The sequence below is a fragment of the Streptomyces sp. NWU339 genome, from assembly GCF_003143855.1.
Classification (GTDB): Bacteria; Actinomycetota; Actinomycetes; order Streptomycetales; family Streptomycetaceae; genus Streptomyces.
The window spans coordinates 54951-108585 of sequence record NZ_QFRK01000012.1; the positions used below are offsets into that span (position 1 = coordinate 54951).

At 71.0% G+C, this 53635-nt stretch carries 60 protein-coding genes, 1 tRNA gene and 2 pseudogenes (2 of these 63 only partly in view); 31 read left to right on the top strand and 32 right to left on the bottom strand.

The genetic code is table 11. The features are described 5' to 3' along the window. Positions 1–471: the 3' portion of a hypothetical protein gene (locus tag DIZ27_RS16830; protein WP_258308409.1), read on the top strand. It extends 405 nt beyond the left edge of the window; 471 of the gene's 876 nt are visible here — the last part of the coding sequence; its start codon lies off the left edge, out of view; it ends in the stop codon at positions 469–471. Positions 472–541: 70 nt separating this feature from the next. Here DIZ27_RS16830 and DIZ27_RS16835 read toward each other — a convergent pair. Then, positions 542–787, bottom strand: a pseudogene (locus DIZ27_RS16835) (VOC family protein); the annotation flags it as partial. Between the two features lie 130 nt (positions 788–917). Here DIZ27_RS16835 and DIZ27_RS16840 point away from each other — a divergent pair. Together DIZ27_RS16840 and rox are read left to right on the top strand one after the other, a co-directional pair. Next, positions 918–1958, top strand: coding sequence for a vWA domain-containing protein (locus DIZ27_RS16840; RefSeq protein WP_109379242.1), 1041 nt, complete (start codon positions 918–920; stop codon positions 1956–1958). 264 nt (positions 1959–2222) lie between these two features. After that, a complete protein-coding gene (gene rox, locus DIZ27_RS16845; protein WP_309074868.1) occupies positions 2223–3710 on the top strand; it encodes a rifampin monooxygenase in 1488 nt (495 codons plus the stop codon). A gap of 105 nt (positions 3711–3815) precedes the next feature. On the opposite strand, the gene DIZ27_RS16850 is transcribed toward rox, so the two are convergent. Continuing rightward, positions 3816–4895 (bottom strand): MerR family transcriptional regulator, encoded by a 1080-nt coding sequence (locus DIZ27_RS16850; RefSeq protein ID WP_109379243.1) that lies wholly within the window; start codon positions 4893–4895, stop codon positions 3816–3818. Positions 4896–5056: 161 nt separating this feature from the next. Between DIZ27_RS16850 and DIZ27_RS16855 the strand changes: the two genes are divergently transcribed. The 3 genes from DIZ27_RS16855 to DIZ27_RS16865 all read left to right on the top strand — a co-directional run bounded on the left by DIZ27_RS16855 (position 5057) and on the right by DIZ27_RS16865 (position 6879). Next, on the top strand, positions 5057–5680 hold the full coding sequence (locus tag DIZ27_RS16855; RefSeq protein ID WP_109379244.1) for a helix-turn-helix domain-containing protein: 624 nt from the start codon (positions 5057–5059) through the stop codon (positions 5678–5680). 76 nt (positions 5681–5756) lie between these two features. Continuing rightward, complete coding sequence (locus tag DIZ27_RS16860) at positions 5757–6395, top strand: hypothetical protein (protein WP_109379245.1); 639 nt, start codon at positions 5757–5759, stop codon at positions 6393–6395. A gap of 151 nt (positions 6396–6546) precedes the next feature. After that, positions 6547–6879: a DUF2516 family protein gene (locus tag DIZ27_RS16865; RefSeq protein WP_181383569.1), complete on the top strand. Its 333-nt coding sequence runs from the start codon at positions 6547–6549 to the stop codon at positions 6877–6879. Positions 6880–6900: 21 nt separating this feature from the next. Here DIZ27_RS16865 and DIZ27_RS16870 read toward each other — a convergent pair whose 3' ends face one another. From DIZ27_RS16870 to DIZ27_RS16880, 3 genes are all read right to left on the bottom strand, one after another. After that, entirely contained in the window at positions 6901–8292 is a 1392-nt protein-coding gene (locus tag DIZ27_RS16870) for a PP2C family protein-serine/threonine phosphatase (RefSeq protein ID WP_109379246.1), read from the bottom strand. 304 nt (positions 8293–8596) lie between these two features. Continuing rightward, entirely contained in the window at positions 8597–9775 is a 1179-nt protein-coding gene (locus DIZ27_RS16875; RefSeq protein WP_109379247.1) for an NlpC/P60 family protein, read from the bottom strand. A 164-nt stretch (positions 9776–9939) separates the two neighbouring features. Continuing rightward, a complete protein-coding gene (locus tag DIZ27_RS16880) occupies positions 9940–10779 on the bottom strand; it encodes a class I SAM-dependent methyltransferase (RefSeq protein WP_258308410.1) in 840 nt (279 codons plus the stop codon). Positions 10780–11031: 252 nt separating this feature from the next. Here DIZ27_RS16880 and mshA point away from each other — a divergent pair, with 252 nt between their 5' ends. From mshA to DIZ27_RS16895, 3 genes are all read left to right on the top strand, one after another. After that, positions 11032–12369, top strand: a complete 1338-nt coding sequence (gene mshA / locus DIZ27_RS16885; protein ID WP_109379367.1) for a D-inositol-3-phosphate glycosyltransferase — start codon at positions 11032–11034, stop codon at positions 12367–12369. Continuing rightward, complete coding sequence (locus tag DIZ27_RS16890; RefSeq protein ID WP_109379249.1) at positions 12362–12874, top strand: YbjN domain-containing protein; 513 nt, start codon at positions 12362–12364, stop codon at positions 12872–12874. Before mshA ends, DIZ27_RS16890 begins: the two co-directional genes overlap by 8 nt. A 109-nt stretch (positions 12875–12983) precedes the next feature. Continuing rightward, entirely contained in the window at positions 12984–13787 is an 804-nt protein-coding gene (locus DIZ27_RS16895) for a hypothetical protein (protein WP_258308411.1), read from the top strand. A gap of 46 nt (positions 13788–13833) precedes the next feature. On the opposite strand, the gene DIZ27_RS16900 is transcribed toward DIZ27_RS16895, so the two are convergent. Beyond that, positions 13834–14652, bottom strand: coding sequence for an AraC family transcriptional regulator (locus tag DIZ27_RS16900; protein WP_109379251.1), 819 nt, complete (start codon positions 14650–14652; stop codon positions 13834–13836). Here DIZ27_RS16900 and DIZ27_RS16905 point away from each other — a divergent pair. Together DIZ27_RS16905 and DIZ27_RS16910 are read left to right on the top strand one after the other, a co-directional pair. Beyond that, positions 14651–15118, top strand: coding sequence for a DUF2000 domain-containing protein (locus DIZ27_RS16905; RefSeq protein WP_181383558.1), 468 nt, complete (start codon positions 14651–14653; stop codon positions 15116–15118). The two genes, DIZ27_RS16900 and DIZ27_RS16905, sit on opposite strands and share 2 nt — an antisense overlap. Before the next feature lie 12 nt (positions 15119–15130). Further along, entirely contained in the window at positions 15131–15619 is a 489-nt protein-coding gene (locus DIZ27_RS16910) for an HAD domain-containing protein (RefSeq protein WP_109379253.1), read from the top strand. Here the strand turns inward: DIZ27_RS16910 and DIZ27_RS16915 are convergent. From DIZ27_RS16915 to DIZ27_RS16930, 4 genes are all read right to left on the bottom strand, one after another. Beyond that, positions 15608–16516, bottom strand: a complete 909-nt coding sequence (locus tag DIZ27_RS16915) for a phosphorothioated DNA-binding restriction endonuclease (RefSeq protein ID WP_109379254.1) — start codon at positions 16514–16516, stop codon at positions 15608–15610. The two genes, DIZ27_RS16910 and DIZ27_RS16915, sit on opposite strands and share 12 nt — an antisense overlap. 116 nt (positions 16517–16632) lie before the next feature. After that, positions 16633–16989 carry a hypothetical protein gene (locus tag DIZ27_RS16920; RefSeq protein WP_109379255.1) on the bottom strand — a complete coding sequence of 119 codons (357 nt, stop codon included), beginning with the start codon at positions 16987–16989 and terminating at the stop codon, positions 16633–16635. A gap of 119 nt (positions 16990–17108) precedes the next feature. Continuing rightward, complete coding sequence (locus DIZ27_RS16925) at positions 17109–17330, bottom strand: hypothetical protein (RefSeq protein ID WP_146228954.1); 222 nt, start codon at positions 17328–17330, stop codon at positions 17109–17111. 189 nt (positions 17331–17519) lie between these two features. Further along, on the bottom strand, positions 17520–17975 hold the full coding sequence (locus DIZ27_RS16930) for a hypothetical protein (RefSeq protein ID WP_258308412.1): 456 nt from the start codon (positions 17973–17975) through the stop codon (positions 17520–17522). On the opposite strand from DIZ27_RS16930, the gene DIZ27_RS16935 reads away from it, so the two are divergent. After that, entirely contained in the window at positions 17959–18543 is a 585-nt protein-coding gene (locus tag DIZ27_RS16935; protein ID WP_109379257.1) for an SMI1/KNR4 family protein, read from the top strand. The genes DIZ27_RS16930 and DIZ27_RS16935 overlap by 17 nt on opposite strands. A gap of 39 nt (positions 18544–18582) precedes the next feature. On the opposite strand, the gene DIZ27_RS47095 is transcribed toward DIZ27_RS16935, so the two are convergent. Together DIZ27_RS47095 and DIZ27_RS16945 are read right to left on the bottom strand one after the other, a co-directional pair. Beyond that, on the bottom strand, positions 18583–18720 hold the full coding sequence (locus tag DIZ27_RS47095; RefSeq protein WP_109379258.1) for a DUF397 domain-containing protein: 138 nt from the start codon (positions 18718–18720) through the stop codon (positions 18583–18585). After that, a complete protein-coding gene (locus DIZ27_RS16945; protein WP_109379259.1) occupies positions 18677–19591 on the bottom strand; it encodes a helix-turn-helix transcriptional regulator in 915 nt (304 codons plus the stop codon). Before DIZ27_RS16945 ends, DIZ27_RS47095 begins: the two co-directional genes overlap by 44 nt. A 259-nt stretch (positions 19592–19850) precedes the next feature. Here DIZ27_RS16945 and DIZ27_RS16950 point away from each other — a divergent pair, with 259 nt between their 5' ends. Continuing rightward, a complete protein-coding gene (locus DIZ27_RS16950; protein ID WP_258308413.1) occupies positions 19851–20342 on the top strand; it encodes a VCBS repeat-containing protein in 492 nt (163 codons plus the stop codon). 101 nt (positions 20343–20443) lie between these two features. Here DIZ27_RS16950 and DIZ27_RS16955 read toward each other — a convergent pair whose 3' ends face one another. The 3 genes and pseudogenes from DIZ27_RS16955 to DIZ27_RS16965 all read right to left on the bottom strand — a co-directional run bounded on the left by DIZ27_RS16955 (position 20444) and on the right by DIZ27_RS16965 (position 22494). Next, complete coding sequence (locus tag DIZ27_RS16955) at positions 20444–20872, bottom strand: VOC family protein (RefSeq protein WP_109379260.1); 429 nt, start codon at positions 20870–20872, stop codon at positions 20444–20446. A gap of 82 nt (positions 20873–20954) precedes the next feature. Continuing rightward, positions 20955–21453 (bottom strand): annotated as a pseudogene (locus DIZ27_RS16960) (SDR family oxidoreductase). Positions 21454–21513: 60 nt separating this feature from the next. Next, complete coding sequence (locus DIZ27_RS16965) at positions 21514–22494, bottom strand: alpha/beta fold hydrolase (protein ID WP_109379261.1); 981 nt, start codon at positions 22492–22494, stop codon at positions 21514–21516. 433 nt (positions 22495–22927) lie between these two features. Between DIZ27_RS16965 and DIZ27_RS16970 the strand changes: the two genes are divergently transcribed. Together DIZ27_RS16970 and DIZ27_RS16975 are read left to right on the top strand one after the other, a co-directional pair. After that, on the top strand, positions 22928–23284 hold the full coding sequence (locus DIZ27_RS16970) for a zinc ribbon domain-containing protein YjdM (RefSeq protein WP_109379262.1): 357 nt from the start codon (positions 22928–22930) through the stop codon (positions 23282–23284). A gap of 839 nt (positions 23285–24123) precedes the next feature. Continuing rightward, on the top strand, positions 24124–24723 hold the full coding sequence (locus tag DIZ27_RS16975) for a hypothetical protein (protein WP_109379263.1): 600 nt from the start codon (positions 24124–24126) through the stop codon (positions 24721–24723). A 211-nt stretch (positions 24724–24934) separates the two neighbouring features. On the opposite strand, the gene DIZ27_RS16980 is transcribed toward DIZ27_RS16975, so the two are convergent. The 3 genes from DIZ27_RS16980 to DIZ27_RS16995 form a co-directional block, all read right to left on the bottom strand. Further along, entirely contained in the window at positions 24935–25135 is a 201-nt protein-coding gene (locus tag DIZ27_RS16980) for a hypothetical protein (RefSeq protein WP_109379264.1), read from the bottom strand. 394 nt (positions 25136–25529) lie between these two features. After that, positions 25530–25880: a hypothetical protein gene (locus DIZ27_RS16985; RefSeq protein ID WP_109379265.1), complete on the bottom strand. Its 351-nt coding sequence runs from the start codon at positions 25878–25880 to the stop codon at positions 25530–25532. Between the two features lie 458 nt (positions 25881–26338). Then, entirely contained in the window at positions 26339–26692 is a 354-nt protein-coding gene (locus DIZ27_RS16995) for a hypothetical protein (RefSeq protein ID WP_109379266.1), read from the bottom strand. A 307-nt stretch (positions 26693–26999) separates the two neighbouring features. Here DIZ27_RS16995 and DIZ27_RS47100 point away from each other — a divergent pair, with 307 nt between their 5' ends. Further along, the gene (locus DIZ27_RS47100) at positions 27000–27134 is read left to right on the top strand and encodes a hypothetical protein (protein ID WP_258308414.1); all 135 of its coding nucleotides are present in this window, start codon (positions 27000–27002) and stop codon (positions 27132–27134) included. Further along, positions 27124–27507, top strand: a complete 384-nt coding sequence (locus DIZ27_RS17000; RefSeq protein WP_109379267.1) for a contact-dependent growth inhibition system immunity protein — start codon at positions 27124–27126, stop codon at positions 27505–27507. The genes DIZ27_RS47100 and DIZ27_RS17000 overlap by 11 nt, the downstream gene beginning before the upstream one ends. Positions 27508–27655: 148 nt before the next feature. On the opposite strand, the gene DIZ27_RS17005 is transcribed toward DIZ27_RS17000, so the two are convergent. Beyond that, on the bottom strand, positions 27656–28417 hold the full coding sequence (locus DIZ27_RS17005; protein ID WP_109379268.1) for a phosphoglyceromutase: 762 nt from the start codon (positions 28415–28417) through the stop codon (positions 27656–27658). A 150-nt stretch (positions 28418–28567) separates the two neighbouring features. On the opposite strand from DIZ27_RS17005, the gene DIZ27_RS17010 reads away from it, so the two are divergent. Next, entirely contained in the window at positions 28568–29848 is a 1281-nt protein-coding gene (locus tag DIZ27_RS17010) for an MFS transporter (RefSeq protein ID WP_258308415.1), read from the top strand. Positions 29849–29880: 32 nt separating this feature from the next. On the opposite strand, the gene DIZ27_RS17015 is transcribed toward DIZ27_RS17010, so the two are convergent. The 3 genes from DIZ27_RS17015 to phoU form a co-directional block, all read right to left on the bottom strand. Beyond that, entirely contained in the window at positions 29881–30132 is a 252-nt protein-coding gene (locus DIZ27_RS17015) for an SCO4226 family nickel-binding protein (protein ID WP_109379269.1), read from the bottom strand. A gap of 163 nt (positions 30133–30295) precedes the next feature. After that, complete coding sequence (locus DIZ27_RS17020) at positions 30296–30457, bottom strand: hypothetical protein (RefSeq protein WP_109379270.1); 162 nt, start codon at positions 30455–30457, stop codon at positions 30296–30298. 127 nt (positions 30458–30584) lie between these two features. Further along, positions 30585–31286 (bottom strand): phosphate signaling complex protein PhoU, encoded by a 702-nt coding sequence (gene phoU, locus DIZ27_RS17025; protein WP_109379271.1) that lies wholly within the window; start codon positions 31284–31286, stop codon positions 30585–30587. 269 nt (positions 31287–31555) lie between these two features. Here phoU and DIZ27_RS17030 point away from each other — a divergent pair, with 269 nt between their 5' ends. Beyond that, a complete protein-coding gene (locus DIZ27_RS17030; protein WP_109379272.1) occupies positions 31556–32956 on the top strand; it encodes a cell wall metabolism sensor histidine kinase WalK in 1401 nt (466 codons plus the stop codon). Beyond that, positions 32953–33633 (top strand): response regulator transcription factor, encoded by a 681-nt coding sequence (locus DIZ27_RS17035; protein ID WP_030403545.1) that lies wholly within the window; start codon positions 32953–32955, stop codon positions 33631–33633. Before DIZ27_RS17030 ends, DIZ27_RS17035 begins: the two co-directional genes overlap by 4 nt. 125 nt (positions 33634–33758) lie before the next feature. Here the strand turns inward: DIZ27_RS17035 and DIZ27_RS17040 are convergent, their stop codons facing one another. Next, on the bottom strand, positions 33759–34418 hold the full coding sequence (locus tag DIZ27_RS17040) for a DUF461 domain-containing protein (protein ID WP_109379273.1): 660 nt from the start codon (positions 34416–34418) through the stop codon (positions 33759–33761). 768 nt (positions 34419–35186) lie between these two features. Here DIZ27_RS17040 and DIZ27_RS17050 point away from each other — a divergent pair. From DIZ27_RS17050 to DIZ27_RS17075, 6 genes are all read left to right on the top strand, one after another. Beyond that, positions 35187–35669, top strand: coding sequence for a CarD family transcriptional regulator (locus DIZ27_RS17050; protein ID WP_109379274.1), 483 nt, complete (start codon positions 35187–35189; stop codon positions 35667–35669). Positions 35670–36106: 437 nt separating this feature from the next. Next, positions 36107–36883 carry a 2-C-methyl-D-erythritol 4-phosphate cytidylyltransferase gene (gene ispD, locus DIZ27_RS17055; protein ID WP_109379275.1) on the top strand — a complete coding sequence of 259 codons (777 nt, stop codon included), beginning with the start codon at positions 36107–36109 and terminating at the stop codon, positions 36881–36883. Beyond that, positions 36873–37370 (top strand): 2-C-methyl-D-erythritol 2,4-cyclodiphosphate synthase, encoded by a 498-nt coding sequence (gene ispF / locus DIZ27_RS17060; RefSeq protein ID WP_109379276.1) that lies wholly within the window; start codon positions 36873–36875, stop codon positions 37368–37370. The genes ispD and ispF overlap by 11 nt, the downstream gene beginning before the upstream one ends. Before the next feature lie 75 nt (positions 37371–37445). Further along, a complete protein-coding gene (cysS, locus tag DIZ27_RS17065; RefSeq protein WP_109379277.1) occupies positions 37446–38852 on the top strand; it encodes a cysteine--tRNA ligase in 1407 nt (468 codons plus the stop codon). A gap of 188 nt (positions 38853–39040) precedes the next feature. Further along, the gene (rlmB, locus tag DIZ27_RS17070; protein ID WP_109379278.1) at positions 39041–39982 is read left to right on the top strand and encodes a 23S rRNA (guanosine(2251)-2'-O)-methyltransferase RlmB; all 942 of its coding nucleotides are present in this window, start codon (positions 39041–39043) and stop codon (positions 39980–39982) included. A 118-nt stretch (positions 39983–40100) separates the two neighbouring features. Continuing rightward, positions 40101–41867 carry a DoxX family membrane protein gene (locus DIZ27_RS17075; RefSeq protein WP_181383560.1) on the top strand — a complete coding sequence of 589 codons (1767 nt, stop codon included), beginning with the start codon at positions 40101–40103 and terminating at the stop codon, positions 41865–41867. A gap of 92 nt (positions 41868–41959) precedes the next feature. On the opposite strand, the gene DIZ27_RS17080 is transcribed toward DIZ27_RS17075, so the two are convergent. The 4 genes from DIZ27_RS17080 to DIZ27_RS17095 all read right to left on the bottom strand — a co-directional run bounded on the left by DIZ27_RS17080 (position 41960) and on the right by DIZ27_RS17095 (position 45808). Further along, entirely contained in the window at positions 41960–42691 is a 732-nt protein-coding gene (locus tag DIZ27_RS17080; RefSeq protein ID WP_109379280.1) for a nucleotidyltransferase family protein, read from the bottom strand. A gap of 98 nt (positions 42692–42789) precedes the next feature. Continuing rightward, positions 42790–43260 carry a hypothetical protein gene (locus tag DIZ27_RS17085; RefSeq protein WP_109379369.1) on the bottom strand — a complete coding sequence of 157 codons (471 nt, stop codon included), beginning with the start codon at positions 43258–43260 and terminating at the stop codon, positions 42790–42792. A gap of 235 nt (positions 43261–43495) precedes the next feature. After that, positions 43496–44584, bottom strand: a complete 1089-nt coding sequence (locus DIZ27_RS17090) for an ABC transporter ATP-binding protein (RefSeq protein ID WP_109379281.1) — start codon at positions 44582–44584, stop codon at positions 43496–43498. Positions 44585–44782: 198 nt separating this feature from the next. After that, positions 44783–45808 (bottom strand): YafY family protein, encoded by a 1026-nt coding sequence (locus tag DIZ27_RS17095; RefSeq protein ID WP_109379282.1) that lies wholly within the window; start codon positions 45806–45808, stop codon positions 44783–44785. Between the two features lie 128 nt (positions 45809–45936). On the opposite strand from DIZ27_RS17095, the gene DIZ27_RS17100 reads away from it, so the two are divergent. The 4 genes from DIZ27_RS17100 (at position 45937) to DIZ27_RS17125 (ending at position 48130) form a co-directional block, all read left to right on the top strand. Beyond that, on the top strand, positions 45937–46347 hold the full coding sequence (locus tag DIZ27_RS17100; RefSeq protein WP_109379283.1) for a DUF3224 domain-containing protein: 411 nt from the start codon (positions 45937–45939) through the stop codon (positions 46345–46347). A gap of 87 nt (positions 46348–46434) precedes the next feature. Next, positions 46435–46511 (top strand) — tRNA-Thr (locus DIZ27_RS17105). A 393-nt stretch (positions 46512–46904) separates the two neighbouring features. Then, the gene (locus DIZ27_RS17120) at positions 46905–47216 is read left to right on the top strand and encodes a hypothetical protein (RefSeq protein ID WP_109379284.1); all 312 of its coding nucleotides are present in this window, start codon (positions 46905–46907) and stop codon (positions 47214–47216) included. A gap of 311 nt (positions 47217–47527) precedes the next feature. Next, positions 47528–48130: a DUF4328 domain-containing protein gene (locus tag DIZ27_RS17125; RefSeq protein ID WP_181383561.1), complete on the top strand. Its 603-nt coding sequence runs from the start codon at positions 47528–47530 to the stop codon at positions 48128–48130. Between the two features lie 312 nt (positions 48131–48442). On the opposite strand, the gene DIZ27_RS17135 is transcribed toward DIZ27_RS17125, so the two are convergent. From DIZ27_RS17135 to DIZ27_RS17145, 3 genes are read right to left on the bottom strand one after another with little or no spacing between them, the layout of a single operon-like run. Continuing rightward, positions 48443–49417 (bottom strand): aminoglycoside phosphotransferase family protein, encoded by a 975-nt coding sequence (locus DIZ27_RS17135; protein WP_375231978.1) that lies wholly within the window; start codon positions 49415–49417, stop codon positions 48443–48445. A 13-nt stretch (positions 49418–49430) separates the two neighbouring features. Continuing rightward, the gene (locus DIZ27_RS17140; protein ID WP_109379286.1) at positions 49431–50405 is read right to left on the bottom strand and encodes a zinc-binding dehydrogenase; all 975 of its coding nucleotides are present in this window, start codon (positions 50403–50405) and stop codon (positions 49431–49433) included. Positions 50406–50456: 51 nt separating this feature from the next. Continuing rightward, entirely contained in the window at positions 50457–51617 is a 1161-nt protein-coding gene (locus DIZ27_RS17145; protein ID WP_109379287.1) for an NAD(P)-binding protein, read from the bottom strand. Between the two features lie 160 nt (positions 51618–51777). Between DIZ27_RS17145 and DIZ27_RS17150 the strand changes: the two genes are divergently transcribed. Continuing rightward, positions 51778–52473 (top strand): pentapeptide repeat-containing protein, encoded by a 696-nt coding sequence (locus tag DIZ27_RS17150; protein WP_109379371.1) that lies wholly within the window; start codon positions 51778–51780, stop codon positions 52471–52473. 34 nt (positions 52474–52507) lie between these two features. Here the strand turns inward: DIZ27_RS17150 and DIZ27_RS17155 are convergent, their stop codons facing one another. Both DIZ27_RS17155 and DIZ27_RS17160 read right to left on the bottom strand, forming a co-directional pair. Continuing rightward, entirely contained in the window at positions 52508–53008 is a 501-nt protein-coding gene (locus DIZ27_RS17155) for a hypothetical protein (RefSeq protein ID WP_109379288.1), read from the bottom strand. A 176-nt stretch (positions 53009–53184) separates the two neighbouring features. Beyond that, positions 53185–53635 carry the 3' portion of a TerD family protein gene (locus DIZ27_RS17160; protein ID WP_109379289.1) on the bottom strand. It continues 125 nt past the right edge of the window, so the window shows 451 of its 576 coding nt (coding positions 126–576); its start codon lies off the right edge, out of view; it ends in the stop codon at positions 53185–53187.

The following is a 53635-nucleotide window of genomic DNA, read 5'->3' on the forward strand; positions in this document are numbered from 1 at the left end:
CATGTCTCCGTGCGGATACTGGTGCCCGACTTCGAGCAGCCGATGACCGTGCCGGCCAGGGTGGGTCCCGGCGACCGGCCGGTGGATGACCCCGCGTTCCGTAACCGGGTGCTTCAGCGCTGCCGGGACTACGACGGCACCCTCTCGGACATCGCGGAGCAGCTCACCAGCGCCGGCCGGGTCGTCGTCCAGTGCGAGTACCGGTATTACCCCGGCATCCCCCGCGACAAGGTCTGTATCTTCAACCGGACCCAGGTCCTGCACGGCCTCTACGACGTCTCCGCACGCATGCGCCTGGAATCCTCGGGTCCGGAATACTTCGATCCCAAGGGCTACAAGACCGAACTCAATGTCTGGTCACGCGAAGAAACGCCCGTCGCCGAGGTCACGGTGGCCACCTGGCTCAAGCACTTCGACGACCTGTGGGGGCTGGCGACCGTCCCGCAGTGGCGCCGGTCCACAGCCCTGTAGACCAGGAGCGGTGGCTGCAAGCGGTGGTGTCGTTCTCCCCGGCGGGCGGGGCGCGGACGCCCTCACGCGCTCACTCACTGTGCACGATCTGGATCAGGTTGCCGCAAGTGTCGTTCAAGACCGCGGTGGTGACCTGGCCCATTTCCAGCGGCTCCTGGACGAACTGCACCCCGAGCTCGCGCAGCCGGTCGGACTCCGCGTGGACGTTGTCCACGGCGAAGGAGACGGCCGGGATACCGTTTGTGGCCGGTCCTGTCATGTACGCCGCCATGACGGGGTGGCGGGAGGGCCGGACAGCCGGGGATTCCACATCTGGCGCGCGCCCTGGTGCAGCCGGGTGCGGGGCGGGGGCGGTGCGGCCCCGGCCCGAGAGCAAGGCCGATTGTCAGTGGTGGGTGAGACGGTAGGAGCATCGAGTCGGAAAGCCGGAAAGAGGGGGATCTGTCATGTCCGGAACCCAGAACTACATCAACCACGTCGCCCTTGTCCTGGATGCCAGTTCGTCCATGTCGCACCTGAGCGGCAAGGTCGTCGAAGTCGCCGACCAGCAGATCGCGTACCTCGCCCGCCGGTCGAGGGAGCTGGACCAGGAAACCCGTGTCACGGTGTACGTCTTCGCGGACAAGGTGGAGTGCGTCATCTACGACAAGGACGTGCTGCGGATGCCGTCGCTGAAGCAGATGTACCGGGTCGGGGGAATGACGGCTCTGCTGGCGGCCGCACTGAAGTCCCAGCGGGAGCTGGCGCAGACGGCCCAACTGTACGGCGACCACAGCTTCCTGACGTTCGTCCTCACCGACGGGCAGGAGAACGCGAGCCATCGCTGCCCGGACGCCCCTGTCAGGGATCAGCGTGAGCTGATAGGGGCCGTGGCCGAGATGTTCCAGACACAGGAGGACAACTGGACGCTGGCCGTCCTCGTGCCGGACCAGATGGGCAAGCGCGAGGCCATGCAGTGCGGTTTCCCGAAGGACAACATCGCCATCTGGGACGCCACGAGCACCCAGGGGCTGGAGGAGGCCGGGCAGGTCATCCAGCAGGCCACCGAGAAGTTCATGGTGGGCCGCACCCAGGGCATCCGGGGATCGCGGGCGGTGTTCTCCACGGGCGCGGACGCGGTCAACAAGGACACCATCAAGGCGGCCGGCCTCACCCCGGTGGATCCGTCGAAGTACCAGCTGATCCCGGTGGCCCGTGACGCGGGAATCCGGGAGTGGGTCATCGAATGCGGGCACGCCTACCGTACCGGTGGTGCGTTCTACCAGCTGAGCAAGTCGGAGAAGGTCCAGGCGCAGAAGCAGATCGCGGTGCTGGAGAAGAAGACGGACCGGGTGTACACGGGGCCCGAGGCCCGCGCCCTGCTCGGCCTGCCGGACGTGGAGGTCCGCGTCAAGCCGGACCACAACGACGACTTCACGATCTTCGTGCAGAGCACCAGCGTGAACCGGAAGCTCGTGGCGAACACGCGGCTGCTGCTGATGCTCTGAGGCCGGCGAAGGAAAGGCCGCCGGCGAAGGAAAGGCCACCGACAAAGGAAAAGGCAAGGAAGTTCGCCCGCTCCTTGCCACTCTCAACGTATAGCGCACCGGGGGGCTTGCGGCAAGGCCCGGGTCGTGACGCAGAATCGTCGCCCGAGGCCGGAACCTAGGGAAATCAGGTGTTCGCGAAGTGCGTGCTCTTTTGTCCTGTTCGGGGCCCGCGGCGCGACGCGGAGAGCCGGCCGGCAATCGACATCGTTCCTGGGGGTTTCCGTGACGGACGTCAACGACGTGATCGTGGTCGGCGGCGGGCCGACCGGCTTGATGCTGGCGGGCGAGCTGCGGCTGCACGGCGTGCGTGTGGTCGTCCTGGAGAGACTGACCGAGCCGACCGAGCAGTCACGAGGCCGTGGCCTGCACACGCGCAGCGTCGAGATGATGGACCAGCGCGGCCTGCTGGACCGGTTCCTCGCGGTCAGCGAGAAGTTCCAGGTCGGCGGTCTCTTCGGCGGCATCATGAAGCCGTGGCCGGACCGGTTGGACACGGCTCACCCGTACGGCCTCTCCACCCTGCAACCGGTCACCGAGCGGCTGCTGGGCGAGCGCGCACTCGAACTCGGTGCCGAGATCCGGCGCGGCTGCGAAGTGGTCGGCCTGAGCCAGGACGAGCACGGGGTGACCGTCGAGTTGGCCGACGGGGGTCCCCCCGGCCATGGGGGCGTGGCCGGGGGAGAGGGAGGCGCGCGGCTGCGCGCCCGCTACCTCGTCGGCTGCGACGGGGGCCGCAGTGTGGTGCGCAAGCGGCTCGGCGTCGGTTTCCCCGGCGAGCCCGCCACGGTCGAGACGCTGCTGGGTGACATGGAGATGACCGAGGACCCGGAGACGGTCGCCGCCGTCGTCGCGGAGGTCCGCAAGACCCAGCTGCGGTTCGGCGTCATCCCCAACGACGACGGGAAGGAGGGCGTCTTCCGCGTCATCGTGCCCGCCGACGGTGTGGCCGAGGACGGTGCGACCGCGCCGACCCTCGAGGAGTTCAAGCAGCGGCTGCGGGCCTGCGCGGGCACCGACTTCGGCGTGCACTCCCCGCGCTGGCTGTCCCGGTTCGGCGACGCCACCCGGCAGGCCGAGCGCTACCGGGTCGGGCGGGTGCTGCTGGCCGGCGACGCGGCGCACATCCACCCGCCGACCGGCGGGCAGGGCCTCAACCTCGGCATCCAGGACGCCTTCAACCTCGGCTGGAAGCTGGCCGCCGCGGTGGCCGGCTGGGCACCGGAAGGACTGCTGGACAGCTACCACGCCGAACGGCACCCGGTCGGCGCGGCCGTGCTGGACAACACCCGCGCGCAGATCGCACTGCTGGGAACCGATCCGGGCGCGACCGCGCTGCGGGAACTGCTCTCGAAGCTGATGGACTTCGAGGAGGTGAACCGGTACGTCACCGAAATGATCACCGCGACCGGAGTCCGCTACGACTTCGGCGAGGGACACGAACTGCTCGGCCGGCGGATGCGGGACGTGCGGCTGAAGCAGGGCCGCCTCTACGAGCTGATGCACGGCGGCCGCGGACTGCTGCTCGACCGGACCGGCCGGCTCTCGGTGGCGGGCTGGGCCGACCGCGTCGACCACGTCGTCGACCTCGGCGAGGACCTGGACGTCCCCGCGGTGCTGCTGCGGCCGGACGGCCACGTGGCATGGGCCGGCGACGACCAGCAGGACCTCCTCAACCGCCTGCTCCGGTGGTTCGGCGCCCCCACCGTCTGAATCGCCGGGCCTTCCCGCCCTGTCGGGTGAGCCGGTACGCGTCGGCTTCACGGATGAGTTCCCGGGAGCGGATCCGGTGCAACTCGACGTGCATGCCCTCGCCGCTCACTGTCGGAGCGCCACGACATCGGCGACCAGGCAACTGACGTTGTCGGGGCCGCCGGAGCCGTTGGCGAGGGCGATGAGTTCGAGGACCGCCCGCTCGGGCTCCCCGGTCCCGGAGAGCGCCCGGTGGATCTCCTCGGTCGGCACGACGGCCGGCAGACCGTCGGAGCAGAGCAGGTACCGGTCTCCCCGCCGGGCGTCGTGCAGGCGCATGTCGGGGGTGGCATCGGCTCCTCGGCCCAGGGCTCGTATCAGCAGCGACCGCTGAGGGTGGGAGGCGGCCTCTTCCGGGCTGAGGCGTCCTTCGTCGACCATCGACTGCACCACGGTGTGGTCGTGGGTGATCAGGGACAGCTCCCCGTCGCGCAGGAGGTACGCCCGGGAGTCGCCGATGTGGACGAGGGCCAGCTGGGAGCCGGTCCAGAGCATCGCGGTGAGTGTGGTGCCGGCCTCTTCGGGGGAGGGGCCGTTCCCGGTGACGCCGTGCACCGCGTGCTCGGCCCGGTCGATCGCGTCCTCGAGGACGTTGAGGAGAGGGCCCGCCGGGATGCCGTCGGTTTCGAGGGGCTTGAGCGCGTCGACGGCGGCCGCGCTCGCGACGGCTCCCCGACTGCCGTAGCCGTCGGCGACGGCGAGCAGGCGGGAGCCGGCGTAGGCGGTGTCCTGGTTGTCCTCGCGGACCAGGCCCGTGTCGGACAGTGCGGCGTAACGGATTCCCAGGGGCTCGGTGGTCGGGGGCATGGAGGGGTCCTTCCTGGAGAGATGGTCGATGAGGAAGGTGGCCAGGTCCCGCCGTGCGGCGGTGTCGGCCTCGACCTGGGCCCGGAACGCGCGGATCTCCTGGACCGCCGGGCCCGCCTCCAGCGTGCAGACGTGCTGGATGCGGGCGAGGGGCATCCCCAGGCGCCGGAGCCAGGCGACCAGTCGGGCCCGGTCCAGTTGTTCCGGTGCGTAGTAGCGGTAGCCGGTCACCGGGTCGACCCGAGCGGGGGTCAGCAGGCCGAGTTCGTCGTACAGGCGCAGTGCCTTCGGCGACAGTCGGGACACCTTCGCGAACGCCCCGATGGTCAGCAGCCCCATGCTCGCTCCTCCTCAGGCCGGGCACCTCGCCCGGCCCCACCGATGCTGCGGCTTCCCCCAAGGTGAGGGTCAACCGTGTGGGGCTGTGTGCTCGCGCTGGTTCGGCGCACTATTGCAAGCGAACGCTTGCAATAGTTAGCGAGGTGGGGCAGGGTGGGGGTATGGCGTCACTCAATGTCGGCAATCTCGGTGAGTATCTCCGTGAGCAGCGGCGCAACGCGCAGTTGTCGCTGCGGCAGCTCGCCGATGCCGCCGGGGTGTCCAATCCGTATCTGAGCCAGATCGAGCGCGGGCTGCGCAAGCCGAGCGCGGAGGTGTTGCAGCAGGTCGCCAAGGCGCTGCGGATCTCCGCCGAGACGCTGTACGTGCGCGCCGGCATCCTCGACGCCGAGCGGGACCGGGAGGAAGTGGAGACGCGGGCCGTCATCCTCGCCGATCCCACGCTGAGCGAGCGTCAGAAGCAGGTACTGCTCCAGATCTACGAGTCCTTCCGCAAGGAGAACGGGTTTGGGGACGCCGAGGACGGTGAGGCGACCGGGACTGCCGGTGTCGTCGGTGCCGCTGATGCTGTCGAGGTGGCTCAAGGGACGGAGGCCTCGGAGGTTTCCGGAAGTGCCGACGGGAGCGGCGGCTCCGGTGCTGGTTCCGCGATACGTCGGGGCGGCCGTAAGGCCGGTGGCGGCAAGGACGCCGGGCGCCGGGGCCCCTCCGGCAACAACACCAGCAGCAACAGCAGCAACAGCAGCAACAGCAGTGACATCGATCCGCAGCGGACGGACGGCTGAGCCGGACCAGGGCGCCGGCCGCCGCCACGGATCACACGAACCCTCAGCCGAAAACGGATCCGGGAGGACCCTCACCATGGCCATCACCGACGACCTGCGCAAGACCTTCAGCGACCCGACCCCGCTCTACTTCGCCGCCGGCACCGCCGACCTCGCCCTGCAGCAGGCCAGGAAGGTTCCGGGCCTGGTCGAGCAGATCCGCGCCGAGGCGCCTTCGCGCATCGAGGCCGTCCGCAACACCGACCCCAAGGCCGTCCAGGAGAAGGCGACCATCCGGGTCAGGGAGACGCAGGAGACCGTCCAGGCCAAGGTCAACGAGTTCCTCGGCTCGCTCGACACCGACCTGAAGAAGTTCGGCGAGACCGCCCAGGACCTGGCCCTGCGCGGGGTCGGCGTCGCCGCCGAGTACGCGGTCAAGGCCCGCGAGACCTACGAGAAGGTCGCCGAGCACGGCGAGCAGGCCGTGAAGAACTGGCGCGGTGAGGCCGCCGAGAGCATCGAGGACATGGCCGTCGCCGTCGAGGACGTCGCCGTCGCCGTCGAGCCGAAGGACGGGCCCGAGGCCGGGCCGAAGGCCGTGACCACGCCGAAGCTCGAGTCGGTGGGGGGTGAGGGCGACAGGTCCGACGGCCCCGGCGGGGCGACGAGGCCCGCTGCCAAGAAGGTCCCGACGCGCAAGACCACGACGGCCAAGAAGACGCCGCCCGCCAAGTAGGCACGTGGGAACGAGCGGCAGCGGTGCCGGTGAGTGGTACGGGCCGGGCACTCTCGCGGTGTCCGGCCCGTTCTACTGGGTAGCCGGCCGGCGGTTGCGGGTACGGTGACCGCGTAAGGACGAGCCGAGTCGGGTGGTGGACGTTGTGCTGATGCAGGGCTTCGCGGGGTTGATGTGGTTGCTGAGCATGGCCCTGATCGTTTTCAGCGGCTTCGCGTTGATCGACGCGGCCATCCGCCGTGAGGACGCCTACCGCGCGGCGGACAAGAAGACCAAGCCGTTCTGGCTGATCATCCTCGGGCTCGCCTTCGTGGTGAACCTGATCTTCAACATCCTGTCGTTCCTGCCGATCATCGGGTTGATCGCGACCATCGTGTACATGGTCGACGTCCGTCCCGCCCTGCGCGGCCTCTCCGGCGGCGGGCGCAGCCACCGGGGATCCAGCAGCGACGGTCCCTACGGCCCGTACAACGGCGGACGGTGAGGAGGCGGAGCCCCCTCCTCGTCACGGCCGCTGCGGTGGCACCCGGTCCAGGAGCAGTACCGCCACGTCGTCCGTCAGCTCCCCGCCGTTGAGGTCGCGGACCTCGTTGACGGCCGCCCGCAGCAGTTCCTCGCCCCGCAGTCCGTCCGTGAACTGGCGGTGGACCATGCCGACCATGCCGTCCTGGCCGAGCCGTTCCCCGCTGTCGCCGACCCGGCCCTCGATCAGGCCGTCCGTGTAGAGCATCAGGCTCCACTCCGTGCCCAGTTCCACCTCCGTACGCGGCCAGCGGGCACCGGGCAGCAGCCCGAGCGCCGGGCCGTTGTTGTCGTACGGCAGCAGCCGCGCCGGTCGGCCCGGCCGGGCGAGGAGCGGTGAGGGGTGGCCGGCCAGGCACAGGCCCGCCCGGCGGCCGTCGGGGGAGATGTCCACCGCGCAGAGGGTCGCGAAGATCTCGTCGTCCGCGCGCTCGTGCTCCAGCACCTGCTGCAGCGTGCCCAGCAGCTCGTCCCCGCACAGGCCCGCCAGGGTCAGCGCGCGCCAGGCGATGCGCAGCTCCACGCCGAGGGCGGCCTCGTCCGGGCCGTGGCCGCAGACGTCGCCGATCATGGCGTGCACGGTGCCGTCCGGGGTGCGGACGACGTCGTAGAAGTCACCGCCGAGCAGGGCGCGCGAACGGCCCGGACGGTAGCGGGCGGCGAAGTGGAGCGGGGAGCCGTCCAGGAGCGGGGTCGGCAGCAGGCCGCGTTCCAGGCGGGCGTTCTCCTGGGCGCGCAGCCTGCCCTCGGCGAGCCGCCGCTCGGCGGAGTCGGAACGCTTCCGCTCCACCGCGTACCGGATCGCCCTGCTCAGCAGCCGACCGTCCAGCTCGTCGCGGAAGAGGTAGTCCTGGGCGCCCACGCGCACCGCCTCCGCGCCGCGCTCGGCGTCGCCCGACGCGGTCAGCGCGAGGACGGCGTGCCGGGGTGCGAGCTCCAGCACGTGCTTGAGCACGGCGAGCTCGTCGTCACCGGCGCCGCCGACCCCGTTGCCGCCGCCGTTGCCCGCCCGGCTGCCGGGTGCGGGCAGCGCGAGGTCCAGCAGGATGCAGTGGACGTCGTCGGTCAGCAGCCGCTCGGCCTCGGTGAGGTTGCGGGCGGTGCGCACACGGATCGGCTTGCCGGTCCGGTCGAGCAGGTCCGGCACGATCGGCGAGCCCGCCGGGTCGTCCTCGATCAGCAGCAGTGTGAGGTTGGTGGGGGCGGGCGAGGTCGCCTCGTTCCTGGTGTCGTCCTCGGTGTGCTCCGCCGTGCGCGGGGCCGTCGCTCCGGCCTCCGAGGCGTCCTCGGCGGGGCCACCGTTCGGTGATGCGGCGTGCGCCTGACCGCTTTCCGCGGCCGGGAGCGTTCTCTGCCGCGGTACGGGTGCGGGCATTGTTCCGGGTTCCTTCCCTCCCCCCGAGGGCGTGGTGGGGGCGCGGGATCTCGGCCCGTGCACCCCGTGCTCTCCACTTCGGACGAGCAGGGGCGCCCCTTCCAGCGGGGACGATAGCGGGTGTCGGCGCCGCAGCGGAATGGCGTGGAGCACGCCGCTCGGCCATCAGCCGGTGTCATATGCCGCGTTATGGGCAACAGTTGGACACGTCGGCGATGCGGCCGGGATGACGAACGTCACGCCCGCGGGGGTGTGGTCGCGTCATCGGAGTGGACCGGGTCACATGGCGCAGGTCACGGGTCGCTCAGTTCGCGTCCGTTTTCTCGCCGCTGTCGCCCTTCTTAGTGCTCTTGTCGGCCTTGTGAGCTTCATCAGCCTTGTCGCCATTGCTGGTTTCATCGGCATTCGGGTCCGGGCGGACCACCCCGAGGATCGGCATCGAACCGGCTCCCGCGATCGTGATCGCCCGTCCCGGACGCGGGGCGTGGACGATGGCTCCGTCTCCGACGTACATGCCGACGTGGCTGGCGTCGTCGAAGTAGATGACGAGGTCGCCGGGCCGCATCTCCGCGACGGCGACGCGCGTCAGCTGCTTCCACTGTTCCTGCGAGGTGCGCGGGATGCCCTGCCCGCCCGCTCTCCACGCCTGTGAGGTCAGACCCGAGCAGTCGTACGTCTTCGGGCCCTCGGCGCCCCACTCGTACGGCTTGCCGATCTGCGCGGTGGCGTACGCGACGGCCTTCCTGCCCTGCTCGGTCGCCTCCGCCCCGACGCCGTCGAGGACGCCGGAGTTCAGCCAGGCGGACTGGGCCTCCTCGGCGGCCCGCCGCTCCAGCTCGGCCAGCCGTTCCCTCTCCTCCTGCTCCAGCTCGGACTCGACCTTCTCGGCCGCCGCGATCTGCTTCTCGATCTTCTTCTGCGCCTCGGCCTTGGCCTTGCGGCCCGCCTCCAGCTTCCGCCACTGGGCGTCGGCGTCCTGCGCGTACTGCTCCAAGTCCTCCTGGGTGCGCTTCATTTCACCGAGCAGGCCCTTGGTCGCGTGCTGGCCCTGACGGATCCGGCCCGCACCGACGAGGAATTCCCGCGGGTCGTCGCTCAGCATCAGGTGGGCCTCGGGCGGGAGTCCGCCACCGCGGTACTGGGACGCGGCCGCGGCGCCCGCGCGGTCCTTCAACTCGTCCAGCTTCTCCCTGCCCTTGGCGATCTTCTCGGCCAGCCGGACGATCTCGGTGGACTGCTGCTTCGCCTTCTCCTCGGCGGCGTTGTACTCCTCGGTGGCCACCGCCGCGGCGCGGTAGAGCCCGTCGAGCTTCTTGCGTACGGCTTCGAGGTCCTTGGACGGCGCGACATCGGCGCTCGCACTCGGGGCCGGGGGCGGCGGGGGAGTGGGGGCCGCGAACGCCGTGCCCGGTGCCGCCAGCACGGTGATCGCGCAGACCACGGCCACTGCCGCCGTGGTCAGCATGCGCTTGCCCGTTTCCATGACCCGCCCCCAAACTGATTAACCGTCAGTAACATCCTTCGCCAGGGGGATGTTGCCATGTCGGCGTCCGAAGTGACAGAGGTGACGCTTCCCGGCTGCCCCTCCCCGTTATGACGCTCGCCCCGTCGATGTGACGAACGACTCACGGGGATCGTTCCCGGAGTTCACCCCCGTGGCGCCAAGGCCTCCCACCGCACCGTGACTTCGCCCTGCCGCCACCGGGCCGGCCCGTCCGTCACCGGCCAGTCGGCGGTCAGATCCCGCACCGTACGGATCCAGCGCTGGCGGGCGCCGTACGAGGCGTAGGGTGCGGCGGCGGCCCAGGCGCGGTCGAAGTCGCGCAGGAAGGCGTGCACCGGTTCGCCGGGGACGTTGCGGTGGATGAGTGCCTTCGGCAGGCGTTCCGCCAGGTCCGAGGGGCGTTCCAGGGAGCCGAGCCGGGTCGCGAAGGTGACCGTGCGCGGCCCCTCCGGGCCGAGGGCGACCCATACGTGCCGCCGCCCGATCTCGTCGCAGGTCCCCTCGACCAGCAGCCCGCCGCGCGAGCCCCTCGCCGGTTCGGCCGGGGCGAGTCGCGCGCACAGCCGCTGCCAGACGGCGGCGACCTCGGCCTCGTCGTACTGGCGCAGGACGTTCGCCGCGCGGATCAGCGTCGGCCGTCCGGGGAGCGGGACCTCGAAGCCGCCGTGCCGGAAGGCCAGCCCCTCGCGCTCGTACGGGCGGGCCGCCGCGACCCGGGCCGGTTCGATCTCGACGCCGACCACGCGCGCGCGTGGGGCCACGGTTCGCAGGCGGTGCAGCAGTTCGACCGCCGTCCAGGGGGCGGCGCCGTAGCCGAGGTCGACGGCGACGGGGTGGTCGGCGCGGCGCAGCGCGGTGCCGTGCGTGGCCGCGATCCAGCGGTCCATGCGGCGCAGGCGGTTGGGGTTGGTCGTCCCGCGCGTCACCGTGCCCACGACGGGGGTCCCCCGGGAGGGGCGGAGGGAGGCGGCGCGGGCGGTCATGCGTACGAGGGTATGGGGGCGGCCGAGCCCGCCAGGAACCGACCGGGGAGAGCCGCCGGACGACGGCCCCCGCGCCTACGCACCCGGCACTCGAACGGTTGAGCGACATTCGGTAATGATTCGGCAAAGACCCGATCCGGAGAGGCCGCCCGGAAATGGGAGCGGGCTCCTCCGGTGTTGGGGAGCTGGAGGGCCCGCACGCCCCCGAAAGTCATGCCGGAAAGTCAGGCCCACAACGAGGAGGAACGCCACGTGAGCCAGTACATCGCCAGGCTCGGGCGGCGCTCCCCCGCCGCACCCCCGCGGCTGCGACTGCATCGCAGGCCCCGCCGCGTGGCGATGCTCTCCGTGCACACGTCCCCGCTGCACCAGCCGGGGACCGGCGACGCCGGCGGCATGAACGTCTACATCGTGGAACTCGCGCAGCGCCTCGCCGCGATCAACATCGAGGTCGAGATCTTCACGCGCGCGACCACCGCCGCCCTCCCGCCCTCCGTCGAACTCGCGCCCGGCGTCCTCGTCCGGCACGTCGACGCCGGCCCCTACGAGGGCCTGGCCAAGGAGGAGCTGCCCGCCCAGCTGTGCGCCTTCACGCACGGTGTGATGCACGCGTGGGCCGGCCACCGGCCCGGGTACTACGACCTGGTCCACTCCCACTACTGGCTCTCCGGCCACGTCGGCTGGCTCGCCGCCCAGCGCTGGGGCGTCCCCCTGGTGCACGCCATGCACACCATGGCCAAGGTCAAGAACGCCAACCTCGCCGTCGGCGACACGCCCGAGCCGGCCGCCCGGGTCATCGGCGAGACCCAGATAGTGGCCGCCGCGGACCGGCTGATCGCCAACACCGTCGGAGAGGCCGAGGAACTCGTACAGCACTACTCGGCCGACCCGGACAAGGTCGCCGTCGTCCACCCCGGCGTCAACCTGTCCCGCTTCCGCCCGTCCGACGGGCGGGCCGCCGCCCGCGCCCGCCTCGGGCTGCCCCAGGACGCCCTGATCCCGCTCTTCGCGGGCCGCATCCAGCCGCTCAAAGCTCCCGACGTGCTGCTCCGCGCGGTCGCCGCGCTGCTCGACGAGCGTCCCGAGCTGCGCTCCCGGCTCTGCGTCCCCGTGGTCGGCGGCCCCAGCGGCAGCGGCCTCGCCAAGCCCGAGGGACTGCAGAAACTCGCCGCCCGCCTGGGCATCGCCGACGTCGTACGGTTCTGTCCGCCGGTCGAGCAGGAACAGCTCGCGGACTGGTTCCGGGCCGCGTCCGTCCTCGTCATGCCCTCCTACAGCGAGTCCTTCGGCCTGGTCGCCATAGAGGCGCAGGCCGCCGGCACCCCGGTGCTCGCCGCCTCGGTCGGCGGACTGCCGGTGGCCGTACGGGACGGACACACCGGCTTCCTCGTCCAGGGGCACGACCCCGAGGTCTACGCGCGCGTGCTGCTCGAATTCGCCGACCGGCCCGACCTCGCCGACCGGATGGGCGAGGCCGCCGCCCGGCACGCCCGGTCCTTCGGCTGGGACAGGTCGGCCGCCGCCACGGCCGACGTCTACACGGCCGCGACGCAGGCCCACCGCCGTCACGTACGCTCCCAGCATGGCTGAAGCGGAACAGCAGCAGGCGGCGGCACAGGTCATCGAGGGCGTCCTCAAGGACGCCGAACTCGACTGGGAGAGCCCCGCGGCCGGCACGTACGTCGTGAAGCTCCCCGGCACCCGCAAACTGTCCACGACGGTCTCCCTCATCGTCGGCCGGCACTCGCTCTCCCTCAACGCCTTCGTCATCCGTCACCCCGACGAGAACGAGGCCGCCGTCCACCGCTGGCTCCTGGAGCGCAACCTCAAGCTGTACGGCGTGAGTTACGCCGTGGACCCGCTCGGCGACATCTACGTCACCGGCCGCTTCCCGCTGCCCGCCGTGACCCCGGACGAGGTCGACCGGCTGCTCGGGCAGGTCCTGGAGGCGGCCGACGGCAGCTTCAACACCCTGCTGGAACTGGGTTTCGCCACCGCGATCCGCAAGGAGCACGCCTGGCGGGTGTCGCGCGGGGAGTCGACGCGGAACCTGGACGCGTTCACCCGACTCATCGAGCGCCCCTCGGACGGGTAGGGACCGCGCAGGTCGCGGCAGAGCCCCGAACGGACGTGCGGACGCGGGCTGTTAGCCTGCCGCGATCCGGACCCTGTCGGTCAGGGTCCCGTGCATGAAGAGGACACGCATGCGCATTGGCAGATCCGCCCTCACGGCCGCGCTCACCGGAGCGCTCGCCCTCGGGGCGTTCACCGCACCGCCCGCCCAGGCGGCGGACACCGGTGTCAAGGTGTCGAACATGGTCGTGAACAAGGGCAAGCCCATCGTCGTGGGCATCTCCGAGGAGAAGTACCCCAGCGTCAGCTTCCGCATGACCTGGCCCGCGGGCTACACGTCCCGCGACATCACCGCGTTCCCGTACCTGTACCACGACACCACGGCCGCCAAGGGACTGGACAACGGCGGCATCCGCACGGGCCACGTCATCTACTACGACGACACCCCCAGCTCGGCGAAGGTCGAGGGCGATCTCTACATCGACCCCCGGTGGACCCTGGACTCCAACAACGACGCCACCACCTGGAAGACCGCTGTCTGGATCCGTCTCTGGGCCTCCGAGACCAAGCTCAAGGCCGAGGAATACCTGCCCGTCTCCGGCACGGTCCAGGTCAAGCGCGCCGCGCGGGCCACGGTCAACGCCTCGCCGGAGCCGGTCGCCAAGAACAAGACGCTCACCGTGACGGGCAAGCTGACGCGCGCCGACTGGGTGAAGAACGCGTACGTCGGCTACGGCAACAAGCTGGCCAAGCTCCAGTTCCGCAAGGCGGGCACCAGCACCTACACGACGGTCAAGTACGTGCGGGCGAGTTCCACGGGCGCCCTGAAGACCACGGTCAAGGCCACGACCGACGGCTACTGGCGCTGGACGTTCGGCCAGACGTCCACGACCGGCGGAGCGACGGCGGCGGGCGACTACGTCGACGTGAAGTGACGCGACGGCACGAGCCGTCCCGGCCGGTGGCCCGCTTCCCCAGGGGCTACCGGCCTCCCGCCCGGTATCGGCCCGGTGTGACACCGACCAACTTCCGGAAGTGCCGGGTGAGATGGGCCTGGTCGTAGAAACCGGTGGTCACCGCGACCTCGCTCGGCGACCTCCCGTCGAGCAGCAGCCGACGGGCCCGGCCCACCCGGCGGGACATCAGGTACTGGTGCGGCGCGATGCCGTAGGCACCGCTGAACGCCCGTACCAGGTGCGCGGGATGAACGGACAGCAGCCCCGCGGCCTCCGCCAGACCGAGCCCCTCCACGACCCGCGCGTCGAGCAGTTCGCGCAGCCGCCGGGCGAGGACGGGAGCCCGCCGGGGCGCCCGCGCGGCATCGTCCCGGGACCGCAGATGGGCCCGTAGCCGCTCCCCGACGAGCGTCAGCCTGCTCTCCGCCTCCAGTTCGTCACCGGGCCCCACGAGCGCCGCGTGCACCTGCCCGACCCGCCGCCGCAGCAGGGGATCACGCAGGTCGGGCCGGTCGACGGCGGCCCCGATGAGGTCGTCCCCGAGGTGGGTGCCGTCGAGGTAGAGCACCCGCTTGCGGAAGCCGTCCGGGGTGGCGGGGGCACCGTTGTGCGGGACATGGGGCGGCAGCAGCGACACGGTGTCGTGGGGGGTGCCGTGCTCGTGCCGGTCCAGGTCGTACCGCACGGCGCCGTCGTCGACGATCAGCAGCGTCCAGGCGTCGTGGACGTGCATCGGGTAGGCGTACTCGGTGAAGCGGGCGTGGAACACCTCCACGACGCCCGGGACCCGGGGCCGCCAGGCGGAAACGGTGCGCCGGGGGCGATCCGCGCGCGCTGCGGGCATGCAAACAACGTACAAGACGGGGACGTACGCCGATCGGCAGTCTCGAGGCATGAGCACACGCTTCGACACGAAGATCGCCGTCCTGCTGCGCGAGGACCTGGAGACCTGGCAGCGCCTCAACGTCACCGCCTTCCTGGTCAGCGGCCTGGGCACCCAGGTACCCGACCTGATCGGCGAGCCCTACGAGGACGCGGACGGCGTGCCCTACCTGCCGATGTTCCGCCAGCCGGTGCTGGTCTTCGAGGGCACCAAGGAGACCCTGAAGGCGGCGCACTCCCGGGCGCTCTCCCGCACCCTGCCCCGCGCGGTCTTCACCGGCGACCTGTTCGCCACGGGCCACGACGAGGCCAACCGCGCGGCGGTCCGGGCCGTGGGCACGCCGGACCTGGACCTGGTCGGCCTGGCGGTGCACGGCCCGAGGAACGCGGTGGACAAGGTCCTGAAGGGGGCGCGGATGCACCCGTGAGACGGTGGGCGCATGCCGGTCCCACCGCCTCGCCCGTTCCTCTTCCTGGACGTGGACGGCCCGCTGATCCCCTTCGGGGAGGGTGCGCGGGAGCCGCTCACGCACGAGGGCAACCCCCTGCTGGGCCGTCTCGACCCCACGGTGGGCCCGCGCCTGCTCGCCCTGCCCGGCGACCTGGTGTGGGCGACGACCTGGCGGCACGAGGCGAACGACACGATCGCCCCGCGCCTCGGTCTGCCCAGGCTGCCGGTGGTGGACTGGCCGGAGGACGATGCGCCCGCCCCGCGCGGCCTCAACTGGAAGACGCGCCCCTTGTCGGAGTGGGCCGGGCAGCGCCCGTTCGTCTGGCTGGACGACGAGATCGGCCCGATGGACCGCCTGTGGACCGAGTCGGCCCACCCGGCACCCGCCCTGCTGCACAGGGTGGATCCGGCGAGGGGGCTGACGGAGGAGGACTTCACGGTGACGGAGGAATGGCTGCGCAGGCGTTCACCCCGATGACGAGGCGGAGTGAGCCGGGCGCGGGTCGCCCTGGAAGACCTGCGCGAGATGCCAGGCGCGGTGCGGCGCCGCGACGGGGGCGGTCCCCGGCTGCGGGCCGATGAGGGGCCGTCCGGAGAGCTCGGTGACCTGCGCGCGGGCCGCGTCACCGTGCCCGACGAAGCGCTGCGAGACCAGGACGCGGTGGCCCTCGCCGACACCGAGGACGCCCTTGTCGAAGAGCTTGTGGTGCAGCGAGCACAGGCACAGCCCGTTGTCGACGTCGTCCGGACCGTCGAAAGCCCACCAGCGCACATGCGCCGCCTCCAGCCCCACGGGCACGCTCCCGATCCGGCCGTCGTAGCCGCAGAAGGCGCACCGGTGCTCGTAGGCCGTCAGCACCAGCTCCCGCATCCGGCGGTCCCGCTGCTGCCTGTGGAAGGACGGCAACGGTCCGGCCTCCGCCGGCTCCGGCACCAGCCCGACGGCTTCGCACAGGTCGGAGTGGAGCGAGGGCGGGAAGTTCGCGTCGAGCAGCGCCCGTACCATGCGCCCGAGCAGGGCCGGCTCCCTCCTCAGCGCCGCCCGCAACTCCGGCGCGAGCCGCCCGGCGGCGTTCGTCGCGCGCAACTCCCGCACGCCGGTACCCGGACTGCCGGACCCCCGGTCGCTCCGCACCTCCCACACCCCGTCACTGACCAGGTGATGGAACGGGTAGGCGGGCGTGGTCGGACGGGGCGGACCGTACTCGGCCAGCAGCCGCTTCAGGTCTTCCTCGACCGAGCTGTAGGCCAACTCCCCGTCGGCATCCTCCCGGAACCGGCCGAGGGCGTACAGCAGGAGCAACGGCTTGTGCGGGGCCCGGACCCCGCTCCTGCTCCACTGCCTCAACTCCGTTGCGCGCTCCACCCAGTTCATGGCCCGTGATCGTAACGGTGGCCCGGCGGGCAGCCGGATCGCATGTTGACCACGCGCGGTGCCCAGGTGCTCCGGCCGGGCACGCGGGCGAACGGGACGTCCTCGCTCGGTCAGGTTCAGTGGTTTCGGTCGCCGGCCCGTGTGCGGATGCGGCACATCAGGGTGAAGACGCCCAGGGCCGCCGTCGCGCCGAGTCCGGTGGCCAGCGCGTCACCGACGTACCGGCCCAGATCCGGGCGCAGAAGATCGACGGCCCCGAACAGGACGACGACCCCCGCGAAGGCCGCCGCGACCGCGGCCGGCCAGACGCGGTGGCGCGTCCAGAACCACTGGACGAGCCCCATGCCCAGGAGGGGTGCGACCGCGAGGCCCGGCTCGTCCAGGGCGGCGAACACGGCGTACCCCAGGCAGCTGACCATCCAGCAGGCCAGGGTCACGAGCAGGGCCTCGCCCCAGGAGACGCGCCGGTTCACACCCGCCGCCCCTCGCTCGCCACCCGGCCGGCGCGGCGCTCCCGCCACCGCCGGACCGCCCCGGCCACCAGGGAGAAGACCACCAGCGGACCGGCGATCCAGCGGATCAGGTTCAACGGTCAGACCGGTTCCTCACCGGCTATCCGGCCCATCTCCTCCGCGGCGAGGCCCACCCCCAGGAGCAGGTAGCCGAGGCCCCAGGTGCGGACGAGCCACCCGGGTCCTCGCATGATCACCGGAGACCCCAGGGGCCGACGCAGGGACGTCCATCCCAGCCATGTGCAACCCGCCGCCATGACCAGCATCAACACACCCACGGCCATGTCCGCCAGCTCTGCCATGAATTCGAGCATCTGCCCCACCGCCTCACGCGCACCCGGTCAGGGCCGTGACCGACGGCCCGATCGGAAACGATCACCCGTCATGATGACCGCTCGACCAGGCCCCCGCATCCGCCCGGTACGGCAAAGAGGTCACGCTGCGGCCTTCCGGCATCCGGCAGCCCCCGCCTCCGGCGGATCACCACCGGCTCACGACCCGTCCCATATCCCCAGCCGCTTGAGCCGACGCTGCCGAAGCCGCTCCAGGAAGGCGAAGAGAGCGAACACGGATCCCATGAGCAGCCCGACGACCACGGCGAACAGACCGTCGGACTCCTCTTCGGACCCGATCACCGCGAAGAGGAGCGCGAAGGGAACGCCCGTGCAGAGACCGAACAAGACCGGGTGACGGGCCACCCATCGATGGACCCGGGCCGGCCGCTGATGCCCGCCCAGGGCCTGGTCCAGGGCCCAGAAGGCATTTCCCGGTGATCTCCATAATTCCTTCACGCCGAAAGAATAGGGCAACTGATCGACGGTGTCCCCGGATGCCGATCCGGAACCACCTTGGCTGTCCTGGCTGTTCTGGCTGTCCTGATCGCTTCGCCCGGACAGCACCGCACTGCGCCGGGCTGGCATGATCCGGCGCATGACGTCGTCGGTCACCGAGTCCTGGATCCGTATCGAGACGTGGCTCGCCGGGCACGCACCGAGGACGTTCGCCGCGCTCGCACCACCCGCGGAGCGCTCGGACGTCGCCGCGACCGAGCGGACCATCGGCCGGTCCCTTCCCGAGCCGTTGACGGAGTCCCTGCTGCGGCACGACGGAACGGGCTACCGCGATCTGCTGCCGCCGTTCTGGAACCTGCTCGACGCGAAGGGCATCGCCGAGGACTGGAGCCTGCGCATGAGGATCCACGGCGATGGGCTCGACGATGCGGAAGAGGGTGACCCGGACGGGGAGTACGGCCCGTGGTGGCATCCCCTGTGGGTTCCCTTCGCCGCAGACGGTGCCGGTGACTACCTCGTCATCGACCAACGGGAGTACCGCCGCAGAGGACGGATCGGCGACGCCGACCACGAAACGGGGTGTTCCTTCAGGCCGCACCCCATGTGGGCCTCGCTCCCGGCCCTCCTGGACGCGACGGCCACCGCCCTGGAGACCGGCGAGATCGTGGACCGTTACCGCCGTGTGGTGGTCGACGGGACCGAACTGGACTGGGAGATCGTCTGAGCGTTTGGGACGCCACCGCGTGACCGGTGCCCAGCAGGCTCAGATCCGGCGCCGGTCGGTTTTCAACTCCCCTATGAACGCCGTCCAGGAGACTGCCCCGAAGGACAGGGCGGGACCGTGCGGGGCCTTGCTGTCACGGACGGGGACGACGCCGGGGCATCCGTCCGCCACCTCCACGCAGTTGCCGCCCTCCTGATTGCTGTAGCTGCTCCTGCGCCAGGCGGCGTCGTTCGGATCGGGACGGGACGTTCGCTCCACGGTGGTTGTCCTTCATCACGGATCGGATCATGCCGAGCGACATGAGCGGGGGCAGAGCTGCCGCCCGCAGTCGATCGTAGGTCAGGGAGAAGCTCCTCACCTCGTCCGGATCCTCGATGAGTTGGCCGTAGTGCGCCCCTTCCGTGTAGGCGACCTCCGAACCGTCCGGCAGGGTGAGGACCGTGAGCGAGCCGCCCATGGCATCGTGTTCTCCCTGGTCGAACGGCATTACCTGCACGGTGATGTGAGATCCCGCCGCGGCTTCGAGCAGGCACGCCAACTGCTCGCGCATCACCGCCCGGCCACCGACGGGACGTCTGAGCACCGACTCGTCGAGAACCACCCACAGCTCGGGTCGATCAAGTGCGCCAAGGCGCTCCTGCCGTCCCATGCGGGCGGTGACCCGCTCTTCCAACTGCTCTTCACTGCCGAGCGTTCGGCCGACTTTCAGCACCGCCCGTGCGTAGTCCTCCGTCTGCAACAAGCCAGGGACCACATGAGCCGCGTACTCGCGGATGTCCACCGCCCGCTCCGCGTACGCCATGAACCTACGTGACCAGTCCGGGAACGCCTCCCGGTACACGTACGGCCACAGGTCGACCAGCAGGTTGTCCGCGCCGAGCACGGCGTCCAGCGCATGCGCCAGCTCCAGCGTCGGCCTCGCCCCCGAGGCCTGCTCGATCTGGATGATCCGGGTGCCCGCCACGTGGGTTCTCACGCCGAGTTCGGCCTGGGTCAGTCCGGCCGCCGTACGGAGCTTGCGCACCCGTGAGCCGAACAGGGCGGCCATGGAGGCGCTGGGGTCAATTCCGTTGGCCAAAGCGTCACTTCCGTCCCTTACAAGGGGAAAGGTAATGCTGCGTCACCTTCCGAGCGTAGGGCGATTCCGCGGCTCTCGAGTACGGAACGTGACGGATCGCGCGCAACACGAGACGTCCCGTGGGCGGAACACGCCCTCCGTTCACAGCCATTGAGCACGCGTACGCGTCCAAGATCGCAAGATCGCAGTTGCAGTCACCTGCGGAGCCCTTTCTGGACAACGGAAAGTCATGAGCACCTCACGCATCGTCCTCGCCACCGCGGTCGCCCTCGCGGCAGCGGTCTGCACCCCGCTCCTCACCGCCCCCACAGCGGCCGCGGCCCCCGCCAAGCTCGCCGACGACTTCAACGGCGACGGCCACCGCGACTTCGTCATGCTCGGCGGGACACACGGCAAGGACGGCCGGGTCACCGTCGTCTACGGCACGTCGACCGGCCCCGGCACGCGCGTCCAGACGATCCACCAGGACTCGCCCGGCATACCCGGCGCGGTGGAGAAGGGCGACAGCTGGGGGTTCGCCGCGACCAGTGCCGACCTCGACCGCGACGGCTACGCCGACCTGATCGTCGACACGAACGAGCAGCTGGACAACACCCGTTGGGGAATGGTCCACCTGCTGAAGGGTTCGAAGACCGGCATCACCGGCACTGGTTCGAAGACGTTCACGGTGAACTCGCTCAAGCTGTCGTACAAGAACCTCGGCGGCCCCTTCCCGCACTGACGGCCGAGGACCGCCTGCCCCACGGCATCCAGCAGGCGGTCCGGCCCGACTTCAGGGAGCGGAGCACGGAGCAGGGCGCTGCCCGCTCGCTGCGGACGCGTTCACACGACGGGCTCGCCGATGCCCAGCAGGTTTCCCTCGCTGTCGCGGAACCAGACGGCGCGTTCGCCGCGGGCGCCCTTGCTCGGGTAGTTGCCCTCGATCTCGGCGATCCCGTCCTCCGCCGTCCGGAACCCCGGCAGGTCGACCACCTCGAACACCACGCCGCGCCGCCTCAGCTCCGCCACGACCGCTTCGATGTCGTCGACCTGCCACCCCATCTGCGTGAAGGCCCCGGACGCGGCCCCCGCCGACCGGAACACGGCGAACTCCGTACCGCCGCACCGGTACAGCAGCCCGCCCGGCCGCTCGTCGACGGGCTCCAGGCCGAGCTTCTCGGAGTAGAAACGCCGCGCCCGCTCCAGGTCCTGGGCCGGCAGCCTGGTCGCCACGCGTCCCCGGGCCAGAAGATTCCTGCCGTCTGCCTCCATGCCTCCCCACTGTGCCGTGACCGGCGGCCGATCGGACGGAGGGCAGGCAGGGCGGACGGGGGACCTGTGCCTTGGCGGGGACCTACGCCTTGAAGGCGTTCGTGTGCTCCACGGCCCACCGGGCGAAGGTACGGGCCGGGTGGCCGGTGACCTCGTTGACGGTGTCGACGACGGTACGGCCCACCTCGGGGGTGTTGCCGTACACCTCGAGCAGGAAGCCGATCACCTCCTCGGGCCGGCCCGCCGCCGTTCAGTACGGGGACCCGGCGTACGCCGGCCGCGCGGGCCCGGTCCAGGATGCGCGGGCCGGTCTCCAACGGGGCGAAGAAGGCCCCGCCGAAGGTGATCAGGTGGAGGCCGGTGACGCCCTCCAGGGCCGGGACCAGGCTGTCGGGTTCGGTCAGATCGCCCTGGACGACCTCGGCCTCCGCCGGGAGGGCGGCCCGTGCCGGGTCCCGGGTGAGGGCGCGCACCGCGTGGCCGCGGGCGAGCAGTTCGGCGACGACCTGACGGCCGACGGTGCCGGTGGCACCGGTGACGAGGGTCTTCTGCGTTTTCTGCGTCTGCTGTGTCTGCGCCATGGCACGAGCGTAGGAAGCGCTGCGGTCAGATTCTGTCCGCATGGATGCCGGAGGGGTGCGTCAGGCGGGCAGCGCGGTGAGCCAGTCGGTCAGGAGCCGGTTGACCTCGGCGGGGCGTTCCTGCTGGATCCAGTGGCCGCAGCCGTCGAGGAGGTGGGAGGAGACCAGGCCCGGCAGCGTGACCGGATACCTCTCGATCGCTTCGGCCAGCCAGGTGGCGGAGGCGTCGAGACCGCCGCCGATGAACAGGGACGGCTGGGTGACGGGAGCGCCGTCGAAGGCGGCGAGGTCCTCCCAGTCGCGGTCCATGTTCCGGTAGCGGTTGAGCGCTCCGGTGAAGCCGGTGCGTTCGAACTCCCCGGCGTAGACGTCGAGATCGCTCTCGCCGAGCCAGGTGGGCAGTCGGCCGACGGGGAACCGGTCGCGCATCCTCCCACCCCTGCTGACGAAGTGCGGGGCGGGGGCTCCGGGCGCGGGCATGGTGTCGGCGGACAGGGCCGCGTACAAGCCCGCGAGCCAGCCGCGTACATCGGGTTCGATCTCGGCCTCGGCGCGGCCCGGCTCCTGGAAGTACGAGACGTAGAACTCCTCGTCCCCACCCATCCGGGCGAAGACCTCGCTGGGGCGGGAGCCGCCGCGCGGGGTGTAGGGAACGCTCAGCAGTCCCACCGCGCGGAAGACGTCCGGTTTGAGCAGGGCGGAGTTCGCGGCGATGGGCGCGCCCCAGTCGTGGCCGACGACCACCGCCGACTCCTCGCCCAGGGCGTGCACCACCGCGACGTTGTCCTCCACCAGGGCGAGCATCCGGTACGCGTCCGTCGCGGCCGGCTTGGAGGAGCGGCCGTAGCCGCGGACATCGAGGGCGACTGCGCGGTACCCCGCCGCCGCGAGCACCGGCAGCTGGTGGCGCCAGGAGTACCAGGACTCCGGGAAGCCGTGCACGAGCAGCACCAGCGGCCCGGTTCCCTGCTCCGCGAGGTGGATCCGGCCTCCGGGTGAGGAGATCGACCGGTGGGTGATCTCCGCAGCGTTCTGGTCCATGCGTTCTCCTCCAGGGCCGGTGGTCTCCTCTGGACCGATCATGCAAAAGATTCGGCTGAGAGGACGAGCCCGTTTGCCGACCCGGCAAACCCGGACAACGCCCGCTGGAACCTGCCCCTCTGGCAGTCGAGGAAACCCAGCCACGCTTTCCCAGAGCCCACCCGAGCCCGATCGGTTCCGAAGAGGAGACGGCCGACGGCCTCGAGCCCAAGGCCCAGCGTCCCGCCAGTGCCGTCCGGTCCCGGTGACCGTACGCGCCCGGCGGCCGACCGCGCGGTGCATGGCGGAGGGGGCCCGCCGTCGGCGTCGGACGGGTCGGCCGAGCCGTGACCGCGCCGGTGGACGAGATCCTCCCAGGAGCCCGCAGCCACCTGCGGAAGGAGCACCCCGGGCTTGTTCGCCGGTCGTACCGATGTCTGGATACGCTCGCGAGATGATGGAGAACCTTCCCCCCTGCCCGAAATGCTCCTGTGAGTACACCTACGAGATGAATTCCCTCGTCGTGTGCCCGGAGTGCGCACACGAATGGGCCCCCGAGAGCGGCGCGGAGAACGAGGGCGCTGCCGTGGAGCGCGTCGTGAAGGACGCCGTCGGAAACGTGCTGCAGGACGGCGACACCGTGGTCGTCGTCAAGACGCTCAAGGTCAAGGGCAGCCCGACGGGCATCAAGGCTGGCACCAAGGTGCGCAACATCCGGCTGATCGACGGCGTCGACGGCCATGACATCGACTGCAAAATCGAGGGGTTCGGGGCGATGCGGCTCAAGTCCGGCGTCGTGAAGAAGGGCTGATCGACGGTGACCGGCGGAGGGCGTCGATCACCGCTGATTCCTCGCCCTCCGACAGGGCCACCCGGACGTCGGGAAAGCTCGCCGTGTGCGGTGCCGGGGCGGGAGCCCGTGCCCACGGGCATGACATACCTGTCCCATGGCGCGAGCACTTCGGCTGCCACTGTCCGAATGCCGCTCGGTTGAGCGCTCATGTGACACTCTCCCGCCGACTGCTCACGCTTTTCCACGAGGTATCCGCCTCCGACCGCCCCGCAGCCTCGGGACCGCCGGTCAGTCCTCCCGTTCGGTCCGTTCGCGGCAGTCCAGCGGGTAGTTGCAGCCGCTCCGGTGTCGACGCCCGTACGGAACGGGATGCCGTCGCTGTCGATGTGCGCCGTGCCGCCGGTCAAGCCGATGGTGTTGTTGCCGTGAGCGCCACGCTGCTGGATCGCGTGAGTGATCTGGTGACTGATGCAGCCCGCCTGAGTCACAGCAGGGCCGGTCTCATCCGGAGAGGGGGGTCGCCGCGGTCCGCTCGGTCGGGACCGGGATCCGGCCCATCGCGATGGGAGCGCAAGCGCAGCGCTGAGCGGCAAGGCGCCCTCTGTCTGCTTCTCCCCTTTCGGTCAGGTTTGCTCGTCGTTTCACTTGACGGCTGACTTGGTTGCCGAAAGTGCCGTTGGGACGGGTGGGTACCCTTTTGAATCTCGCATCATTTCTCTGCGCTTGCCACGTTCCGCCGGTGACGTGGGAGGATTCTTCTGCTGTTCCCCCAGTGGGAATTGAACGGGAGTTGAGTGATCGTTTTCGTGGTAGAGTTTCAATGAATTCGCAGGACGCCACGAAAAAAGGGGAATGGCGTGAACACCGAGAAGGTCACGGCTCGACGTCTTACGGCCGAAGAGGTTTCGGAGTTGAGTCTCCAGGACGGAATCTTCGTCTCGGCGGAGATGGACGGCCTTCCTCTCGACTGCTACGCCCCGGCTTCCCTTACGAAGCCGGGCAAGAATTTTGAGGGAGGGTCCTTCGCCGCGAGGACGATATTCGGTCAGGAGATCAGTGTTCTCCCGGACAATGCCGAAGAGCCCGGGATCTGGGTTGCCGACGAGGCAGGTGAAGAAATCGAGGTTCTTCAGAATGCGGGCGTCCTCCTGAATCTCGCCCTCTTCGTACCCAACGGGAACAAGGAATCTCTGGAGGCGCTCTACTCCGCCGCCCGGGAAGCCTTCGGCGCGGGGATCGTTCAGCGCTGGAGCGAGGAGGTCGTCACGGTGCCGGATGTCAAGGTCGACTTGTTCGAGGAGCCGGCCCGGGGGCGGAAGAACGCGAACAGTCAGAACCGTGACCGCCGTGCCTTGGACATCTACCCGACCCGAGTGCGCTTCATGGAGCCCAGTGATGGCTGGAGGTTCGTTGTCGAACCGCACAAAGAGATCGTCGATGAGACACCGACGATCTGACCTGGTGGCAGGTTAGCCTCGGTCTTTCGCGGGAGCCCGTCAGCTTGCTGGCGGGCTCTTCTTCGTCTGTCGGGGTCAGCCGTTGATGTCGTTCACCATGCGCGGCCTTGACGGATGCGACCCGTCGGTCACTCAGCAGGCTGGGGAGGCAGCCCGGAGCTGTTCGCGCCGATGCCGGGCGAAGGTGTCGACGGCATGTCGGGGAAGTGCGTCACGCTTCTTCCAGGGCTTCCCCGAACTCGCGCAGCACTTTGCCGTGGCGGCTGCGGGCGAGTTCGTGCCCGACGCCTATGGCGAGCGCGATGGGCCAGTCAATGAGTTCGAGTGCCGCGAGGAAGCCGAGGCCCGCGAGGAATGCGAGCTGGTCCCCGGGCGGCAGTTCGAGCCGCCGGTCGCCTATGCGGACGGTCATCGTATTGCCTGAGACGACGTGTTCAGCCGCGGCGCGGGGCCCGTGGGGCCTCGTGATCGGAATCGGCGCACCGGAAGGCGCGGTGCCGGGGGCCGTCCCGCTTGCTTGCGTGGTCATGTCGTATTCCGTTTCATCGGCCGGTGCCGGGCATCCGCTCGATGTCCTTCTTCCACGCTATCTCCGTACGGTCTGGTGCTCTGGTTCGGAAGAGCGCGTAACCGGATGCGGCGTGACCTGTCGCGACGCCGGCCTGCGTGTTTCCGGACGGCGCTCTGTTGTTTCCCGGGGCTCCCCGCTGCTCCCCGTTCCGTCGGGCGCGTCATCGGCAGTCGAGCGGCGTTCGGGGTGATCGCCGGCGTCCGCCTCCGTACGCGTTCGTCCACCGCGGTTGCTGTCAGCTGCTGGTGTTCGCTTCTCGGCGGCGGAACAAGTGTCGGGTGCCGCGCACGAAGAGGACGAACACCGTCCGGACGGCCATGAACACGGTGGTGAGGGCGAGCGCACGGGCGATCACATCAGAGACCGTGGTCCAAGGATCGGGTACACCGAGGAGGAGCGGGAGCTCTGCGACCGCTACGGTCAGCCCGAACATGAACGGCAGCCACTCCCAGTGGGTCCGTGAGCCCCACCTCACTGCTGTCTGCCGCCTGTGCCGACGCCGACGGGTTGCCCGGCTGAGGATGACGCTCAGGGCGATCATCGAAACGGGCGCCCACAGGTCCCACCAGTGCACGGTGAGCTGCACCGCTCCTCCCCCTGCGGTTCTGAGGCCTGTCTGTACGGGCGGTGAGCCTATCGCGCGGTCGGCGGAGCGGCTTCGGCGCGAGTGATCATGGCCCCGTGAGCTTCCGGAACGCCGGGCAGCCTGTGGGCCTGTCCGTCACTGACTTCGGCGTTGTGAGGTCAGGGCGGTGTTCACGAGCGGGTGAGTGGTCGCCATCGGTCGTCGTGGGCCGCTGTAGAGCGGCCTCGGACGACTCAGGGACTGCCCGACCTTGACCGGTGCGGGACCACGTTCGGCTGACGACGGCCACCTTCGAGGTGACCCGTCTGAACCTCAGCCGACGACAGTCAGCCACGCCGACGGAGAAGTCACCGGACTGACCGCGGATCTTCAGCAAATGTGGCCCAGGCCTCAACGGGGGCAACTGGACCCACAGACCGCAATCTACGGTCAGCACGGTTCCATCCCATCCGGTGCGGTCAAGCCCGGTTGATCCGGGCAGCGATCCCATGACCGATCAGCAAATAGATAACGGCCGGGAGACCGTAATTGAGAGCAACGCGCAGGCCTTCTGTGTCCATCGTGAAAATGTCTCGTGCCCATCCGGAGAGCCAGTCCGCCGTTCCGTGCACGAATTCAACGAAGGGATTCGCCTGGTTCGCGTCGAGCAGGTAGAGCACGATCCACAGGCCCAGCAGACCTGCCGCAACGTCGGCGATCGTGCAGATCGTGAGGGCTGCGCGCCGTGCAGTGGCCTCGTTGCGCGCGGTGCGGTCGGGCCTCGGGGGCTGGTCGTACGCCTGGTACCCGGCAGCCGGGTCGATGTTGTTCACAACAATTTCCGATCTGACGCTGTTCTGTCGGCAGGGCCGGCCCAGGGAGCGAGATTTCAGCCTCGGCTTGTGGCCTGTTTCCACATAGCTCTGCGTCGTGCGAGCGCCATTGCGTTACACGCGGTTTGCTGCAGCACCACATATGGCAGCCTGTTCGGGCACGTACCTAAATGTTTGCCAGCGAGGTACATTTCGGGCCGCATGGAAAAGCCGTCCAGACATGACCGTCCCTGCGTAGAACTCGTCACACGATCTTGTTGAGGTTCCCTGGACGGGGGTGACCGGTCTGGCGATTCGACCGTGGCGGGTGGCCAGGACGACGCGCTGCTGCCACCGCGAAGACCTGCTCGTCGCCGGTCTCGCCAAGTCCGGCAAGCTCGCCCTCGAAGGTGTCGAGGGCTGCGTAGGACAATCGGGCGGTGAGGAGCCCCTTGAACCGTGACCGCTCTCTCGAAGAGCTTGAACGCGACCGATGGCCGGCCCCGGCAGCCGACGCCACCCGTCTTGCCGCTGCTGCACACGCCTTGCGGCGTCGGCCGATCGGCGAGCTGACCGTCGAGGACATGCGTTTGTTGATCGGGCAGGACATAGGACTGCCCTATCTCCTGCCACTGGCACTGGAGGTGCTGCGGGACAACCCGATGGCAGAGGGGGACATGTACGAAGGTGATCTGCTGTCCGCAGTCCTCACCAGGAACCCGGCGGTCTGGACCGGTTCTTCCGAACTGGACCGAGAGCTTCGCGTGATCGTCTCAGAGTTGACCGACCTGCCGCCTGACCTGCGACAGAAGGCTGAGCGGTTCCTGGCTTCATGAAGCACTGACACGGGATGCTGCCCATGGACGGGCAGACCGGCGCAGTGGAGAAGCCGGGCGAGGCTTGGCGGCTCAGGGGCGGCCTCAGTGCAGCGAGAAGCCCCCTGCCGGCGGAAGAACCGCAGGCAAGGGGCCTACTCGTGCGGGCTTACTTCTTCTTGCCCTGGTTCTTGACCGCCTCGATGGCGGCCGCGGCCGCGTTCGGGTCGAGGTAGGTGCCGCCGGGGATGACCGGCTTGAAGTCGGCGTCGAGCTCGTAGGAGAGGGGGATGCCCGTCGGGATGTTCAGGCCCGCGATGTCGGCGTCGGAGATGCCGTCGAGGTGCTTGACCAGGGCGCGCAGGCTGTTGCCGTGGGCGGCGACCAGGACCGTGCGGTTGGCCAGGAGGTCGGGGACGATCGAGTCGAACCAGTACGGGAGCATCCGGACGACGACGTCCTTCAGGCACTCCGTGCGCGGGCGCAGCTCCGGCGGGAGGGTCGCGTAGCGCGGGTCGTGGAACTGGGAGTACTCGGCCTCGGTGTCCAGCGGGGGCGGCGGGGTGTCGTAGGAGCGGCGCCACAGCATGAACTGCTCCTCGCCGAACTCCGCGAGGGTCTGCGCCTTGTCCTTGCCCTGGAGGGCGCCGTAGTGGCGCTCGTTCAGGCGCCAGCTGCGGCTGACCGGGATCCAGAGGCGGTCGGCGGACTCCAGCGCCAGCTGCGCGGTGCGGATGGCGCGCTTCTGGAGGGACGTGTGGACCACGTCGGGCAGCAGGCCGGCTTCCTTGAGCAGCTCACCGCCGCGCGTCGCCTCCTTCTCGCCCTTCGGAGTGAGGTTGACGTCCACCCAGCCGGTGAACAGGTTCTTCGCGTTCCAATCGCTCTCGCCGTGGCGGAGGAGGATCAGCTTGTACGGTGCGTCGGCCATGGGTCCGAGCGTAATCGAAGCCGCGAGCGGGCCGTGCCCCCGCTCGATGGGCGGACGGTCGGCGGGACCCGTTAATCGAGTGGTGGACTCCTCCGGCTCCTTTGTAAGGTGTGCTCGCCGTTTCAGGTGCTTACCTCGGGGGGTTGCGTGGTGTCCGTCGTCCGTGTCCGGCGTGCGGTGCGGGAGACCGTGTCCGGGTTGCCCTCGGCGTTCTGGTGGCTGTGGACCAGCACCCTCGTCAACCGGCTCGGTGCCTTCGTCGCCACCTTCATGGCGCTCTACCTCACCCTCGACCGCGGCTACTCCGCCACCTACGCCGGTCTCGTCGCCGCCGTGCACGGCCTCGGCGGGGTGATCTCCTCGCTGGGCGCCGGGGTGATGACCGACCGGATCGGCCGGCGGCCCACGCTGCTCATCGCGCAGGCCTCCACCGCCGTGTCCGTGGCGGCCCTCGGCTTCGTGCGCGACCCCGTCTCCATCGCCGCCGTCGCCTTCCTCGTCGGCATGGCCAGCAACGCGTCCCGGCCCGCCGTCCAGGCGATGATGGCCGACATCGTCCGGCCCGAGGACCGCATCCGCGCCTTCTCCCTCAACTACTGGGCCATCAACCTCGGCTTCGCCGTCTCCGCCACGGCCGCCGGGTTCATCGCCGAGTACAGCTACCTCGCCGGGTTCCTCATCGAGGCCGCGATGACCATGGTGTGCGCCGTCGTCGTCTTCGTGAAGCTCCCCGAGTCGAAGCCCGTGCGGAGTGCCGAGGAGGCGCGGGAGGACTCCGTGGGGCTGGGGACCGTCCTGCGGGACGGGCGGTTCATGGGGGTCGTCGGGCTCTCCTTCCTCGTCGCGCTGATCTTCATGCAGGGGTCCGTCGGACTGCCCGTCGCGATGGGCGCGGCCGGGTTCACCCCGGCCGACTACGGCATGGCCATCGCGGTCAACGGTGTGCTGATCGTCGCGCTGCAGATTCCGGTGACCCGGTTCATCGAGCACCGGGACCCCGGACGACTGCTGGTGATCTCCTCGCTCCTCGCCGGGTACGGCTTCGGCCTCACCGCCTTCGCCGGGTCGGTCGGCGTCTTCGCCCTCACCGTCTGCGTGTGGACGCTCGCCGAGATCGTCAACGCGCCCACCCAGACCGGGCTGGTCGTCCAGCTGTCGCCGGCCCACGGACGCGGGCGCTACCAGGGCATGTACACCATGTCCTGGGCCGTCGCCGCGCTGGTCGCCCCACTGATGTCGGGGTTCGTCATCGACCGGTTCGGGGCGCGGTGGCTGTGGGGCCTGTGCGCCGTCATCGGCACCGTGGCCGGACTCGGGTACGGGCTGCTGATGCGCCGCCTGTCGGCCGAGGAGACCGCGACCGGCGCGGGGAAGGCCGGCGGGGGCAAGGCCGACGGGGTGCAGCAGACGCCGGAGGTCAGTGCTCCCTGAGGGGCGCCGCCTCCGGCGGGGGTCGGGTCCGCCTACTGCACCGACAGCGGCACCGCGTGGATCTCGTCGGCCTTGTGGCCGGTGCGCTCGTGGACGCGTTGCACCGCTTCGGCGGAGGGTGCCTCCGAGAGGCAGTAGATCGTGCCGGACTCCGGGTCCGCCCAGGACTGCCGGAAGTAGACGCTCTCTTCCTCCTGTATCGCGAGGTCGGCCTCATGCGCCTGCCGCAGCTGGTCCGCCGTGATGCCCTGCATGCCGTGGTGGATGTCCATGAACTGGGTCACGGCCTCGCACCTCCTTCCCACTCCGGGCCGTACGTACCGACTCGGGGCGTACGTACTTCCATGCTGCGCCCGCACCGGCCGCCCGGCATGCCGAAGGCCCCGACGGTCGCCGGGGCCTTCGGGACGGGTGTTGCAACGAGCGACGGACAACCAGTGGGCGTGCTCAGCACTGGCAGGGGCTGCCCGACTGGCAGCCACAGCTGCAGCCGGAGCCGCAGCCGCACGCGGCGACCAGGGTCAGGCTCCTGATCTCGGCGGGCTGCTCCGTCTCCCGCTCCTGCGTGGGATCGGGCATCGTGCCGGGGGAGCTGGGGGAATCGGCCATGGGTCCCTCCTCGAGACTGGCGCCGTACCTGTGCCCATTGGATGCCCGTTCCAGCGGGCGCATCAACGGCGCATTGGGGCTCATGCGCGCCCCCGGCCGATTCCCGCGCCCCCCTCACGCCGTCCGGTCAGGCATCCTGCGCCCCCGGCACCGGCTGGATGTCGGGCTGGATGTCCGGCTGGATCTCGTCCGCGTGCTCGCCCGTGACCAGGTAGACCACCCGCTTGGCGACCGAGACCGCGTGGTCGGCGTAGCGCTCGTAGTAGCGGCCCAGCAGGGTCACGTCGACGGCCGTCTCGATGCCGTGCTTCCAGCGGTCGTCCATCAGGTGCTGGAAGAGGGTGCGGTGCAGCAGGTCCATCTCGTCGTCGTCCTGCTCCAGCTGGAGCGCCAGGTCGACGTCCTTGGTGATGATCACCTCGGCCGCCTTGGCCATCAGGCGCTGGGCCAGCTGGCCCATCTCCAGGATGGTCGCGTGCAGGTCCTGCGGAACCGCACGCTCCGGGAAGCGCAGCCGGGCCAGCTTCGCCACGTGCTGCGCCAGGTCGCCGGACCGCTCCAGATCGGCCGACATGCGCAGCGAGGTCACGACGATCCGCAGATCGGTCGCCACCGGCTGCTGGCGCGCCAGCAGGGCTATGGCACGGGCCTCCAGGTCGTGCTGGAGCTCGTCGACCTTCTGGTCGCCCTCGATCACGTGCTCGGCGAGCTTCAGGTCGGTGTCGAGGATGGCCGTCGTGGCGCGCCCGATCGCCGACCCGACCAGTCGGGTCATCTCCACCAGACTGTCGCCGATCGAATCCAGTTCCTCGTGGTACGCGTCCCGCATCAGGGTTCCTCTCATGCGTCTACTCGGGGCTTCGGGAGCCGGGCTCCCGCGGGGTTCCGGGGCGGGTGCTCCGCCACGCAGTCGACGGCGCGAACCCCGCGCGACCGACGGTGCGAAACCCCACGCTCCCACGCTCCGATCCTTACGCGTCCGGTTCCGCCACCCCAAATGAACCATCCCTGGCTCCAAGGTGAACTCTGGGCGACGAGTGTTCGAGCTTGCCCTCTCGTGGCTGTGGCCACCGGTCGGCGCATGCCTAACCTGGACACATGGACGTGAACGCGGCGGTCGCCGCAGCGGCGGCGATCGCCGGAGTGCTCACCGGCGCCTTCGCCGTGCTGGCGTTCCGCTTCAGCGAGCGCGAACAACGACGCCCCACGCGTTCCTCGCTGCACACGGACCCGGTGCTTCCGCCCGGCGTGGACACCGTGCTCTCCGTACTGCGCTCCTCCGCCGTCGTCCTGGACGAGGCGGACGGCGTGGTCAAGGCCAGCTCCGCCGCGTACGCCCTCGGGCTGGTCCGCGGCGGCAAGCTCGCCGTGGAACCCATGCTGCAGATGGCCCGCGACACCCGGCGGGACGGCGAGATACGGCAGGTCGAACTGGATCTGCCCCGCCGCGGCACCGGGCGCGGCGAGGCCCTCGCCGTCTCCGCGCGGGTGGCGCCCCTCGGCTCCCGGCTCGTCCTGCTGCTCGTGGAGGACCTCACCGAGGCCCGCCGCATCGAGGCGGTACGGCGCGACTTCGTCGCCAACGTCAGCCATGAGCTCAAGACCCCCGTCGGCGCGCTCTCCCTGCTCTCCGAAGCCGTCATGGACGCCTCCGACGACCCCGAGGCCGTGGAGCGCTTCGCCGGCCGGATGCAGGGCGAGGCCACCCGCCTCACCAATCTGGTGCAGGAGCTCATCGACCTCTCCCGCGTCCAGAACGACGACCCGCTCGAGGACGCCGAACCCGTCACCGTGTACGAACTGGTCGCCGAGGCCGTCGACCGCTGCCGCCACGCGGCGGGCACCAAGCAGATCACCATGGCCTCGAACGTGTGGGCGCCCGACGGGCTCGAAGGGACCGAGGGGTCCGAAGGGCTCGAAGGGCCCGCTCAGGAGGGCGGTGGGCACCAGCCGAGCGCCGCGGACCTGCGCGTGTGGGGCAACCGCGGCCAGCTCGCCGCAGCCCTCGGCAACCTCGTCGAGAACGCCGTCAACTACTCACCCGCCCGCACCCGCGTCGGCATCGCGGCCCGCAGGGTCGCCCAGCCGGGCGGGGACCTGATCGAGATCGCCGTGACCGACCAGGGCATAGGAATCTCCGACAAGGAGAAGGAGCGCGTCTTCGAGCGCTTCTACCGCGTCGACCCGGCCCGCTCCCGTGCCACGGGCGGTACCGGTCTGGGCCTCGCGATCGTCAAGCACGTGGCCGCCTCGCACGGCGGGGAGGTCACGGTGTGGAGCGCCGAAGGCCAGGGCTCCACGTTCACCCTGCGGCTCCCCGAGGCCGCCGCGGCCCCCACCCGCGGCAGCGGCCTCGGCGGCCCCCCGTCGTCCCACCAGGACGACCCCGAAGGCCTCGACGGCGAGGCCGGACGGTCCGCTTCCTCATCCCCCCGATCCCCCCACGCTTCCGATTCATCCGCGTACGAAACGCTTCCCTCCCCGGAGGTCCTTCCGTGACCCGAGTGCTCGTCGTCGAGGACGAGGAGTCCTTCTCCGACGCCCTGTCGTACATGCTCCGCAAGGAGGGCTTCGAGGTCGCCGTCGCGGCCACGGGGCCCGACGGCCTCGACGAGTTCGAGCGCAACGGCGCCGACCTCGTCCTCCTCGACCTGATGCTGCCCGGCCTGCCGGGCACCGAGGTGTGCCGCCAGCTGCGCGGCCGTTCCAACGTCCCCGTCATCATGGTGACCGCCAAGGACAGCGAGATCGACAAGGTGGTCGGCCTGGAGATAGGCGCCGACGACTACGTCACCAAGCCGTTCTCCTCGCGCGAACTGGTCGCCCGTATCCGCGCCGTGCTGCGCCGCAGGGGCGAGCCCGAGGAGGTCGCCCCCGCCGCCCTGGAGGCCGGCCCGGTCCGCATGGACGTCGACCGGCACGTGGTCACCGTGGGCGGCACCAAGGTCGACCTGCCGCTCAAGGAGTTCGACCTGCTGGAGATGCTGCTGCGCAACGCCGGGCGCGTGCTGACCCGGATGCAGCTCATCGACCGGGTCTGGGGCGCCGACTACGTGGGCGACACCAAGACCCTCGACGTCCACGTCAAGCGGCTGCGCGCCAAGATCGAGCCGGACCCGGGCGCGCCGCGCTACCTGGTGACGGTCCGGGGGCTGGGCTACAAGTTCGAGCCCTGAGACCCCGGCCCGGCCACGGGCGGCCGTTGCCCGGCACCCGTGGCCGGCACTCGTCGGTACGACGGTGGGCGGGACCCCTGCGCAGGGGTCCCGCCCACCGTCGTGTGCGGCTGTGCCGCCGGTGCTCAGTTGCCGGCCGACTGGCTGGCCGAGGCCGCGTCGGACGGGGTGCCCGCCGGGGCGTCGGAGCCCTCGGCCCCCTCGGTCGCGGAGTCGCCCGGCGCGCCGGAGGCTTCCGCCGACGGCTCCGACGAGGTGCCCGGCGCGGCCGGGATCTCGCTCGGGCCCCACTCGCTGAAGAAGCTCTCGGCGGGGTGGACGAACGCGCGCAGGCTCACGTCACCGGTCTTGCTGAAGGTGAACGTGACCGGCTGCGCGTTGCCGTCCTGGACGGCCTCACGGCTGCTGGGCAGGACGGCGGAGGCGTTGCCCGCGCCGCCGATGATGAGCGAGCCGCCGGCCGGGACGGTCAGGCTGCCGCCCTTGGCGGGGGTGAGCGCGACGGTCTTGCCGGTGCCGGGGAGGGTGATCGACTCCAGCGTCTGGTCGCTGCGGCCCTCGTTGAACAGGGTCGCGGCGACGACGGCGGGGCCCGTGGACTCGCGGTCCGGCTGGGTGACGACGATGGCGTTCTGGACCTTGATGTCGCCCACGCTCGTCGCGGCGTTGTCCGGCTGGATCTGCAGGGACTGGGCGTTGTTGCCGGATGTGCACGCGGAGAGCGAGGCGACTGAGAACGCGATGGCGGCGGCGGCGATGGCGCCGCGTCGAAGGCTGCTGCTCACGGCGGCGGCAACTCCTTGACTCGAGCGAGCGGTGGCGACCGGGTCGGCCGCCTGCAAATGTCTGTCAGCGGCCTCAGGCTATCGAGCCGTTCTCGCGCGCCCGCACCCGACCCTCCCTGAGAGGACCGCCGTTCCCCCGGAAGGTGCGCGCGGACCGCGGCCGTCACTCGACCACCAGCCGTTTTCGCAGGCGTCTGCGGGGCCGTGGACGACTCGCGGCCGCCTCCCCGCGAACGCCTCTCCGCGGACGACGCCGCAGAGGACGCCGTGGGTGACTCGCTTAAGTGACTCGCCGGTTACTTCGGTCGCGCACTCCTCCGACATTCACATAAGTGCGGGCGGGATCGTCCGCGGCACCTTCTCGGAGTGGCGCATATTTCGTGAAGGAATGCGGCGGCGGACCGGGAAATGCCGGGGCGGTCCGGAAATTGATCACCGGCCGCTCGTCCCGGAGGGCATGTGATCAATTCCGGATTCGGCCGGAACCCTGTCGCGCACACCGAACGGAGTAGCGGAAGTCGAGCGCTTGGGGGTGGACATATGGGGACGTTTGGTCGCCTGCGGGGGGCTTCGGATGCGTGTAACGTACGCGTTTCACTTGCCCCGAAGGGCCCCTCCGACCTGCGAATACGTGCTTCCGCTCAGTGGTCGCAGCACGTCCCCGACGCTGTTGTCAAGCCCCGAGAATGGCCCTGACCTGCGAAAACGTCATTCAGAACACGCCGTATCCGTGTTACCCTGGATAGCCACGGAAGGGGTACCTGTCACATGACGTTCAAGGTTGGCGACACCGTGGTCTATCCCCATCACGGGGCCGCGCTGATCGAGGCTATCGAAACTCGCCAGRTCAAAGGCGTGGACAAGACCTACTTGGTGCTGAAGGTCGCCCAGGGTGACCTGACGGTGCGTGTGCCAGCGGACAATGCGGAGTTCGTCGGCGTACGTGATGTGGTCGGTCAGGACGGGTTGGACCGGGTCTTCGAGGTGCTGCGCGCACCGTACGCCGAGGAGCCCACGAACTGGTCCCGTCGCTACAAGGCAAACCTGGAGAAGCTCGCTTCGGGCGATGTCATCAAGGTCGCGGAAGTCGTGCGTGACCTGTGGCGCCGCGAGCGTGAGCGCGGACTCTCCGCCGGTGAGAAGCGCATGCTCGCCAAGGCGCGCCAGATTCTGGTCAGCGAGCTCGCCCTCGCGGAGAAGACCAACGAGGACAAGGCCGAGGCTCTCCTCGACGAGGTTCTCGCCTCGTAAGGCGAGACGGACGAGGCAGGCGGAGCTTCACGTCGCCAGTACGTACATCGAAGTGCGTCGAAATGCCGCGGTGCCCGATGACGGATGTGATGTCGCCGGGCGCTGCGGCATGTCCGTCCCCGGGCGGCACCCGTACTCCGCAGCCGGTCCGTACGCCGCACCCCTGCGCCGTACACACCCGCTCCGTACGCCCCCGCGCCGCGCCCCGCAGCGCTTCCCGGCACGTGCGCCGCGCCGGGAAAGTGTCACCACGCGTGTCCCCGCCCCTGGCGTGCGGGTCCGGGCGGCCGGCCCGACCAGAGTCACGGAAGGGGCTGGTCAAGGCGGTACGCCCGGCGCTCCCCCCACTCCGGGAGCAGGGGCTACGCCCAGGCCATACCCACCCAGGCCCTGTCGTCAAACTCCCCGGGCCGAGCACACCAACCTGACAGGAACCGATGTCTGACGATCCGCTCCTTCCGCCGACGCCGAACCCCGCATCCGGCCGTACGACCGCCCGCACGGCGGCCGTGATCCCGGCCGCCGGCCGGGGCGTGCGCCTCGGGCCGGGAGCCCCCAAGGCGCTCCGCGCGCTGGGCGGCACGCCCATGCTCATCCACGCGATCCGCGCGATGGCCGCGTCCCGCGCCGTCTCCCTGGTCGTCGTCGTGGCCCCGCCCGAGGGCGCCGCGGAGGTCAGGACGCTGCTCGACGCGTACGCGCTGCCCGACCGCACCGACTTCGTCGTCGTCCCCGGTGGGGAGACCCGCCAGGAGTCGGTGAAGCTCGGCCTCGACGCCCTGCCGCCCGGCTTCGACATCGTCCTGGTGCACGACGCGGCCCGCCCGCTCGTCCCCGTGGACACCGTGGACGCCGTCGTCGCGGCCGTCCGTGACGGCGCCCCCGCCGTGGTCCCGGCGCTGCCGCTGGCCGACACCGTCAAGCAGGTCGAACCGGCCGACGCCCCCGGCGAGCCGGAGCCCGTGGTCGCCACTCCCGACCGGTCCCTGCTGCGTGCCGTGCAGACCCCGCAGGGCTTCGACCGGGCCACCCTGGTGCACGCGCACGAGACGGTGACCGACGACGTCACCGACGACGCGAGCATGGTCGAGCAGCTCGGCCGGACCGTCGTCACCGTCCCCGGCCACGAGGAGGCCTTCAAGGTCACCCGTCCCCTGGACCTCGTCCTCGCGGAGGCGGTCCTGGCCCGCAGGAGGCTCAACGATGGCTTCTGAACCCCTGCCGGTGCTCCCGCGGGTCGGCATCGGCACCGACATCCACGCCTTCGAGGACGGCCGGGAACTGTGGTGCGCCGGCCTCAAGTGGGAGGGCCAGGGGCCCGGGCTCGCCGGGCACTCCGACGCCGACGTCGTGGCGCACGCCGCCTGCAACGCCCTGTTCTCCGCCGCCGGCCTCGGTGACCTGGGGCAGCACTTCGGCACCGGGCGGCCCGAGTGGTCCGGCGCCTCCGGCGTGACCCTGCTGACCGAGGCCGCGCGGATCGTGCGGGCGGCCGGCTTCCGGATCGGCAACGTCGCGGTGCAGGTGGTGGGGGACCGGCCCAAGATCGGCAAGCGCCGGGACGAGGCCCAGAAGATCCTCACCGAGGCCGCCGGCGCACCGGTGTCGGTCTCCGGCGCCACCACCGACGGACTCGGGTTCCCCGGCCGCGGCGAAGGACTGATGGCCGTCGCCACCGCCCTCGTCGTCCACACCGGCTGACGACACGGACAGGGAGGACGACACGGGCCGGGAAAGGGGCGCGAGGCACCGTCCCGGGCCGACTACCCTGGAGGGGTGACTATTCGCCTGTACGACACCAGCGCCCGGCAGATCCGTGACTTCACCCCGCTCCAGCCGGGTTGCGTCTCGATCTACCTGTGCGGTGCCACCGTCCAGGCGGCACCGCACATCGGGCACATCCGCTCGGGACTGAACTTCGACATCATGCGCCGCTGGTTCGAGTACCGCGGCCTGAAGGTGACGTTCATCCGCAACGTCACGGACATCGACGACAAGATCATCGCGAAGTCCGCGGAGCAGAACCGCCCCTGGTGGGCCATCGGCTACGAGAACGAGCGCGCCTTCACAGACGGCTACCAGGTCCTCGGCTGCCTCCCCCCGACCTACGAACCGCGTGCCACCGGCCACATCACCGAGATGGTCGAGATGATGCGCGGCCTCATCGAGCGCGGCCACGCCTACGAGGCCGACGGCAACGTCTACTTCGCCGTCACCTCGTTCCCCGAGTACCTGGGACTGTCCAACCAGGAGCTCGACAACCTGCTCCAGCCGTCCGGCGAGGGCGAGACCGGCAAGCGCGACCCGCGCGACTTCGCCATGTGGAAGGCGGCCAAGCCCGGCGAGCCGAGCTGGGAGACGCCGTGGGGCCGCGGGCGTCCCGGCTGGCACCTGGAGTGCTCGGCGATGGCCCACAAGTACCTCGGCACCGCCTTCGACATCCACGGCGGCGGCCTCGACCTGATCTTCCCGCACCACGAGAACGAGATCGCCCAGGCCAAGGCCTACGGCGACGAGTTCGCCCGGTACTGGGTGCACAACGCCTGGGTCACCATGAGCGGCGAGAAGATGTCGAAGTCGCTCGGCAACAGCGTCCTGGTCTCCGAGATGGTCAAGCGCTGGCGGCCCATCGTGCTCCGCTACTACCTCGGCACCCCGCACTACCGCTCGATGATCGAGTACAGCGAGGACGCCCTGCGCGAGGCCGAGTCCGCGTTCGCGCGGATCGAAGGCTTCATCCAGCGGGTGGGCGAGCTGACCGGCACGCCCGGCGCCGTCGAGCCGGCCACCGAGGTGCCGCCCGCCTTCGCCGAGGCCATGGACGACGACCTCGGCGTACCGCAGGCCCTGGCGGTGGTGCACACCACCGTCCGGCAGGGCAACAGCGCGCTGGCCGCCGACGACAAGGAAGCGGCCGTCGCCCGCCTCGCCGAGGTGCGCGCCATGCTCGCGGTCCTCGGCCTGGACCCCCTCGACGCGCACTGGGCCGGCGACGGCGACCGCGGCGAGGAGCTGAGCGGCGTCGTCGACACCCTCGTCCGCATGGTCCTCGACCAGCGCGAGGCCGCCCGCGCCCGCAAGGACTGGTCCACCGCGGACGCCATCCGGGACCAGCTCGGCCAGTCCGGACTGGTCATCGAGGACAGCCCGCAGGGACCGCGCTGGAGCCTCGGTCCGCGCTGAGGCAGGAGGAGGCGCCTCCTGAAATCTCCTGGAACCTCCGGGTTCCCCAAGATCGGGTTGTGCCGTCCGGGCCTCCGGGCGGCACACTTCACAGACGTAACACACACGCACGCGTGGGTACCTGCGGACGGACGCACATGAGCACGCACGCAGGCGCGCACGGACGACTTCACGGAGACGGGTACATCATGGCCGCGAACAACCGCCGCATGTCCGGCAAGAAGGGCGCGCAGGTCGGCAGCGGCGGCCAGCGGCGCCGGGGCCTGGAGGGCAAGGGGCCCACGCCCCCCGCCGAGATGCGCAAGGGGCACGCCAAGCAGCGCGCCGCCCAGGCGAAGGCACGCCGCGCCGCCGGACGCGCCCCGCAGCGGCGCGGCGGCGGCCGCTCGACCTCCGAACTCGTCGTCGGACGCAACCCCGTCGTCGAGGCGCTGCGCGAGGGCGTGCCCGCCTCCACGCTGTACGTCCAGCAGTTCATCGACAACGACGAGCGGGTGCGCGAGGCGCTCCAGCTCGCGGCCGAGCGCGGCGGCATCAACCTCATGGAGGCCCCCCGCCCCGAACTCGACCGGATGACCAACGGGCTGAACCACCAGGGCCTGGTCCTCCAGGTCCCGCCGTACGAGTACGCGCACCCGGAGGACCTCGTCGCGGGCGCCCACGACGAGGGCCGGGACCCGCTGATCGTCGCCCTCGACGGAGTCACCGACCCGCGCAACCTCGGCGCCGTCGTCCGCTCCGTCTCCGCCTTCGGCGGCCACGGCGTCGTCGTCCCCGAGCGGCGGGCCGCCGGGATGACCGCCGGAGCCTGGAAGACGTCCGCCGGCACGGCCGCCCGTACGCCCGTCGCCCGCGCCACCAACCTGACGCGCGCCCTGGAGGCGTACAAGAAGGCGGGGATCGTGGTCGTCGGGCTGGCCGCCGACGGGGAGTCCGAGATCGGCGAACTGGACGCGCTGGCGGGCCCGGTCGTGATCGTCGTCGGCAGCGAGGGCAAGGGGCTGTCCCGACTGGTCGGTGAAACCTGCGACTTCCGGGTGCGGATCCCGATGCCGGGCGGCGCCGAATCGCTCAACGCCGGTGTGGCGGCGGGAGTCGTGCTGTACGAGGCGGCACGCCGCCGCGCCTGAACGGGCGTTCGACGCCATCACCCACACGGGGTATTCCGGGTGGTCCGGACAAGCTTGACGCGGTCCGGACACATCCGGCGCGTCAAAGCAGTGTCCTATCACCACGTCACTCGGTTAGATGAGTGTGGACACCAGAACACCCCGCACACCCACGGGGGACCGCTCGTCGGGACTCGACGACGCTCCCGCGCTGAGCATGGTGAAGGTGCCGAGCGATCCGGCGCAGGTCATCGTCAATCACGCCAGCTTCCGCGTGCAGCTGGGCGCCTCGACGCGACGCGCCCGATCCCTGCGGATCGCACGGCACTTCAGCGTCGCCCAGGGCGCGCCCCGCATCCCCGTCGTCACCACCATGGGCGCCCCGGGCGGGACCGCGCCCCGGCGGCGCCCCGTCGTCTGGAGCAGTCGCTCCGCCCCCGACGACACCGGCGCGCACCGGCTTCTCCAGGCAGTGCGCCACGAAGGCGTCCGGCACGCCGACGAACCGCTCACCGACGCCGGAGCGACCCGGGTCATCCCCCGTGTCGGCGAGGGGTACGGCTACGCCGACGACCCGGCCGCCACCCAGCCCATCGAAGTGCCCGTCATCGGCCCCCAGCGCACCCACGGCGGCGCACCGCCCCTGCTGCCCCCCATGCGCCCCGTCGGCAGCGCCTACGACGAACCGGCCTACGGCGGCTACGGGGACTACGGTTACGACGAGCACGGCTACGACGAACACGGTTACGACGAACACGGTTACGACGAGCACGGTTACGACGAACAGGGCCACGACACCGGCGAGTTCGAGGGCGGCGGTGGCCACCGGGCCGCCGACCGGAAATCCGGCGGCCGCCGGGCCAGGCGCCAAGGCGACGACCCGGCCCGGCACGCCTACTACCCCGGCCGCCGGATGAACCTCGGCGTCGTCCTGCTCCCGCTGCGCGTCTTCCTCGGCTTCATCTCCATCTACGCCGGCATGGGCAAACTCTGCGACCCCGTCTACTTCGACGGCGGCGAACGCGGCTCCATGGTGACGTGGCTGAACACCCTGCACCCCTGGGAAGTCGCCCAGCCGCTCCAGCAGTTCGCCCTCGAGCACCCCGTCGGCGCCGGACTCGCCATCGCCTTCCTCCAGGTCGTCGTAGGCGTCCTCACCGTCCTCGGCTGCTGGCAGCGCGTCGCCGCCGTCGTCGGCGCCGTGCTCTCCGCCGCACTGCTGGTCACCGTCAGCTGGAAGAGCGCCCCCGCCTACGACGCGCCCGACATCATCTACCTCGCCGCCTGGTCCCCGCTGGTCATCGCCGGCGCCCCCGTCTACTCCGTCGACGGCCGCCTGGCCGCCCGCGCCTGGCGCCGCCTCGGCCCCCGTTCCGACCTGTGGGACCTGCGCCGCTACGTACTGCGCCGCGGCGCCCTCGTCACCGTCGTCGTCTGCGGGCTCACCCTGCTCGTCGGCTCGCTGCTCGGCGGTGCCGTGCGCGACGCCGACCGGGTGGTCGTCCCCGGGCCCGGCGAGGCCCCGCGCAACGAACTGCCCGGCTCCCCGCTCCCGAAGAAGCCCGACAGGAGCAGGCAGGGGACCCCGTCCGCCTCCACCTCGCCCAGCCGGAGCGCCTCCTCCGGAACGACCGGCCCGTCCGCCGGCACCACCAGCCCCGGCGCGACCCGGGACACCGGCGGCGCCGTCACCGGCGCGCCCAGCCAGACCCAGGGCACCACCGGTGAGGCCCCGCCCCAGCAGTCCTCCCCGGTCGACCAGGCCCCGAGCACCAGCTCCGGTCCCACCTCCGGCGGCGGCACCACGGGCGGCGGCGGAGACGACGGTGTCCCGAGCGACGGCGGCGAAGAAGAGGCCCCGCCCCCCGAGAAGCCCGGCCGGCTCGTGGGCGGCCTCCTGGGGTAGCCCGTCCGCGCGCCGACGACGACGGGGTCCCGCACGGTGACGTGCGGGACCCCGTCGTCGTGTCCGGACGGCGGTCGTGTCCGGATGGTGGGTCAGCGGTTCTGGGACGCCAGTTCCTTCGCCGCCTCGCTCAGGTCCTTCGCGGTGTCGATCGCCCGCCAGTAGGAGCCCTGCGGGATCGGGAACCCGGCCAGCCGGCGCTCACGGGCCAGTCGCGGGAACGTCGTACGCTCGTGGTCGCCGCGTTCCGGCAACAGGTCGGCGAACCCGGGGGAGAAGACGTACACACCCGCGTTGATCTCGAACGTCGACGGCGGGGCCTCGATGAAGTCGGTGATGTGACCGAACCCGTCGGTCTGCACGGCACCCCACGGAAGGCGCGGGCGGGCCAGGGCGAGGGTCGCGACGGCGTCCCGCTCGGTGTGGAAGTCGGCCATGTCGCGCAGCGAGAAACGGGTCCAGATGTCGCCGTTCGTGGCGTACCAGGGCCGGTCCGGGTGCGGGAGGCGGGCGGCGGCGTACTTCAGACCGCCGCCGCGGCCGAGCGGCTCCGTCTCGACGACGGTGGTGACGGAGAGGGGCAGATCGGCGGTCTCCAGCCACTTCTGCAGCACCTCGGCGAGATGGCCGCAGGAGACCACCACGTCCGTGACGCCCTCCTCGGCGAGCCAGGAGAGCTGATGGCCGATGATCGGGGTCCCCGTACCGGGAATCTCGACCATCGGCTTGGGCCGGTCGTCGGTGTACGGACGAAGCCGGGAGCCTTGGCCGCCGGCCAGGACGACGGCTTGCACGGGCCGCGACGCGGCGCTCGGATCGGTCATGAGCGCACTGTACGTGGCAGCCGGGGGACCGGACGGGCCGGGCGGCAGGCCCTCCTGCGGGCCGTGGCGTGGGCCGTGGTGCGGCCCCTGGGGCGGGCTCAGCGGTGGGCGGTGAGCACCCCCGACGCGAAGGAGGTGTCGCAGACCGGACGGGCGAAGGACTGGGCCCTGGCGGGACCGTAGATCCGGACCGCCGCCTTGCCCAGCGCACGGGCGATCGACGCGCAGTGCCGCGCCAGCGACGGGCGGTCGTCCACCGCCTGCTGGAGGTGGGTGAGGGCGACGCCCGGGTTCTCCCGCTGCGACTCGACCAGGAGCGTGTCCCGCAGCACCTCGTGCGGGGCGCGCGCGGCGGCACGCGAGGAGGCGACGGCCGAGGACGCGCCGGGCACAGCCGTGTCGGCGGCGGCGAGCACCGGACCCGAAGGGTTCCCCGACCAGTTGACCCGGGCGACCGCGAGGGTTCCGGAGAACACCAGGACGACGGGCAGGACGAAGGCGAGGGTGCGGCCGACCCGGCGGGCGGGGCCCCGGCGGCTTCGCGTCTGAGGCGTAGTGGAGTGCTTCACGCGTGTGAGGGTAGCGTCCAGTGATGACATGGAGACATTCAGTCACTGGTTCGGGTGACATGGGCGGGACGTTTTCTGGGTAACGCGTTGACGCACACTGCTCGAAACGCGCTGAATGTCAGGGTGTTCGTCGACGACGCAGACGCACGGAAGAGGGCCCCGCAGCGGTCTGCGGGGCCCTCTTCATCAAGTCGAGTGAATCACCCGGTGTGGTGCGACGGTTCGGTCACGGCCCTCAGTCGGACAGGCGCGCCCCGGACGACGTCGAGAACACGTGGGTCTCACCGGACTGCGGCACGACGTGCAGGGTGCTGCCCTTCTCCGGCACGTTGCGGCCGCCGACGCGGACGACGAGGTCCTTGGCCTCACCGCCGACCTGGGCGGTGCCGTACACGTACGCGTCGGAGCCCAGCTCCTCGACCACGTTGACGGTGACCGCGAGGCCCTGGTCGGACTCGGCACCGGCCACGTCGAAGTGCTCGGGGCGGACGCCGACGGTGACGGTCTTGTCGGTGGCGGCGGCCAGCGCGTCGCGGTCCACGGGGACCACCGAGTTGCCGAACTTCACGCCGCCGTCCGTGATGGGCACCTCGACGAGGTTCATCGCGGGGGAGCCGATGAAGCCGGCCACGAAGAGGTTGGCGGGCTTGTCGTACATGGTGCGCGGGGTGTCGACCTGCTGGAGCAGACCGTCCTTGAGGACCGCCACCCGGTCGCCCATGGTGAGGGCCTCGACCTGGTCGTGGGTCACGTACACAGTGGTGATGCCGAGACGGCGCTGCAGGCTCGCGATCTGCGTACGGGTGGAGACGCGGAGCTTGGCGTCCAGGTTGGACAGCGGCTCGTCCATCAGGAACACCTGCGGCTCACGCACGATGGCGCGGCCCATGGCGACACGCTGACGCTGACCACCGGAGAGCGCCTTCGGCTTGCGGTCCAGGTACTCCGTCAGGTCGAGGATCTTCGCGGCCTCCTCGACCTTCTGCCGGATCTCCGCCTTGTTGACGCCGGCGATCTTGAGCGCGAAGCCCATGTTGTCGGCGACCGTCATGTGCGGGTACAGGGCGTAGTTCTGGAACACCATGGCGATGTCCCGGTCCTTCGGCGGCAGGTGCGTGACGTCGCGCTCACCGATGCGGATCGCTCCGGCGTTCACGTCCTCGAGCCCGGCGAGCATGCGGAGCGAGGTGGACTTGCCGCAGCCGGACGGGCCGACGAGTACGAGGAACTCCCCGTCCTCGATGTCGATCTCGAGCGCGTCCACGGCGGGCTTGGTCGAACCGGGGTAGATCCGGGTCGCCTTGTCGAACGTGACAGTGGCCATGGTGAATGGGCCCCCTTCTACCGGCAGGAACGTGCCGGACGATCCGAGTAGGAAGGCGGTGCCACGACGGGATGTTCCGTTGTGGTTCCGAGTGGTGCAGTCCACGGAAGCGAACTGGCACAGGACGGTACCGGCGTTCACCTGATCTGTCAGTACCCGAAGCCTCGTGAACTTCGCGGAAACTTTCGCCGGCCGGTGTCACCGCTCGGCCGCGTAGCGCTCGGCGAGGACCGTCACGGCCCCCGCGACCGCCTGCCGCAGCCCCGGCGGACCGAGCACCTCCGCCTCGGTGCCGAGCCGGAGCAGATCGCCGACGGCGACCGCCTCCGACTCGACGGACAGCTCCACCTCGACCCGTCCCGCGCCGTCCGGCGGCCCCGCGTCCCGCAGTGCCCGTGCGCCCGCCGCCCCGAACTGCATCGGCAGCAGCTTCTGTCCGCGGGGCGAGAGCCGCAGCCGCGCGGTGCCCTGCCGCAGCGCCCCCTCCAGCCGCCGGGAGGACTCCGCCCAGTACGCGGCGAGAGCGAACCCGGCGGGACGGGTGAACAGGTCACCCGTCTCCTCCACCGCCTGGAAACGCGACACCCGGTAGGTGCGCACGATGTTCTCGGAGTCCTCGGAGTTCTCGGAGTCCTCGGAGTTCTTGGAGTTCTCGGACAGCGCCACGAGGTACCAGATGCCGCCCTTCAGCACGAGCCCCAGGGGGCGGACCTCCCGGTGCACCTCGCCCCGCCAGCGCTGGTAACGGGTGCTCAGCACCCGCCGCTCCCACACCGCCCCGGCGATCCGCTCCAGGTGCGGCACCGGGTCCGCGTCGCGGAACCAGGCGGGGGCGTCCAGATGGAACCGCTCACGCACCCGCCGGGCCTGATCCGCGAGTGCGCCGGGCAGGGCGGCCTCCACCTTCAGCTGGGCACTCGCCAGCACGGCCCCCAGGCCGAGGTCCCTGGCCGGTTCCGGCAGCCCGGCCAGGAACAGCGAGCCGGCCTCCGCGTCCGTCAGCCCGGTCAGCCGGGTGCGGTATCCCTCCATCAGGCGGTAGCCGCCCTCCGGCCCGCGCTCGCCACGGACCGGCACCCCGGACGCGCCGAGCGCCTCGATGTCCCGGTACACGGTGCGCACCGACACCTCCAGTTCCGCCGCGAGTTCGGGGGCGGTCATCAGACCGCGGTTCTGCAGCAGCAGGAGCAGGGAGAGAAGCCGGTCGGCACGCACGGGAGGCATTCTCCCGCCCCTCGGACGTACCTGACAGGAGATGTCAGGTACGGCTCCCAGGATGGTCGTGCCGGTCCGGCGCGGGACGGTCCTCGCCGACCGCACGACCGCACGACACGACCGAAGGGGAACCATCCATGCCCACCACCCGGACCACCGGCCACTTCACCTTCGCCGACTGGAAGGAGGTCCCCGTGGGCCCGGAGGACACCCACCCCCGGCTCGCACACGCCACCGTCACCAACGCCTTCACGGGCGGCATCGAGGCCGAGTCCACGACCTGCGACTACGCGATCTCCTATCTGACCGGCACGACCGGCTCCTTCGCGGGAATGGAACTCGTCCGCGGTCGCGTCGACGGGCATCAGGGCAGCTTCGTCCTCGAGGAGCGCGGGCGCTTCACCCCTGACGGGACCGTCCACTGCTCCTTCGAGGTCGTCGAGGGGTCGGGCACCGGCGAACTGGCCGGGCTGCGCGGCACCGGCGAGTTCACCTACCGGCACGGGGAGACGAAGGTGCCGTACACCTTCGCGTACGGCCTGGAGTGAGCGGGCCGGGCCCGCCGCCCCCAAGTGCGTGGCTCGGCGAATGCCGGTCTGTGTACAGTGGACCAGCCTTCGCGCGTTCCGCGCGGCGCCTCCTTAGCTCAGATGGCCAGAGCAACGCACTTGTAATGCGTAGGTCGTCGGTTCGAATCCGACAGGGGGCTCCACTGAAAACCCCAGGTCAGCACGTTCTGACCTGGGTTTTTCGTTCAGAGGATGCGGCGCCGGCGGCGGGCGCGGGCGGTGCGGCTGTCGCCGGGCCCAGTTCTGGTCTCGGCAGGGGGTTCCGGACGGGGCGTGAAGGCGTCTCCCATGCGGCGCATCGCGTCCTTCGAGAGGAGGGGCCGGCCCTTCACGTCGGGTGAAGTGCAGGTGCTCTCCGCCGCTCGCGGTCCGGGTCCGGTAGGTGGCGGGAACGGCGTGTCCGGCGCGCTCGCGGAGCGCTTCGAAGGTCGCCGAGCCGCCGGGCGCGTCCGCGGAAGCGCGTGGACGCGGACTGCGGCGGGTGTCATGACCACGTCGGCGTCCGAAGCGGGTCCGGCGCGCAAGGAGGGGAAACCATGCTGCTCTATATCGCCATCCTTTCTGTGGTGGTGGCGTTACTCATGGCTGCTTCGGGCGTAGCGGCGATCACCCGGGGCTGGGTTCTCCCGGTGAACCGGCGTCCGGTTCACCGCGTTCGCCTCTACGGCTGGGGCCAGTTGGTGGCTGCCTTCGGCCTGTGCTGGCAGGTGGTCTTCTGGCTGGTGATCAGCGACATCGGCACCCGGCAGTGGGGGACCTTGACGGGCAGCGGGCTTCTGCTGGCCGGCCTCATCGTGATGGCGGTGAGCCACCGCGGGGGTGATCGACAGGGCAGCGGCGCGCCCTGAGCGGGTCGACCGAAGTCACGTGCTGATCCCAGGGGCCGGCGAGGGGCCGACGGGCCGGGTCAGCTGCGCTGCGGGACCCGTGAACTGCTTGGACGATGGCGGACAGCCTGACATATCGTCCTGTCCGGCCCGCCGGTCGGCGGGCGTTTCGCTGCCCATGGGGGGCTTGCTCAGTCGTGTCCGACACTTCGCAGAGCACATTCGGTCCGCCTCCGGCGGCCACCGGACACCTTCCGCCGTACGTCGCGCCGTTCCGATCGCCGAGGGGTCTCGCGACGGCGCTCACCGCACTCTTCGGCCTCACTGTCGGGGTGGACCTGCTCGCCGTTGCCTCCGACGCCCATGTGTGGCGGCTGACGGACGAGATGGCGGGTGGTGGGACCGTCGAGGACGCCGATCTGGCGCGGGCCGACGCCCTCCAGGTCGTGGGAGGCGTGCTGCAAGTGACGCTCCTGGTGGCGACGGCCGTGGTCTTCATCATCTGGTTCCACCGGGTGCGCAGGAACGCCGACTTCTTCGCGCTCGACTCCTGCGAGATGAAGAGCGGCTGGGCCATCGGAGCCTGGTTCGTACCGATCGGCAACCTGTGGCTGCCGCGCAAGGTCGCGGGCGAGGTGTGGAACGCCGGCATCGACTGGGACTCCGAGGCGCGCCGCCCGTCCCCCACCCCGGTGAACGTCTGGTGGGCGCTGTTCGTGGCGACATGGTTGGTCGGCCGGGTCGCAGGCTCGGCCTATAAGGACGCCGCCGGCGTGGAGGAGATGAAGCGGGCCGCAGGAATGATGATGTTCTCCGACGCCCTCGACGCGGTGGCAGCGGTCTTCGCGCTCCTCTTCGTACGGAAGCTGACCCGCATGCAACTCGACAAGGCGACCGCGCGTCAGGAGCAGATCCTGCCGCAGCCCCGACCGTAGTCCTGACGGGCCGGGCGGGGTCGGGTGCCGCAGTGAAGACCTGCGCGGTGGTCCAGCCGCCGAAGACGACAGCGGCGAGGAACCCGGCGCTCCCGAGGACGGTGTTCACCGCGGTGCGGGAGACGGCCGGTTCCGCGGCGACCGTCTCGGGCTCGGCCGGCTCGACGGCGCAGCCGGTGATGTCCCGCTCGTCCGGCAGGACGGCGCTCGCCACGGCCGGGACCGTGCCCGGCCGCACCGGGACGACCGGCGCCGGGGCGACGGCGGGTGGTACCGGGGTGGGCCGGTGCACCTTCACGACCCGCGGCGTGGTCACCCCGTGGCGCGGTCGCTTCGCCCGCTCGGCGATCCCGGTGCCGGTGTGGTGGGTGCGCGCAGTGAGGGACGACGGCGCAGGCGGTGGGCGATCTCGAGTTCGTGGGGGGCCGGAGGGCGGCCGTCCTCGATGTGCCACAGGCAGTTCTGGAGCAGGCGGGCGTAGGTCCAGGCACGGGCCCGGTCGCGGTCCAGGCCGAGGACGTCGGTCATGGCGTCGAAGCGCCAGGCGGTGTCGGCGGGGTTGTCGGTGTCGGCGTCGAAGCGGTTGGCCAGGGCGGGCCAGAGGTCGAAGCCGGGGTCGCCCGCCAGGGGCTTGGGGTCGATGGCGAGCCAGGGGGCGCGGTCGGCGGCCAGGACGTTGTCGTAGTGCAGGTCCCAGTGCAGGAGGCGGTCGCCCGGTTCGTCCGCGACCTCCCGCAGGGCCGCGGCGCAGTCGGCGACGGTGCGGCGGACGGCCGGATCCGGGGTACGGCTCAGGGCCCCGGGTGTCCGCTCCAGCAGGGAGTGCGCGATGTCGCCGAGGTGGCGCAGGCCCGCCGGGGCGGGGGTGCCGGTGAGGTGTGCCAGGAGGCGGGCGACGACCAGGACGGCCTCGCGGACGTCGGGCAGGCGGGAGAGCGTCCGGGCGGGGTCGAGGCGTTCCAGGAGCATGGTGCCGGTGGACGTGTCGTGGTCCAGCAGGCGGACGGCTCCGTCGCCGTTCCAGGTGCGCAGGGCGACGGGTTCGCCTTCGGTCTCCTCGTCCAGGATCTGGAGCTTCAGCACGGCCGGTGTGCCGTCCGCGCGGTCGACGGGGAGAACCAGGGCGCTCACGCCGTGCATCGGCGCGCCGGTGATCCGCAGGTCCCAGTGTTCCAGGAAGGCGGCGGCCAGCCCGGGCAGCCCGGAGACGAAGGAGCGGCCCGCCTCGCCGTTGAACTTCTCCTGTGCCGCCGCGAGTTCCTCGGGTACGTGGATCACGGTGGGCACAATAGTGCGGCGCTCACGGTTCCAGGACGACCTTTCCGGTGGTGCCCCGGCTCTCCAGGGCGCGGTGGGCGGTGGCGGCTTCGGCGAGGGGGAAGCGGTGGACGGCGGGGGTGAGTCGGCCTTCGGCGGCTTCGGTGAGGGCGCGCAGTTCGAGGGTGCGTACGGGGTCGGCGCCGCCGGCCCTGCGCATCATCTCGGGGCCGAGGACGTTGAGGGAGACGCCGTCGACGAGGTAGGGGTCGGTGCTGTCGAGGCCCTGGGCGGACCAGCCGAAGACGACGTGGCGGCCGCCGGGGGCGAGGAGGGCGACCGCCGCGCGGGCGGTGCCGCCGCCGACGCCGTCGTAGACGAGGGTGATCTCGCCCTGGTGGGCGGAGAGCCGCTCGGGCCAGGCGGGGTCGGTGTAGTCGACGGCGAGGTCGGCGCCGTTCGCGGCCACGCGGGCGGTCTTCCCGGGGCCGCCGGCGAGGCCGATGACGGTGGCGCCGGCGTTCTTGGCGTACTGGACGAGGAGGGTGCCGATGCCGCCGGCCGCGGCGGGGACGAGGACCACGTCGCCGGGTCCGGGCTCGGCGAACTGCACGATGCCCATGACCGTGCGGCCGGTTCCGATCATGGCGACGGCCTGGGCGAAGTCGAGGCGCTCGGGGATCTCGTGGAGGCGGTCGGCGTCGGTGACGGCGAGTTCCGCGTAGCCGCCGGGGACGAAGCCGAGGTGGGCGACGACGCGCCTGCCGAGCCAGTCGGCCGGCGTGCCGTCGCCCAGGGCGTCCACCACTCCGGCGGCTTCGCGGCCGGGGACGGTGGGCAGGGCCGTCGGGGCGGGCGCGGGCCCCTGGTGTCCCTGCCGTAGCGCGGTGTCCAGGAGGTGGACTCCGGCGGCCCGGACGGCGATACGGACCTGGCCGGGGCCGGGTCGCGGGTCCGCGACCTGTTCGTGGACGAGGTTCTCGGCCGGGCCGAAGGCGTGCAGGCGGACGGCGTACATGAGGCCCCCAGGGGTGCGATGCGGCTTCGACAGCGCCCCCACTGTTCAACCTCAAGCTCGCTTGAGGTCAAGCTCGTGATGCCCCAGGGCGAGGGAGACGGCTGTGAGGGCGCTGGTGAAGGAGACCTCGGAGAGCACACCGGGGGCGGCGACCTGGTCGCCGGCGAGGTAGACGCCGTCGCCGCGGTCGACGGCGGGCCGGTCGCGCCAGCTGGTGCCCGGCAGGTCGACGGCGCCGGTGCGTCCGGCCGCCACCGCCTCCCGCCGCCAGGTGACGCGCTCCCGCCAGCCGTCGAAGGCGAGGTCCAGGAGTTCTTCGGCGCGGGCGGCGCCGTGGGACTTGGACTCGTGCGGGGCGATGGGGATCTGGCCCTGGACGAGCTGTTCGCCGGCGGGGGCGAGGGTGGGGTCCTGGGCGGTGAACCGTTCCAGCCAGCCGGTCGCGTCCAGGTCGGACACGACGAACGCGTCGCCGCGCCGGGTGCGCAGGGCGAGGTCGATGAGGACGGTGCGGCCGCTCGGCCAGGTCAGGGTGGGGTCGCCGAGGAGCCGGCGGGCGGCGTCCAGGGAGGTGGCGACGACGACCGGGGTGTCGGTGGGGAGGGTGTCGACACGGGACAGGGTCTCCACGCGGACGCCCAGGTTCCAGGCGTGGGCGGCCATCCGGTCGATGAGGCTGCCCCAGCCGCCGCGCGGGTAGTGGGCCTCCGGAGGCAGTGTGGTGGCGCGGCGCAGGCGTTCCTGCACATAGGCGGCGGACAGCGAGCCGGGGTCGTGGTGGAAGAGGGCGACGGCGCAGTAATGAGCGGCGGCCCGTGCGCCCTCCTCGCCCGCGATGCCGGTCGCCCAGGTGTGGAAGTCGGTGTCGACGGGTGCGTGGGCGCCGCTGTGGCGCAGCAGCTTCAGCATGGCGAGGGGCGGGGTGCGGCGCAGTGCGCCCCGGTGGCGGAGGCGGAAGCGGGTGGCTTCCAGGGGCGGGAGGGGAGCGAGGGTGCCGATGAGGCCGCGTTGCCGGAGCCAGGACCAGTGCGGGCCGCCGCTGTAGAGGGCGTGGGGTCCTTCGTTGGTCCGGTAGGGGCCCTCGGCGGTGCGGGCCCGGCCGCCGAGGGTGTGGTGGGCCTCGTGGAGGGTGACTTCGGCGCCGGCCTCGGCGGCGGTGATGGCCGCGGTCAGTCCGGCGAAGCCGCCGCCGATGACGGTGATGCGGTGCATGGCTGGGGTCTCCCTTGGTCGGGGTCGCGCCTGCTGGATCGGGGGGATCGGGGTGGATCAGGTGGTTCGTGGCTACGACGGCCCAGGGCCCCGGGATGTGACATGTGCGGGGTTCTCGCAGGTCGGGGGGATTGTCAGTGGTGGGGTGCAGGATGGGCGCATGGCGAGGAGAACGGTGGGCGGTGCGGGGGCGGTGCGCGGTGCGGGGGTGAGGGGAGCGCGGCGGCCGGATCTGCGGCTGCCGGTGCTGGAGAGGTACGAAGGGGGTGGGCTGGAGCCGGACGGGGACTACGACGGGCTGGAGTTCCGGGAGGTGGACCTCTCGGGGGAGGACGGCGCGGGGGCGCGGTTCATGGACTGCGCGGTGACGGGATGCGCGCTGGACGAGACCCGGCTGTCCCGGGCCAGGGTGCTGGACTCCGTCCTCGCCGAGGTACGGGGTGTGGGCACGGACCTCGCCGGGGCGACCCTGCGCGACGTCGAGCTGACGGACGCGCGTCTCGGGGGGACACAGCTGCACGGGGCGGGGCTGGAGCGGGTCCTGGTCCGGGGCGGGAAGATCGACTTCCTGAACCTGCGGTCCGCGTGGCTCAGGGACGTCGTCTTCGAGGGCTGTGTCCTGGTCGAGCCGGACTTCGGCGGGGCGAGGCTGGAGCGGGTGGAGTTCGTGGACTGCGCGTTGAAGGGCGCGGATCTCAGCGGGGCCACCCTGACGGACGTCGATCTGCGCGGTGCCGCTTCGCTGGAGATAGCCCGGGGTGTGGACCGGCTGGCGGGGGCGGTGATCAGTACGGGGCAACTGCTGGATCTGGCGCCGGTGCTGGCGGGGGAGCTGGGGATCCGGGTGGAGGGCTGAGCCGACGGGGAAGGGCCGGAGGGGGCGCGGTGGGTCACTCCAGGCGGGGGTAGCGGGCCTGGAGGGTCCAGACGGCCGGGTTCTCGCCGAGGTCCTCGTGCATGTCGATCAGGTCGGCGAGCAGGTCGTGCAGGAAGTCGCGGGCCTCGCGGCGGAGTTCGGTGTGGGAGAACGTCAGGGGCGGTTCCGACGCCGGAAGCCACTCGGCCTCGATGTCCACCCATCCGAAGCGGCGCTCGAAGAGCAGCCGGTCGGTGGATTCGGTGAAGTCCAGCTCCGCCCACTGGGGGCGGGAGGCGCGGGAGCCCGCCGGATCCTGGTCGATCCGTTCCACGATGTCGCACAGCGCCCATGCGAAGTCGAGCACCGGCACCCATCCCCAGGCTGTGGACAGTTCCCGGTCCGCCTCGGTGTCGGCGAGGTAGACGTCGCCGCAGAAGAGGTCGTGGCGCAGGGCGTGGACGTCCGCGCGGCGGTAGTCGGTCTGCGGGGGGTCGGGGAAACGGTTGGAGAGGGCGTAGCCGATGTCGAGCACGGAGGTGATGGTGTCACGACGGACGCGGTGCCCCGCCCGACGGCCCCCGGGCGGGGGCGGCCCGTGTGCCGGCGCCCCCGCTCAGGACGTGCCGGAGCCCCCGGCCGGTGCGCTTCGCGCTGCGGTGCGCGATGCGCCGGGCGGCCGGGGGCTCCGAGAGGGCTGCGGGGCGTCCGTCAGACGTTCACACCGAAGTCCTGGGCGATGCCCGTCAGGCCCGACGCGTAGCCCTGGCCGACGGCGCGGAACTTCCACTCGGCGCCGTTGCGGTACAGCTCGCCGAAGACCATGGCGGTCTCGGTGGCCGCGTCCTCCGACAGGTCGTAGCGGGCGATCTCGGTGCCGCCGGCCTGGTTGACGATGCGGATGTAGGCGTTGCGCACCTGGCCGAAGTTCTGCGAGCGGTTCTCGGCGTCGTAGATCGAGACCGGGAAGACGATCTTGTCGATGTCGGCGGGCAGGGCGGCGAGGTTGACGTTGATGGCCTCGTCGTCGCCGGCGCCCTCACCGGTGCGGTTGTCGCCGGTGTGGACGATGGTGTTGTCCGGGGTCTGCTTGTTGTTGAAGAAGACGAAGTGACTGTCGGAGTAGACCTTGCCCTGCGGGTTGACCGCGATCGCGGAGGCG

Bases quoted from the DNA above. Each gene is read 5' to 3' on its own strand.
- DIZ27_RS16925 (WP_146228954.1), bottom strand. From the start codon at position 17,330: ATGGCAGAGCTGGCGGACATGGCCGTGGGTGTGTTGATGCTGGTCATG.
- DIZ27_RS16955 (WP_109379260.1), bottom strand. From the start codon at position 20,872: ATGGAGGCAGACGGCAGGAATCTTCTGGCCCGGGGACGCGTGGCGACC.
- DIZ27_RS16970 (WP_109379262.1), top strand. From the start codon at position 22,928: ATGATGGAGAACCTTCCCCCCTGCCCGAAATGCTCCTGTGAGTACACC.
- DIZ27_RS16850 (WP_109379243.1), bottom strand. From the start codon at position 4,895: ATGGGGCTGCTGACCATCGGGGCGTTCGCGAAGGTGTCCCGACTGTCG.
- phoU (WP_109379271.1), bottom strand. From the start codon at position 31,286: ATGCGGGACGCGTACCACGAGGAACTGGATTCGATCGGCGACAGTCTG.
- DIZ27_RS17095 (WP_109379282.1), bottom strand. From the start codon at position 45,808: ATGCCTCCCGTGCGTGCCGACCGGCTTCTCTCCCTGCTCCTGCTGCTG.
- DIZ27_RS16945 (WP_109379259.1), bottom strand. From the start codon at position 19,591: ATGGCCGCCCTGTTCGGCTCACGGGTGCGCAAGCTCCGTACGGCGGCC.
- DIZ27_RS17020 (WP_109379270.1), bottom strand. From the start codon at position 30,457: ATGGCCGATTCCCCCAGCTCCCCCGGCACGATGCCCGATCCCACGCAG.
- DIZ27_RS17150 (WP_109379371.1), top strand. From the start codon at position 51,778: ATGGCGAGGAGAACGGTGGGCGGTGCGGGGGCGGTGCGCGGTGCGGGG.
- rlmB (WP_109379278.1), top strand. From the start codon at position 39,041: ATGGCCGCGAACAACCGCCGCATGTCCGGCAAGAAGGGCGCGCAGGTC.
- DIZ27_RS16905 (WP_181383558.1), top strand. From the start codon at position 14,651: ATGCAAACAACGTACAAGACGGGGACGTACGCCGATCGGCAGTCTCGA.
- DIZ27_RS16870 (WP_109379246.1), bottom strand. From the start codon at position 8,292: ATGCCCGCACCCGTACCGCGGCAGAGAACGCTCCCGGCCGCGGAAAGC.
- DIZ27_RS16865 (WP_181383569.1), top strand. From the start codon at position 6,547: ATGCAGGGCTTCGCGGGGTTGATGTGGTTGCTGAGCATGGCCCTGATC.
- DIZ27_RS16915 (WP_109379254.1), bottom strand. From the start codon at position 16,516: ATGAACTGGGTGGAGCGCGCAACGGAGTTGAGGCAGTGGAGCAGGAGC.
- DIZ27_RS17140 (WP_109379286.1), bottom strand. From the start codon at position 50,405: ATGTACGCCGTCCGCCTGCACGCCTTCGGCCCGGCCGAGAACCTCGTC.
- DIZ27_RS17005 (WP_109379268.1), bottom strand. From the start codon at position 28,417: ATGGCCGACGCACCGTACAAGCTGATCCTCCTCCGCCACGGCGAGAGC.
- DIZ27_RS16900 (WP_109379251.1), bottom strand. From the start codon at position 14,652: ATGCCCGCAGCGCGCGCGGATCGCCCCCGGCGCACCGTTTCCGCCTGG.
- DIZ27_RS17100 (WP_109379283.1), top strand. From the start codon at position 45,937: ATGCCCACCACCCGGACCACCGGCCACTTCACCTTCGCCGACTGGAAG.
- DIZ27_RS16895 (WP_258308411.1), top strand. From the start codon at position 12,984: ATGCGCATTGGCAGATCCGCCCTCACGGCCGCGCTCACCGGAGCGCTC.
- ispD (WP_109379275.1), top strand. From the start codon at position 36,107: ATGTCTGACGATCCGCTCCTTCCGCCGACGCCGAACCCCGCATCCGGC.
- DIZ27_RS16875 (WP_109379247.1), bottom strand. From the start codon at position 9,775: ATGGAAACGGGCAAGCGCATGCTGACCACGGCGGCAGTGGCCGTGGTC.
- DIZ27_RS17080 (WP_109379280.1), bottom strand. From the start codon at position 42,691: ATGACCGATCCGAGCGCCGCGTCGCGGCCCGTGCAAGCCGTCGTCCTG.
- DIZ27_RS16890 (WP_109379249.1), top strand. From the start codon at position 12,362: ATGGCTGAAGCGGAACAGCAGCAGGCGGCGGCACAGGTCATCGAGGGC.
- DIZ27_RS16935 (WP_109379257.1), top strand. From the start codon at position 17,959: ATGACGTCGTCGGTCACCGAGTCCTGGATCCGTATCGAGACGTGGCTC.
- DIZ27_RS16910 (WP_109379253.1), top strand. From the start codon at position 15,131: ATGCCGGTCCCACCGCCTCGCCCGTTCCTCTTCCTGGACGTGGACGGC.
- DIZ27_RS16860 (WP_109379245.1), top strand. From the start codon at position 5,757: ATGGCCATCACCGACGACCTGCGCAAGACCTTCAGCGACCCGACCCCG.
- DIZ27_RS16980 (WP_109379264.1), bottom strand. From the start codon at position 25,135: ATGACCGTCCGCATAGGCGACCGGCGGCTCGAACTGCCGCCCGGGGAC.
- DIZ27_RS17090 (WP_109379281.1), bottom strand. From the start codon at position 44,584: ATGGCCACTGTCACGTTCGACAAGGCGACCCGGATCTACCCCGGTTCG.
- DIZ27_RS17075 (WP_181383560.1), top strand. From the start codon at position 40,101: ATGAGTGTGGACACCAGAACACCCCGCACACCCACGGGGGACCGCTCG.
- DIZ27_RS16840 (WP_109379242.1), top strand. From the start codon at position 918: ATGTCCGGAACCCAGAACTACATCAACCACGTCGCCCTTGTCCTGGAT.
- DIZ27_RS17030 (WP_109379272.1), top strand. From the start codon at position 31,556: ATGGACGTGAACGCGGCGGTCGCCGCAGCGGCGGCGATCGCCGGAGTG.
- DIZ27_RS17145 (WP_109379287.1), bottom strand. From the start codon at position 51,617: ATGCACCGCATCACCGTCATCGGCGGCGGCTTCGCCGGACTGACCGCG.
- ispF (WP_109379276.1), top strand. From the start codon at position 36,873: ATGGCTTCTGAACCCCTGCCGGTGCTCCCGCGGGTCGGCATCGGCACC.
- DIZ27_RS17120 (WP_109379284.1), top strand. From the start codon at position 46,905: ATGCTGCTCTATATCGCCATCCTTTCTGTGGTGGTGGCGTTACTCATG.
- DIZ27_RS16855 (WP_109379244.1), top strand. From the start codon at position 5,057: ATGGCGTCACTCAATGTCGGCAATCTCGGTGAGTATCTCCGTGAGCAG.
- DIZ27_RS16950 (WP_258308413.1), top strand. From the start codon at position 19,851: ATGAGCACCTCACGCATCGTCCTCGCCACCGCGGTCGCCCTCGCGGCA.
- DIZ27_RS16880 (WP_258308410.1), bottom strand. From the start codon at position 10,779: ATGACCGCCCGCGCCGCCTCCCTCCGCCCCTCCCGGGGGACCCCCGTC.
- DIZ27_RS16965 (WP_109379261.1), bottom strand. From the start codon at position 22,494: ATGGACCAGAACGCTGCGGAGATCACCCACCGGTCGATCTCCTCACCC.